Raw genomic sequence first — 57671 nt, 5'->3', positions numbered from 1 at the left:
TGATCAGTACAAGTGTGTGATCAGGAGCTAAGCCTCTCAAAACGGCTGGTCTGGCATGATCTGTGCCATCGGCAAGCTGTGAATTTGGAAAATTAAAACTAGGAATTAGTGTGGTCAATACTTGACTTAATTCCAACTGACCTGAGCTATTAATTTCGTCCAAGCCGATGATATCGACTGGTACTGTACTTTCCGCAATGCTGCGCAAGCTGCGTCGAGTACCTGTTACTTCGATAACTTCTGGCTTTAGTTCAGGAGACTGACTTGAAGATGCCTGCGCTGTAAGGGTGAAAGCAGGTGCAGAAGCGAGTATCAGGCTGACTGACGCTGCCAAGAAGCTGGGTTTTAACATGGTATATCCTAGCGAGTTGATTTCGGTGATCTGAATAGCTCAATGAATGAGGCTGATTGTTTTATGGAGGGGGGATACTAAAGAGTAATTTATGCGTCGTTAAATTCAATTTTGTTATAGTTTATAACTTCTAACCTTTGGCTATTTTCTCAGAAAAGGAACGCTACTTATCGCTATCAAGTTATTAATAAAATTAAATATATTAATTTTTTGCCTCTTGTATTTTAACATTCTTCTATTTTAGAAGGTGTTGAATAGCCTATTTTTATTGGTTGTTTAGCATGGGGTTGGATACAGAATGTGACGCATTTTTAGCCGTGGGTTTGGCGTAGCCGCACTGTAGCGGCGTCGCCTGAGGCCTAAACTTGCGATGATATGGCATAAATGTTCGAGCGTAGGAAATCGCTAAAGGCTTTTGATTTCTTTATCTACTTGGTAGCCTTCATCAGTGACGATTTTTTCTAGCACGGCGACACGGTCTTTCAATTGTGCGATTTCGTTCTTTAACTGGTCGCTCTCTTGTTTATTTAATCCACTTAGCTTATTGGCTTTTAAGTACTTACTATATAAGTCACTGATAACACCAAAACCAACACTCACAAGTACGATTAAAAATACCATAGTAGTACCTGACATAAGCTCAATCTCCTTAACCTGATTAGCCTTAATCATAGTTGAATTTTGTGCTTAGTATAGTGACAAGTGTCAGATTAAGTGTAAGAAGAAATGAAAGGTTTTGAATGGACGAGCGATATAAAGTTGAAGAGGCTGCTATACCCAAGCTAATTTTGGGTATAGCAGTTGACATTTATTCGTATGGCAGTGGATCGGTCGCTTTATTTAATTCAAATGCTTCTAAGCGCTCTTGGCATGCACCACACTTACCACATGCTTTTTCACGGCCGTTATAGCACGTCCAAGTATGACGATAGTCTAGGCCCATTTTTAGACCATCCGTCAAAATATCAATTTTCGAATTGTTTAAATAAGGACATACAATCTCAACTTCGTCATAGTTGGCGATCCGACAAACATCGTCCATTTTTTTTACAAATTCAGGTCTACAATCAGGGTAGATAGCATGATCACCTGAGTGTGCGCCGTAAAATACTTTGTTGGCTTTCAAAGAAACCGCATAACCAACTGCCAGAGAGAGCAAAATCATATTGCGATTCGGCACGATTGTGCTTTTCATGCTCTCTTCTTCGTAATGGCCTTCTGGCACATCAATGTCATCGGTAAGTGAAGAACCAGCAAGAAGTTGGTTGATTGCAGATATATCAACAATTTTATGTGCTACGTTTAAACTGTCGCAGACACTTTTGGCTACTTCTAACTCTTTGACATGTCGTTGTCCATAGTTAAAAGATAGCGCATAAACCTCATGCCCCTCTTGTAGGGCTTTGTTTAGCACGGTGTAAGAATCCATGCCACCAGAATAGATAACAACGACTTTTTCGCTCATTGGAGATACCTCGGATAAATGCCTCAGGTTTTGCCTCGATTTTAATAGAGGTTTGCTTCAGGGCGCGATATACTACACGGCCGCTGAAAAAATGACAATTTTAGCAGGTTATTTTCGCAAAATATATTGAGTAGTTTGGAGCTGTTTTGTACAAAATTAATGAAGTTTTTGAAACCATCCAAGGTGAAGCAAGCTTTACGGGTACCCCGTCTATATTTGTTCGCTTACAAGGATGCCCTGTCGGGTGTGCTTGGTGTGACACAAAGCAAACATGGGATGTGAATCCGACTTATTTAGTGAGTTTGGACAAAACGGTAGAGAAAAAAGCAGACTCAGAGTGGTGGGCCAATGCTACACCGCAGGAAATCATTACTCAATTTGAACAGCGCGGATATACGGCTAAGCATATCGTTATCACCGGTGGTGAGCCCTGTATGTATGACCTAAACGAACTGTGTGAGCAATTGCACCAGTCGGGATACACAACACAAGTAGAAACCAGTGGTACGTTTGAAGTTTTGGTTCCAAAAGAAACTTGGGTTACGGTATCACCTAAAATTAATATGCGTGGTGGGTACGAAGTATTGACCTCGGCAATGCAAAGAGCGGATGAAATTAAGCACCCAGTTGCGATGCAAAAACATATTGATGAGCTAGAAGTGCTGTTTGAACAAACAGGGGTGAGACCTAAACTTATTTACTTACAGCCGATCAGTCAAAAGGCGAAGGCGACTAAATTAGCCATTGATACGTGTGTTAAGAAAAACTGGCGATTATCAATCCAAGTTCACAAGTATATAGGTATAAATTAAAAGCGCTTTGAAGCGCTTTTAATTTATACAGAAATGTCAAAAATGGTCATATTATTGTGGGAATGCTTCAATACCGGAAATTGAGCACTTCCACCAGCCATTATGGCTCGTTTCATTGAAAATGACTCGACCGGAAAAAGACTTTGTTGTCATCATGGTTAGCATCAAAGCGTACAGTTGATCATAGTTAAAGTTTGACTTCTCTAAGCGTCCGCCTCTGCCATGACTACATCCCGGCATGCTACCAGCCTGAAACTCCACATACAGGCCATCACCACCCCTTAAGTAAAATGAAGTTGGGTACAGGTTATCAATCTTTGGACCTGTTGTTGATGCTTGCGCATTTGTCGTAAACAGGGCTGAAGACGAAACGGCCAAAAGGGCGAAGAAAAGCTTTTTCATGTTTAATCCTTTATTTTTATATTTTTATATTTTTATAGATATATTAGGTTTAATCCCAATATGGGTACATGGTATCAGCCATCTATTGAAAGTTAAAGTTATAGTCAAAAAATACTGTCAGGTGACACGCGACTGTGGTGGCATGTGGCTCTATGGCAGTGATTGTTAAAGAGCTAAGGGAAACTTTAATAACACTCTGAGCTTCCCATCTCTATAATGCGCTCAGTCTCGCCACTATTATTAAAAATATAGAGACCTTTGTTGATGTCGTTGAGCACCTGCCGCCAGCGAGGTTTCTTTTTGCTCAATGCGAAGAATAAGTTGTTATAGCGAAGCGCGGGTTGAACATCTTCGAGAGCTCGCAATAAAGTCACTTTTTCAGATTTGGATAAATTGGAGTAACTTACTGTAAAGCGCAGCACTTTTGGGTCGCCAATGATGAGATCAACTCGTTTTCCCACCAATAGTTTGACGAGCTGAAGGTCGTCAACTGCTTTGACAATGACAAACTCTCCGTTGTCCATCATCGCATCAAACTCTGGGGTATTTTGATATCCTCTTACGACGCCAATGGTAGTGCCCTTAAGCGCATTTAAATTTCCTTCAAATGAGTCCCGCTCGCCACGACGTTTGATGAAACCTATTTCACCGCCCGGGTAGGCATTGGATAATGCGAGCAACTCACGTCTCGTTTTCCCTTCATAGTTGTCAGAGGGGGACGCATCTTCAATAAAGTATTCTGGGAACAAAATATCTGCTCGACCGGATTCAGCAGCTTTAACAGCCCTTGCCCAAGGTAAAAACTCGACATACACCGGGTATCCCTGATCAACAAGCAGAGAAATGGTAAATTGAAAAACCCACCCTTTATTACAAAGTTGATCGCCGATGTAGGGGGGCCAATCTAGCGTTACTAAATGCAGCTGCTCTTTTGTTGGGTTTTTACTGAACAAGTATCCGTTTTCGTGAGGCGTTCCGACAATCATTTGATATTGCCCTGATTTAAAAAATCCCACTTGTAGGCTTGCACTGGTAGGGGATGCAAATAGAATGAGATAGCTGATGACAAGGCCTACGACTAATTTCATTTTACTAAATTCCTTATGCATATATTTTGCTATATTTTTGGTTTTCCCAAGTCAAATAAACGCAAGACTGGACTTAAACAGACTTTGTATATTATGGATACCATTACAGAGTAACAATATGCTTTAACCACAAATCTCAGTGGTTGGGCCTACCAACCAAGGGTGGGTAGCTAATATTCATATTGTCTTTATTTGTTTAGTTTAGTAAGAATACGGGGAAAGGCGAAGGAGATTATCTGGATTATCCAATAAGAAGTAAAGGCCAGCTTAAAACTGGCCTTTATAGATATATTTGGCAGTTTATTGAACTAGCTCTTGATCGCTGAATTCATCTGCGAACATTGGGCTAGATAAGTAACGCTCAGTAGCGCTTGGTAAAATTACCACAATGTTCTTATCTGCGTTTTCTGGCTTTTCAGCGATACGCTTAGCCGCAACGACTGCCGCGCCAGATGAAATACCGACAAGAATACCTTCGTCTTTCATTAGCTGATGTGCCATTGCAATCGCGTCTTCGTTTGATACTTGCTCTGCACCGTCAATAAGTTCTAAATCTAGGTTGCCAGGGATAAAACCTGCGCCGATACCTTGGATTTTGTGTGGACCAGGTTTAACCTCTTCGCCTGCAAGTGTTTGAGAGATTACTGGTGAATCGCTAGGCTCTACAGCAATTGATTTAACATCAAGGCCTTTTTCTTGTTTCAAGAAACGGCTTACACCTGAGATTGTACCACCTGTGCCAACACCTGCTACGAAGTAGTCGATATTACCTTCAAGTGCGTCAAAGATTTCAGGACCTGTTGTTTCAAAGTGAATTTTAGGGTTTGCTGGGTTTTCAAACTGCTGTAAAAGAACATACTTTTGAGGATCGCTTTCAAGAATTTCATTAGCTTTCTCGATAGCGCCTTTCATGCCTTTAGCACCTTCAGTCAGTACTAAGTTTGCACCTAGTGCTTTTAGTAACTTACGACGCTCAAGACTCATTGTATTTGGCATAGTTAAAGTAAGTTTGTAACCACGTGATGCCGCAACAAATGCAAGGGCAATACCTGTATTACCTGAAGTTGGCTCGATCAGCTCTTTACCATCCCCTAATAGGCCTTGTTTTTCAGCTTCCCAAATCATAGAAGCACCGATACGACATTTTACGCTAAAGCTCGGGTTGCGAGATTCAACTTTGGCGTATACGTTGCCGCCAGTTACTCGATTTAGTTTAACAATTGGAGTTTGGCCTATTGCTAGGCTGTTATCTGAAAATACTTTAGACATAAATGTTCCCTTGAATGAGCTTAGGACTATTGTGTATAACACTTCATATAGCCACACTTTACTGATCCTGTAGCAAAACAAGAAGTAAAGAATGGCTATATGATATATTAAAAAAGCTTATAGCTATAACGAATAAAAAATACACTGCTAATTACGCTGGGTAATTAGCAGGGCTTGTCATCAACGTAGCCATGCGTAGCTAAATTTGGCGAAAAAGGTTTTATTATCTTTGGTGATGTCACTTAAATCATCATCTTGATAGCCACTATCAGAGTAGCCTACAAACAGCACTGTTTCAGGATTTAATTTGTAGGCGTACAAAAGCTGGGTGCTGAGCTTTTTGTAGCGGCTATCGACGTCATCTATATATTTGTGTTGGTTGCGCTCTATATCAAGGTTGATAAGTGCCAAGCGCACGTAACTGTTTATACCAAATTGGTAGGTAAATCGTGCATCTGACAAATTCGCGGTATATACATTTTCGCCGTCGTGCTCTAAGCGTTCGTAGGTGTGGCGCAGTTTAACTTCGAAGTGGCGACCAAGGTTGAAGTTTAGAGTGGGTTTTACGATGTATCGCTGCCCTAAACGGTTGTTAGCAATATCTAATTTATTGCCTGTATTCAATCTAAGTCCTGCAAATACGCCTGCTCTTGGTTTCATCTCTAAATACATCCACTGGAAATTCTCAGTGAACATGTCTGTGTTGCCGTCTATTTCTAATAGCGTTTCATCATGTCGTTGACCCGTACGCTTACGGTGATCAAACCCAACCTGAATAATACTTTGCAGCGGGCCTTGTACTTTGAAGTTTGATTGCACTTCTTTTTCTAGTAACTCTCCATCCTCATTATGACTAATATCCCAGTCGCTGTACCAATTGGCACGATTCCACCAGTTGGATTCATCCCCGTACCAACGATATTCAAACCCGGTAACAAACTTATTAAAATCCACTTGAGAAATAAATCCTAAGTCAGCACGTAGCGCAGCGTCGTAATTGCGATATGACCCAAATGCTCGCCAGTGTTTACGATTGTGTTCATAACTGGCGTAATAGCCCAATCCTTGCTGATCACCATGGTTTTGCACCCTTAAAACGCTTTCATCAATTTCACAAGACTCAATAGGATCGTCATCACATACTTCATCGATAAAGTGTTGATCATACTGAGTGTCGGTCGTGATGGCTTGTAGCTTAATTGTATCGTGTTTAGTTGGACGATATTTACTGTCAATACTCAAGACTTGGTTACGATAATCTTCGCTTTGTCTGATGGTGCCAGTTGTGCCAATAGACAGCTGGTCATTGGCATCATAGCGATATCTCAGCGCGGCATTTTCACTTTTTTGTTCAAGTGAAACGATGCTTGACCCTAAATTACCGGGTACTAATACATGTGTTGAATCGTCATTGGCAATAAAACCGGCAAATGTGTGCCCTTGTTTGCTGCTCGTAGCTTTAATGCCATAATCTGGTGCAGATACGTTACGCGTATGCACCAAGTTTAAATGGGAAGAGAAGTAATCGCTGTTTTCTAAGAAAAAGGCGCGTTTTTCAGGAAAGAATAAGCTGAAGCTGTTGTTAACACTTAACTGTCCAGTGTCAGCTTCAACCTGAGAAAAGTCTGGATTTACAGTTAAGTTTAAAGTGGTATCAGGTGTAACAGCCCACTTTACATCAAGGCCGGGCTCGTAGTCGGTATCACTTTCAAAGTCAGGTACTACAGCGTCGTCAATATCACGTGTTTGAGTGTGTGCAATGGCCAGTGCAGGTGTGATTGTTAAGTTATTACTTTGTTTAGCTGAGGCAAATCCACTTACCGCTGGCATTTGACAGATCCAGCAGCTGTTATTGTGGTCAAGTTGCATATTAGAAATACGTAGCCTTTCATCCCTTGGTAAAAAACGCAGGAATTCCATGGCCATTTGTTTGGTGCCCTGTGAGTCGTTAAAATTGAGCACCCGCAGAGGTATTTTAACTTCAACACGATATCCATCTGGTGTAATCTCCCCCTTGCTCGACCAGATACCATTCCAAGACGAGTTTTCGTTTTTGGTTAGCTCGTTTTCGATCGAGTCCAGTTGGACCCCTAATGGGTTGATGAAGAACTGGTAAGCATTTTGGCTGGTGTTAAGCGAGTCAATTTTCAGTCCGACAAGATCGTCGTTCCAGATTTTATCTCTATCTCGATAGTGTGCCCGTATTTCTTTCGGTGTTGGGTCTTTTGCAATAAATGCGATAAATAACGCTTCACCATTTTCGTAAACCAAGGCCTTCGTTGACACTGGGCTTGCGATATTTTCATGAGGCCAGGTGACATTATCAATGAGGATTTCTTGAGCTGATTGCCAGATTGGTTCATCTATTTTGCCGTCTATTATGGCTGCTTGCTCTATAAATGGGATCTCTATAGGCTGTGGTGCGGCAACAGCAGCGGCAGACAATAGTAGGGTGCATATAAGGCTGGTACTTCTAATCATGATAGATGGTTTAATTCGCAGAAACTATGGAGTGTTAATTTAATAAGAATAGTTTAAAGCAACAATTCATTCTCGTTGAGTTGCGTTAATATCGGGTGAACTCAGGTGAATGAACTGAAGTTAAAGTATCGAATTTGTATACCTAAGAGGTAAAAACATGATAAAAAGGAGCTTGGTTTAAATGTAGATCGGACAAACTATGTCTCTAATAATAAAACTCATCGCCGGTATTGTGGGCGGTATTTTGGCAGGTTTGTACTTGCCTTTAGGTCTGACTGAGCTGTTATATACGGCTAAGGTCATAATAGGCCAACTAATTAGTTTTACAATTCCATTAATTATCTTGTTCTTTATCGCCTCAGGTATTGCCGGTTTACCTAAGACATCAGGGCACCTTTTAGGTAAAACGGTCGGCTTTGCATACAGCTCTACTGTGATCGCGGGGACTTTGGCTGTACTACTGGTATTATTTGCAACGGGCTTCTTTGAGGGGAGTGTTGCCTATGAAGCTGCCAAAGGCGCCGAGTTAAAAGGTTATATTCAATTAGAAATTCCACCGCTGATGAGCGTGATGACGGCACTTGCCGCTGCATTTATTTTTGGTATTGGCATTAGCCAGCTAAATTTAGGTCAGTTGAAAGATGTTGTCGATCAGGGCCGTGACGTCATTGATGCCCTGCTGGCTAAAGTAATTATTCCAGCGTTGCCTTTTTATATTGCAGGTGTATTTGCCGAAATGGCAGTAGCTGGCACGGTTGTTGATACACTTAGCACGTTTGGTGTGGTACTTGTGGCTGCGGTTGGGATGCATTGGTTGTGGTTAACAACCTTGTTTGTTGTTTCTGGGTTGATGCTAAAACGCAGTCCATTAGAATTGGTCAAAAATATGCTGCCAGCATATTTCACTGCGATTGGAACTATGTCTAGTGCGGCGACCATTCCTGTCTCGTTGAGAGCGAGCAAGGCTAACGGTGTTTCTGAAGAAGTAGCAAACTTTTCAGTTCCTTTATGTGCTACAATTCATTTGTCCGGTTCGACAATTACCATCGTAACTTGTGCAATGGCAGTGATGTTTTTATCTCCAACGATGGCCGTTCCATCGCTGTTGGAAATGTTGCCGTTTATTTTCATGCTGGGTGTTGTGATGATAGCTGCACCGGGTGCGCCTGGTGGTGCCGTGATGTCGGCATTAGGTCTATTGACGTCCATGCTTGGATTTGATGAAAGTGCGATAGCCTTGATGATTGCACTTTACCTAGCACAAGATAGTTTTGGTACAGCATGTAATGTCACAGGTGACGGTGTGATTGCGTTGTGGGTAAACCGATTCTCTGAAAAAGGAGAGTAGCCAAACCAAACCTAGTAATATAGTCGTATATTTGTGGGTTGGCATGATGTAATTGATTATGCTTTGCGAAATTATATGTTAATCTCGCAAAGCGAATCAGAAAAGATTTTTTACCAAGGGCTAGCGTGAGGATGTTCCATTGATTAACGTACTTTTAGTTGATGATCATGAACTTGTAAGGACTGGGATCAAACGCATCTTAGATGATGTGCGTGGTTTCAAGGTGGTCGGAGAGGCTAAAACTGGGGAAGAAGCGGTGACTTTTTGCCGCCAAAATGAACCCGATATCGTATTAATGGACATGAATATGCCGGGCATAGGTGGATTAGAGGCGACGAAGAAGATTTGTCGTTATTGTCCAGATGTTAAGGTCATTGTGCTCACGGTACATTGTGAAGATCCATTCCCAAGCAAAGTGATGCAAATAGGGGCTCATGGTTATTTAACCAAAAGCGCTGGACCAGATGAGATGATCAATGCAATTCGTTCGGTCAACTCAGGACAGCGCTATATTGCGCCAGAGATTGCGCAGCAAATAGCGTTGGCACAGTTCAGTGGTAAAGTCGATGAAAACCCTTTTCAATCCTTATCAGATCGTGAACTACAGATCATGTTAATGATCACAAAGGGTGAAAAAGCATAAGATATTGCAGAGCGGCTCAACTTAAGCTCTAAAACGGTGAATAGCTATCGTTATAGAATGTTTGAGAAATTAGACGTAAGTGGTGATGTTGAGCTAACGCACCTCGCCATTCGTCATAAAATGATTGATATTGATAGTTCTCGTTGATCATACCTATTTGAATGACAGAGTTTGACCACAAAGCGTTTTTGAAAACGTTGACCACAGAGCCTGGTGTTTATCGTATGTATGATAGCGAACACCAGGTTATTTATGTCGGTAAAGCAAAAAACCTTAAAAAGAGAGTAAGTAGCTACTTTAGGGCAAATATTCCCGACAGCAAAACGCGGGTTTTGGTTAGCAATATTGTTCACATTGAAGTGACACTGACCAATACTGAAACCGAAGCATTATTGCTCGAAAACAATTTAATTAAAAAATACCAACCGCGTTACAATATTCTACTGCGTGACGACAAGTCTTACCCTTATATTTTACTCACTGATCATAAACACCCCAGAATTGCGTTTCACAGAGGAGCACGAAAGCAAAAAGGGGAGTATTTCGGACCATTTCCTAGTAGTGCGGCTGTGTCAGAAAGCCTCAGATTGATGCAAAAGATTTTTCCTGTGCGTCAGTGTGAAGATGCCTATTATCGCGCCCGTAGTCGCCCTTGCTTACAGCATCAATTAAAGCGCTGCTCTGCACCCTGTGTAGATAAGGTCACTGATGATGAGTATGCTCAGCAGGTTGATCTGGTTAGGCAATTTTTAAGTGGTAAGTCACACCTTGTTATCGAAGCACTTGTGTCTAGAATGGAACAGGCTAGTATGGCACTTAATTTCGAGGCTGCGGCTAAGTATCGAGATCAAATTGCCTTGCTAAGACAGATGCAAGAGCAGCAGTCTGTTGCTGGCAATTTTGCAGAAATGGATGTGATTGGCTACGCACAACGCAATGGCTTGTCAGCAATTCATATGCTCATGATCCGTGATCATAAAATACTGGGCAGCAAAACTTACTTTCCGAAAATACCAAGAGACTCAAGCGAAGATGAAATATTGACGTCTTTTCTTGGTCAGTATTACGTATCGAATGGCTCCAACGCGCGAATTGCCAACGACATTGTATTGCCATTTGAGTTATCTGAACGACACGCACTCACAGAAGCTTTGACTCAACTAGCCAAGCGTAAAGTGCACCTGCGTATCAATGTACGGGCCGAACGAGCTCAGTATCTGGCACTTGCCAATAAAAATGCCTTAAATAGCATTATGGTTAAGCAAAGCACTCAAGATGCTATCAGTAAACGCTATGCCCTATTAAAAGAAGCGATAGGTTTAGCCGACATAGATCGCATGGAATGTTTCGATATAAGCCATACAATGGGTGAAAATACTGTTGCATCATGTGTTGTATTTGATGCTCAGGGCCCCAATACAAGAGAATATCGCCGCTATAACGTCACTGGGATCACACCTGGTGATGATTACGCAGCCATGGACTTTGCTTTAAATAAGCGCTACGCGAAAGTGACCGATGTATCCAAAGTGCCTGACATTATTTTTATTGATGGGGGCAAAGGCCAGTTGGCAAGAGCAGAGGCATTTTTCGAACATTGGCAATTAGAGAAGCTCCCTATGTTAATTGGTGTGGCCAAGGGCACAAGTCGCAAGCCGGGATTGGAAACGCTATTATTTGACGGTGGTCGAAAAACGATTAACTTAGAAAGTGATTCTCCGGCACTGCATTTAATTCAACATATTCGTGACGAATCGCACCGTTTCGCTATTGCTGGGCACCGTAATAAAAGGCAAAAACAACGCACACAATCAGTATTGGAAGAAATAGGCGGCGTTGGTAATAAACGAAGGCAAGCGCTACTTAAATACTTAGGAGGTCTACAAGGCGTTAAATCGGCAAATATACAACAAATAGGGCAAGTGCCTGGGATCAGTCCGCAGTTGGCTGAAAAGATATTTAACCATTTGCATGACAAAGCTTGATACTTCATGCGAACATATAGAAAAAGAATTCTTTAAGTAGTTATGTGGAATATTCCAAACACGTTAACAACATTTAGGTTGTTTCTCATCCCCGTCTTTGCTGTGGTGTTCTATCTGCCGTATTCATGGGCTTTTTTTGCCGCTGCATTTATTTTCTGGCTTGCATCGGTAACAGATATATTAGATGGGTATCTAGCTCGCAAGTTAAACCAATCAACTCCGTTTGGTGCTTTTCTCGATCCTGTTGCCGATAAAGTCATGGTAAGTGTCGCATTGGTGCTCATTGCTGCACACTATCAAAATGTTTGGATCACTTTTGCTGCTGTGGTGATTATTAGCCGTGAAATTGTTATATCAGCTCTGCGAGAGTGGATGGCTGGGTTAGGAAAGCGCGCAAGTGTTGCCGTATCTTCTTTGGGAAAATTTAAAACGGCTGCACAGATGTTGGCGATCATTGGACTAATTTGGCAGTTTTCAACTTGGATGTTGGTATTGAGCTATGTATTACTGGCGACTGCGACGGTATTAACGATAGTGTCTATGCTGCAATATTTGCTTGCTGCAAAAGGTGAATTGCTCAAATCTTAATTGATATTGAGCAATTAGAGTACGGTTTAGATAAAAAATAAGCAAACAGTTAAAAACATTCATTTTTTATATTGACGCAATCAAGAAGTTCTGTAGAATGCGTCCGTGTTGAGAGACAACAGTCATCAAAACGAAATGTAGCTAAAGCACTTAATTTGCTTTGAATACATGTTGCGAGTATAGCTCAGCTGGTAGAGCGCGACCTTGCCAAGGTCGAGGTCACGAGTTCGAACCTCGTTACTCGCTCCAACTTTTGATACATCGGCGGAATGGCAGAGTGGCCATGCAGCGGATTGCAAATCCGTCTACCTCGGTTCGACTCCGGGTTCCGCCTCCATTTTCTCAACAAAATCCACATGCGAAAGCAACCCGATGCCCGGGTGGTGGAATTGGTAGACACAAGGGATTTAAAATCCCTCGCTGGTAACAGCGTGCCGGTTCAAGTCCGGCCCCGGGCACCATTGTGCGAGTATAGCTCAGCTGGTAGAGCGCGACCTTGCCAAGGTCGAGGTCACGAGTTCGAACCTCGTTACTCGCTCCAACTTTACTTTAAGGTTGGTTTTGCAAAACCCGATGCCCGGGTGGTGGAATTGGTAGACACAAGGGATTTAAAATCCCTCGCTGGTAACAGCGTGCCGGTTCAAGTCCGGCCCCGGGCACCACTTGTTTTCAAGTGAAAATGCGAGTATAGCTCAGCTGGTAGAGCGCGACCTTGCCAAGGTCGAGGTCACGAGTTCGAACCTCGTTACTCGCTCCAACTCTCTTTAGAGTTTGGCGGAATGGCAGAGTGGCCATGCAGCGGATTGCAAATCCGTCTACCTCGGTTCGACTCCGGGTTCCGCCTCCATTTTACTTCCACACTATCTGCATACGTAGACATCCGATGCCCGGGTGGTGGAATTGGTAGACACAAGGGATTTAAAATCCCTCGCTGGTAACAGCGTGCCGGTTCAAGTCCGGCCCCGGGCACCATTTTATCTTATTCCCACTTTTTATTTTACTCATAAAATTGATTCTATTTAGCGGTATATGCGTGTATACACGTGGGTTGGTGCTGTTGCTAGCTGATGGTATTTTCAGTCAAGAATTTGGTAGCAGGCGAGGGGAATCAAAACGTGAAGAATCAACGGGGGTTAGCCCGCTGATTTGGTAATTCACAGCCAGTAGAAATAATAATTAAACAATATTTAAGTCAGTATTTTCGTCGTATCTACCTAACAATCCCTTTTTAATTAGGCAATGAGAAAAATTCTAACATTAGCTTGAAGTGACCAGAGCCGAAATATTCGCTCGATATGATCTTCCCGTGACCACTTACACAATCACCTTCAAAAGAGTGTACCAGCTCACCTTCCATAACGACTTGCCGACTATTTTTAGCCCAGTAAATGCGGATCCCCTGTTTAGTGCCTCTAAAGGTATCAAAGTAGTCATTGAATTCACGTTCTTTGCCTTTTAACGGGTTGAGTTCAAAGTCTACGTCTTCACTCAGGTCTTGCCCATACGAGCTAAACACCGCGAGCTGAAACGTATCATTAATAATGGTGTCAAAGTCCCACCATGGCTTATCTGATGCGCTGAGCTCAGGGCTTGCTGCCAATAATTGCACTTCAAAGTTCAATGGCTTCGGCTCGAGTTCTTTTGATTTATGTTGGTTATAGATTCGTTCAACTATTGCGATTTCCTGCGGAGAAAGTGCACGGTCTTCTTCATGTTCAAACTCCGTGATTGATTTTGCAATGAGGTGATCTTCAAGCGACTCTAATACCTTGTCTGTGATCTTAACCTTATTCATACTGATATTGTCTCGTTTAATTTATTGCTGTGAGTGAGAAAGTATATGTCGAAGTCTGTTTGCGGGTTGTTGCCTATCTCTAGGCTCAAACCTGACTCTTCAACACGTTTAGATAATTTATTTACAAACCTTGATATGTAGGTGATTGCGGCATTGCCTTTAAAGCCATGACGTTCACCAAGCTGTTTTTGCGTAAGCGCATTCTGCCGAAAAGACAGTGTAAAAAAGTCGTAAAAAAGGGCTTGCTTCTGCTTGTCTTCTTCTTGAGCTATGGTTTCTAGTAGTAAATTGATAAACAGCCGCGCATTTCTATCCATTTTTGCAACCTGATCAGGAGAGGGTTGATCGCTTGGCATTAACTCGTAAATATTATTTGCGCCATCAGAGCCATTATTACTTTCATAAAGGTGGACGATTTGCACTGAGCGCCCCTCATCAGGTGATTTAGCTTGCTCTGATGCCGACTTCCGTCGGTAGGTTACATTGCTACCCATATCGAGATAGACGCTTTCAAAGGCTTTATATGTATAAGCTTTTAAGACATGGTTAAAGTCAGTTTGTGCATTGAGCGTTTGGGTTTCTTTGTCCGGCTCAATGTCATTACTGACTTCTTGTTTTGTTGCTTTAATCACTTTTAACAATGTCTCTTGAATAAGTGCTTCGGTGTCGATTCTGTGATCAGTTATCGCCTTTTTCCGAAGTAAAAACTTAATAAATTTATACGCTTCTTGTACGGCTTGTTTGTTGTCAAACCACATCCATACCCCCTTTTAATTGTTGTTGTATCCCTTTCATCATTCATTTTCTATTACTCTATTAGGAATAGCCTGATTGCTGATTGCGGCATAACAACTTTTCCATAAGTTTCAGCATATTGTGTATATTTTCCTAATTGATGTTATCAAGGATTGTTGCCATTTTAGTTACACTTTAATAATTCTATATAATGTTCAAACTTATTTTTTGCTTTTTGCCACTGAATGCTAGTGTGTGATGACAAGAATTTGTCTGACAGTTCATTACCTTTTGTAAAGTAGTCACACGCATTTTCAATTTCACCTACCTCAGAAGCAATGTAGCCTAGGTTAAATAGCTTTTTCCTGTAGCTAACTTGGTAGTTTTCATTGTCTGGATGAACTTGCGTTAAACGAAGCGCAAATGCTCTCGCTTTTTCTAAATGAGTTTGTGCTGACTTTTTGTCGCCGAGATTGTATAGGTGTATGGCTACTTTTGAGTGCGCGCCTTGTAATAAGCTGACAAAGTCTAGGTTATCTTCGTTTTGGCTATAGAGCTTCTGAGCGGCTTTAAGAGCTTTTTCGTAATACTGAGTACTTTGCTGTGTTTGATTCGTTTGTGAAAAATAGTTTGCATAAGCCATGTATAGTTCGATGCTATGTCCTTGCCAGTCAATGTTATTTTCATTCAATACACGTAGCTTTCTGGTTATATCTAAGCCTTCGAGGAAGTGCGCTTGTGCTTCAACTAGATATCCTTGTGCTAGCTTTCTACTGCCTAAACGACTTGCTAATAAAAGCTGAGCTACTTGTACATGGACATTATCTGGGTCTTTAATAGAGTAGAGTTTTACTAATTCATCAGCGTGATTATAGTACTTGTCGGCATCTACTATGTTGCTGCTATTTTCAGCAAGATTTATATAAATTCTCAGCAGGTTATACTGTGACACAAGATGGTTTGGGTCATTCTTAAGTTGCTTTTCAAGGGCTGTCTTAGCGCGCAGTAGCCAGTCGCTGGCCTGTTGCTCTGAAGGCTCGGTCTTTGCGAGATTCCTGAAAGTATTGACTCTGAGTACGTTAAAAGCTTGTTCAAGGCTTTGTGTTGGTACTTGCGTATCGAGTAATTGCAATGTTTCATTATATTTTTCAGCAGCTAGGTTTAAATCACCGTCCCACAATGCCATGAAAGCTAGCTGTGAAATTATCTTCGCTTTTGCCAGCGTCAATGATGGATCTGCTGGAAGCAATTCAGTCTGTTGTAGTGCTCGGTCTAAATACTGTTTGGCTTCGTCATTCCTACCTTGTTTGATTAATAGGACACCAAATTCATAATTGAATGACATTGCGATTTGCAGTACTTTCGGATTGTCATTGCCAATTTGCGCTATTTTGCTCTCTAACCTTGTTAATGTCTCGGTAAGTTCGCCGATATGCGTAGAGTCATCTTGGCGTAGAATTTTCACTTTTATCAGTAATAACCTGAGTTTATCAATATCATCTAACGGGATATCATCAACGCTCGATACCAGCTTTGATATGTGATTGTTTAGGTACTTACGTTGAAATGTCGGTAAATACTGCGCCAGTATGGGTTCTATTGCATCTATATTTAGTAGTACGTTGTCTTTCAAGTGATTCAGTGCTTGAGCTGTTTTTGCCTGCTCGGTAACAACAAGCTGTTTTTGATAATAGGCAAACGAAGCGGTACTGAGGGCACAGACAAATAAAATACTGGTGGTAAGTAATCGCCTTTTTTGTGCTTTATTTTGTGTTTCAAGCACTGATTGGTAAAAGCTCTGTGAGGCAATAATATAGTTTTTAACCGCTTGTAGGCTGATGGTACCAGGTTGGCTTAGGTACTTGGTACCATCCTGTAGCTCATGTTTACCCAGCGTGAAGTTGTTTTGCTCATCAGGTTGCGCGGCATAGTTTTTCCACTGTTTGTATTTTGCTTCCACACCGTGAAACCACTGTAGGTATTCCTTTCTGGCACTTAACCAGATGAAAAAACGTGGCCAAATTTGTTGATCTAGGGAGAGCTCTTCCGCAATGGTAATTAAACAGTCGTGAGTTAACTTTACATAGGGTGGTAATTTGTGAACTTGATGGCGGATGACAAGCTGTTTTTCAATGAGGGCGTTTACCAATTCTAACAATTGCGGATTTTCTTTTTCTAGCGCGAGAAAGTCCACATGCTTTGAATAGCATGTGCCATTGATATTGACTCCAATAAAAAGTTCGAAAAACTGCTCTGTGAGAGGTTCAAACTGCCCCAATATAAATTCTGCTTGTCGATAGATAACCCCAGTTAGCTTGTTAAGTTGGTTATATTGAGAGAAGGTTAGGACTTTGGGTTGATCGCTGTCGATGGCCAGTGCATGCATCTGTGCTAATAGATACTCGACCGCAGGTAACGCATGAGAAAGTTTGAGAGCCTCAGTTTGAATAGTTTGGGCAAGCCCTTCTTCTAATTCAATTCCCAGCGCAATTGCTTGATTGTTGATGATTTTTAACCAATCTTCAGCAGTTAAACTATGTGGTACGTAAAAGTCTCTGCCAATCATATCTGTATTGTGTAAGTACTCACTGCGAATACTTGTGATCACAGATATGGGCGTGTGTTCTCCTAATAATGATAAGCTTTGTAACAGGCGGTTATTTGGTTCAATTTCAAAAATTTCTTCGAATTGATCAATGTACCAAATATAAGTTGTTTTATGTGCGGTGAGGTGTAGCGAAAGTTCATCTAGATAGGTTGTGCTTAATTGCAGCAGTTCTTCAACAAACTGTTCGACGCTAATAGACATAGTTTGTAAAACAGCTTCAAAACCAGCATCACCTGATTTGATAAAATGTGTCAATAGCGCCGCGCTACATTCAAAGTCTTTTGGCAAGCCAATTTGCCATTTTACATTATTTGTTTGTTTCGCAATGGCTGGGAGCAAACCCGCTTTAATCAAACTTGATTTACCGCTGCCAGAAACACCGTGTACTTTGACTAAACTAGGCCTTTCGTTTAGAAGCGTCAATAAATCAGAAGTCAGTTTGTCGCGTCCAAAAAAATAGTATGCATCATGAGGCTCGAAGCTACGCAAACCTTTAAACGTCAATGACCCGGATTGTTGTGTACCGTCGTATTCATCGCCCAGCAGTACTTGAAGCGCTTCATTAATGTGCTCAACTGGACATAATTGGCCACCAAGTAGCTCAACTTCATGGAGAAGACTGCGGTCTATTTCGTCATGATTAGTTGCAGGATAGAAAATAACAAATGGACCACTGTGGCGGTGCGTCATTGCATATAGCGCACCTTCAATTTTATTGTTTATATGGCCAATACTATGCACATTACCACTGGGAGATACTTCCCCTGTTGCGAAGCACGTGGAGGTAAGCTGAGTATTTTTTCCTAAATGTGTACGATAAGCCAGTGCGCAACTGAGCGCATACCCTAAGCCAACGCTAGTACTGTCCTCTTGTAAATTAACCGTTTCCTGATTGCTGGTGACCAAATCGAGCTCAATGAAAAACTGGCTTTGCTGCCTATCAAGCGGATTGAGGGACATAAAAGCGGCTTCAGCAGCCATAGCAAAATAATTTCGCTGCTCTTTAAACTTGTAGCCTAAGGCGAGTATCAAATCATTGGCAAATTTGACTTTTACTTTTTGGCGATCTTTTGGTTTTATAAATCTGAATTTAGGGCTGTATGTATAGCGTTTATCAGATAGAAGAATGTGCATTATTATTAGCTCTTTATAGTAAATCGTTGATCGCACGATCATCAATATTTTCAGTTATTGCTTACCTATCGTGTCAAGCACGCTCACAATGTCATGGTCTACGCCGCTGTCCCTATTAAAACGTTAAATCACAGTAAAAAATAACAATTGCGATAAAAAAATCCTTACACCTGCTAGGGGTACAAGTCTAATGAATATTATTCATATTTACGAAACTTTTTGATTTGCTTTACACAACTTTTTCGAAAACGTTAATATCCTATGTATAAATTAAGTTTGCTTACTATGAATTTTTTAATAAATCTACTTTTTTTTAATTTTTATGAGTTTTTTGTGGTTTGTTTTGTTATTTTTTAATCAAATAGGCGTTTGAACTACAAAGGAGCCTGTTTTCTGTTCAAGATCTGGCTTTGGGATTGGGTAAAAAACTGGTATAAGAGAAGTAGTGCAGATTAATTTTTACGCGTAATTTATCCATTTTTGTGAAAGATCTTGAATAGGTATATCTCGAATTTAACAATTATCTTAAAAGTAAGTAAAAAGAAGCACCTATGTAAAATAGGTAATGGCTTAGCTTAACGTTAAGTAATTGGATATATGTACGTGTGAGAAGTTATGTTGCATTAAAGGACGTGTTCGCATCGTGGAAATGTAGAATTTAAATTCAGTATTAACAATGGGTTAGGGAAAATAATATAAAAAATATAAATATCACTTAGCTAGGAGTTAGTATGGGGCTTTTCAATAGAAGTGCAGTTTTTGCGAGTGTGTTGGTTAGTTTGGGGCTCTGTGCGGGCACGCACGCATCAAATAATGACAGCGCATATTTGGTTCAATACAAACATGGGCAGCTTTCTCAAAACGTTCTTGGTTCTTTAAAGGTAATTGGCCAAAGTGGTGAAAAAATCATTGCTCAAGGGGTACTATCACATCAACAGGTGAGTGAGATAATCCATATAGACGGAGTATCAATTGAAGCTGACTACGGCTTATCTCTGAGCAGTAATTCTCTAGATTATTATAAAGCAACCTCAAATAGTCTCGATGTGCTGGCATACAGTGAGCTTGAGCCATATTGGTTACGAGCGACATCTATCAGTAAATTACCTTCGGCATCCAATGACATTTCTGTGTGTGTTATTGATTCAGGTGTAGATAGCAGCCATCCAGACTTGCCTGCCAATATTCATGGCTATCATAGTGTGTATGCTGGCTTTTGGGATCAAGATGCACTGAGTCATGGTACACACATGGCAGGGATCATTGCTGCACAAAATAATGGTATCGGCGTAAAGGGCGCACTGAGCGAAGGGGGAGCTAGCTTACAAGTCCATAAATTAATAAAAACCGCCAATGGAAGAAACTCTGCTATTTGGGGTGGGAATCTAATCGAAGCCATTGAAGTATGCGCAAATTCAGGTGCAAAGGTTATCAATATGTCGTTAAGTGGTGAGCAATTCTCACCGATGACCATGTCCGTCATTGATCGACTTGCTTACGATCGAGGCCTTATTTTTGTAGCTGCAGCAGGGAATCACGGCTCACGAGAGAAGAAATTGCAAGGTCAGTACAATGATGCATTGCATTACCCGGCTTCATATCACAATGTGTTGTCGATTGGCGCTTTGGAAACGGATGGCAATATCGCCGCTTTTTCGCCAACCAATCCAAATATTGACTTTGTTGCACCTGGCAGCAAGATACTTTCAACGGCAAATCGCAGCCATTATGCGGTGCAAGATGTGGTTATTCAACACAGCGGAGGCATCTCAGATGCGTTAAAGTATACGCAAATCGACGTGGGTCTGAGTAGCTATTCGATGCAAACTTCGCTTCCACAGCAATGCGTCTATACGTTAACAGCCGAAGATGTGCAACAACAAATGACCGAGCGTACTTTATCTTACCAAACGCGTCAGAATTTAAGCAGCGCACAATCGAGCTGTGTTGCTGAAGGGGGTAAAGTATTGCTGATTAACTATCCTCAACATCCAAATGGACGCTTAAGAGGCATTGACTACTACACTGAGTTCCCGACATTGCTGGTACATCAGTGGCCAGTGGTCACCGATAGCGCGAATATGTCTGTGGCGATCAGAAGTTATCATAGCGACTATGTTGTCGGAGCTGGCACATCGCAAGCAACGGCCATTATTTCTGGTGGGATCGCAAGGTTATGGTCGCAAAATCCCAATTGGGATCGAGCGCAAATTATTAATGCATTAAGATCAACAAGCCACGACTTAGGTGCCGCAGGCAAAGATAGTGTCTATGGTCATGGTTTACCAAATTTTGCAGAAGCACTTGCCTATTTGCAGTCTGGGAAAACACCTGCATGCCCTATGCAGTGGTATCACAACAAATCCTATGAAGGTGGAGAGCAGGTGACTTACCAAGGCAAAATATATAGTGCTCACTATTGGAATAAAGGAGCCAGCCCTATCCTAGCGCCTAATATGTGGCATGAGCAAGGAGAGTGCGATACCAATAATCAAAGCCAATCAACACCAGATGATGGTGGATACAGTATATTAGACTTTTCCGGGTTGGAAGATGAAAACTCAGCCTACAGTTGTAAAGGCTTAAGTTTGATGTGTGGTGGTTAAATGCACAATACAATAAGGGTCTGGTGACCCTTATTGTATTAGTCAAGTTATCTCGGTTCGATGTGGTGATATGTTAGGCGTGACCCTCAAGTAGCCAAACATAAACAACTGGAAAACCATTTTTATATTGAACTTGCAAATCTAGTAGTTGCCCACTAACAACTTGCTTAACATCAAAGTGTGTATCGCTGAGATAAAACCGCCCACCTTGATTAAGCAGGGTACTGGTTGCTGAAACCGTGATCCCTTTGTTTTTAGCAAGTTCAACTAATGCATCACGGATGGCAAACTTTATCGCGCTACTTATCAGATTATCTGGCGCTATGGTTCCATCTTCTCCGAAATTACCCATAACAACGCTTCTACCTTGGTATTGGTGAACTTCTCGCCATGATTGACGAGTTACTTTCTCCTGCTGATATTCACGCATGCGGTAATTTGCAAACAAGGTTGAACCGTATTGACAGCTATTGGTCATAATAAGCGGAAGTTGATAGTCACTACCATTGACTTCCCCTTGACGTGAAAAATGTGTGCGATGTTGGTCCGCTGAATATGATTCGGCATAACGCTCTTGAATATTCACACGTGCTTGCGTTAGATATCCAGCCAATGCTTGTGCGTTGACTGCGGTCATTGGCAGTTGTTGATGAGAGAATGCAGTGTAATAACTGGCTCCAATAATACTGTTGTCGCCATTACATAACCACTTAGGTTCGCACAAAGTGAAGTTACACGTTATCGCCTCACAGTTTTGCCGTGCTTTAATCGGGTGCGTACTGGCGTAAATGTATAAAGTGTCTGAAGTGATATAGGGATCTGAAAAGTAGATCTCCCTACCATTTGCTAAAACAAGGTGCTTTTGTTCTACTGAAAGCGATTCAATTTGATTGTCTAGGTTAGGTAAGCCATGGAAGTTAGCAAGCAGAGCCGCTGCTCGCTGTCTGCTGGCGACAATAGAGCCATTTTTGGTTGCACTATAGGGGGCTGCCGTGCCAATAAAGCCAATTTGATCTTCAACAACTGGGTTTTGCAGCCAACAAGGGGCGGTTTTTTTCACGACAGGGTTGTTGCTTGTTTGCGTAGCTTGGCATCCCATCAAGGTTATAACGCTTAGACCAACCCAAAATTTAGTATGTGATAACATGTTGAAACCTTAGTGAGAAAGCTACATAAAATCGTGTTAGTAGCGTAAATCCTTTTGTATTACGTAGTCTCTCGCAATGGGATATCAAATTCAACCATCAGGCCTCCTTGAGCACGGTTTTTCAACTTTATTTGACCGTGGTGGGCATGAATGATGTCATTGCACAAACTGAGTCCAATACCTGAACCATCTTGTTTTGTTGAGTAAAAAGGCAACAAGGCTTGATGGAGGTTGCCATTTACAATACCTGTACCTCGGTCAACAATTGCAATTCGCAATCGGTCGTAGTCTTTGACCACTTTAACTGCTACCTGTGTAATGTCACTACCTGACTGATGGGCGTTTTTTAAAATATTGATCAACACCTGTTCTATTTGCGCCGCATCGAAATAGGCCTGCTCAGTAGGTAGCGGTGCGAGCAACTCAAAAGAGTATAAAGTCCTCACCTGATCAAATAGGGGCTTTAGTGGGTGATAATTTAAGTTAGGTTTGGGTAAGCGAGCAAAGCGAGCATATTGCGCAATAAATTCACTTAGGTTCATGGTTCTTTGGTCTATGGTTTGCAAAATATCTGGCAGTAATTCGAGGTGTTTATTTTGCACTAACATTGTTTTTGCGGATGACGTCAGTGAGCTGATGGGGGCTAGCGAGTTATTTAGCTCGTGGCTTATCAAGCGAATAGCATTTTTCCACATACTGAGCTCTTCTTGGCTGAGCTCTAGGGAGACATTTTTTAAAATCATTAACTGGTGTGGTTGATGATTAAATGTAACGGTTTTAAAGCTCAAATAGTAACTTTGTTTGGTGTCGTCCTGTTCGAAGCTGATCATGCCAGACTGTGCTTGAGTAATCGACTTTTGTAAGTAGGGGTGCAGATTTTCACAGCATTGGTGCAAGGTCATACCCTCTAATTTAGAGGACTTTAAAAGCTGGGTAGATTCGTTGTTAAAATACACTATGTGTTTGAAGGGGTCGAGTAATACGATCCCCATCGGAGACGCTTGCACTATACTATCTAGCAGTATTTCTCGCTGATTAAGTGTTTGTCGTTGCTTTTTTAGGTGAGTAGTGAGCTTATTGTACATACTCACTGCAGTACTTAAATCGGACTCTTGATGTTCGGAAATACGGATTGAGAAGTCATTATCATGAATGCTTTTTAAGCCGTTCGTGAGTGTATCTATGGTTCTCTTATGCTGCTGAAAAATATATTCGCAGCTAAAAAATACCAACGGCAATGTGATAAGCAGTGATATAAGTAAACCGACTAAAAAAGGCGCTTCAATAACATATAACGTGCCTTGAATGCCTGTGGCAAGCAGGATGAAGATCGTTGCAAAACATGACATTTTTCCAGCCAAAGAGCCCATCTTATACTTCATTAGCGTGCTATCCCGAATTTGTCCATACGGCGATACATTGCTTGGCGACTTAAGCCTAAACTTTTTGCCGCGTGTGTGACGTTACCATCGTGTGATTGTAAGGCATTTTGAATGTCCTGTGCTGATAGCCCCGTATTTGCTGAAGAATTCGTTTGATTGGGTTTTAGTCCTAAATCAGAAGCTTCAATTAGTTCGCTCTGAGCCAGTAATTGTGCACGACCAACGACATTTTGCAGCTCTCTGACATTACCTGGCCAATTATGGCGTTTCAATGCATTGGTGGCGCCAGAGCTGAACCGCTTATGGCCTTGCAGAAAGTGTTCTGCTAGCGGGATAATGTCATCGGGCCTGTCTACCAGTGCAGGGAGTTTTAATTCAATCATATTCAGGCGGTAATACAGATCTTCTCTAAATACGCCGCTCGCAATAGCGGCAGTTAAATCAGCATTGGTTGCGCTGAGTACCCTGACATTGACTTTTTTTGTTTGGCTACTGCCAACAGGTTCATATTCACCGGTCTGTAGCACGCGCAGTAACTTTTGTTGTCCTGAAAGTGGTAAATTCCCTATTTCATCCAAAAAAATAGTGCCGCCATCGGCTGCTTCAAATCGGCCGATACGACTCTTTGTTGCGCCTGTGTATGCACCACTGACTACGCCAAATAGTTCAGCCTCAATTAGGTCGGCTGGCAGCGCACCAGCATTGACTTTAACAAAAGCATTGTCGCTATAGGCGCTGTTGGCGACAATCACTTCGGCTATTTTTTCTTTTCCGGCACCATTAGGTCCCGTAATGAGGACGGGGGCATCTGAGTGGGCCACTTGTGTTGCGACCTCGAGTAAACTGAGCATTGCTGTGTCCGCATAGACGAGGCCTGCTAAGTTAAACTGCTCGTTTAGCTTATTAGTACGTGTTCTTGATTGCTTTTGCTGCTGAAATTGTGCTTTTTCAAGCCGATACATTTCAAGTAATTGATTGACAGATGCCAGTAGCTTTTCTTCTCGCCATGGCTTTTCTAGGTAGTCTGCGGCCCCATCTTTGATAAGTTCTACTGCAGTTTCTAGGTCAGCCCATGCGGTCAATAAAATAATGGGTAGGTCTGGGTTGAGTGCTCGGATCTCTTGATAGAGTGCTCTGCCTTCCGCACCTGAGGTGGTGTCTTGGCTGAAATTCATATCTTGAATGACTAAATCATAGGCTTGGCTGTTCAATAATTCGAGCCCTTGTTCAGGTGTTGTCGCGCCATCGCAGTCAATGTCATTGAGTAAGAACAATAGCTTGAGTGCTTTTATTACATCTTGATTGTCATCGATCACAAGTATTTTATTTTGCATATTTTTATCATTTATAATGCCGGTACAAATGTACCGGCTTGTTATTTAACTGGTTTTTGTAACCTGTGCGGGGGCTATTCTAGCTGCTTTTCTAGCAGGGATATAGACTGCTGTGGCGCTTAATAGCCATACACATAAGGCTACTAAGCCTGCTAACCATGGCACAATGAGCCCTTGGATCCGGAGATTAGTAACAAAATATTGGTTTAGCCACAGCGCAGCAAATAGTCCCAATATGATGCCCACAATGGCTAAAATTGAGTTTTCGATGAGCAGTGTTTGCATTACTCTAGATTGGCTTGCACCCAAAGCACGTAGCACACCAATTTCCTTTTTACGTACAGATATTGAGAAGGAGACTAATGCAATGATCCCGACTCCAGTAACCAAAATTGCAATGCCACTGATCCCCATCATAATAAATGCAAAGGTACTTCGACCATCCCACAAACGTTTCTTTGCGCGGGCCGCAAACTCAACTTGTTGTACTATTCGGCCATCTTCTTCAAATAGTAAGTCTTCAATGGTTTCGAGTACGGTTTTGTCTGTGTTTGGTGCCACCTTTACCAAATAGTTAATTTGGCTGTTTCGACCGTAATGCGCTTCGGGTAAAATTGCCGAGTGATACCAGTTGTTAGTGTAGACAGCGGTTTCACCCAACATCATATCGTCATATATGGCAATGACTTGGTAGGGGGCGCGATCACTATGCAAATAGACTGTCTGACCAAGGGCACTTTGTTGCGGGAAAAGCTTCTTTGCTAACGCGTTGCTTATCATCACAACACTGGCGCGTTGATTTTGAGCAGCAGCGCCAAAGATATACTCGGTATCATAAAAATGGCGTCCTTGACTTATGTTGACCCCCAAGGTTTCAGCGCCGCCCTGTGTTTGGGCAAAAAGCGCAACATACTCTCCCTGATTGTCTGTATCAAGTGTATTGTGTGCAAAGTTACGACCGTTTACCGTTGCTAATACCAATTCATTGCCCGCATAGCTTGCAGATTCAACGCCAGGTAAGGCTTTTAGGCGTTGCAAATCCCGTTCGATGAGCGCGCCTTTATCAAGGTTTTTGTCAAATGCACGCGTGTAAACATTAATAATTTGTTCTTCGGCAATATGCGAAGGAACAAGCCAGTTTTGCAATGTACGATAACTGATAAAGCTGGTATTGCCGACAATGGTGACCGCTATAGCAATTTGTAGCGTGATCAACAGCGAAATACTTTTGTGCTTTAAAATGAGTTTTAAAATATGTTTAATCGCCATGAACTTATCCTCTTAATTGAGATGCGGGAGCAATGCGGCTGGCTGCGATAATTGGAAATAAGCCCGCGATTAAAATGGTAAAATAGATGGCCATTGCTGCTTTAAATGCGAACCACATATCCATGCTGTAAAGTCGCTGTACTTGTTCTGCCACGCCGACGTAATCCATTTGGTACATAGCCAGAAGATACATGACATAAAGGCCGATTTGTGCACCAATCAAGCCTAATATGATGGCAATGGTGGCGCCGAGAAGTAATTCAATCATTTGTAGTTTTACAATGTATAGCCGGTTCGCACCGAGTGCTCGGTAAAGAGAGACCAGTTTGGCCCTGTGTTGATTTTTTGCCAGTAAAATACCGACCGTGTTCACCAAGGTGATAGCAAACAGCAAGTAAGCGAAATTTAAATACACTCGCTCCCAATCCATAAAGCGATAAATGGTGTCATGGAGCAGTTTTAACGATTGAATATAATAAGGTTCACTGTGGGTAAATCGGCCTAGGGTTGATTGTTGCTGAGTGTAGTTCCTCATCCAAAGTGTCAGCTCGTCGATTTGTGCCTGTGTGTTGTCTGGTGAAACCTGCGCCCATGCATGCAAGAAGCCACACTCGGCACTTTTCAAGCCTGTGACATTGGTTTGGCGCAGCTCAGGACGTAGAGCTTCATCTTTAGTCATACATGGCATATAACCGACTCTCGGTAAGTTATTTGCTAAAGCGTAATCCATAGGCACAAATGCCATGTCATTATTTCGATTGCTAAAACTAATATTCTGAAAGCGGTGAGTATGCTGAGATAAATCAACGACGCCGACAACTTCTAGTTGCTGGTTATTGATCATCACAAACTTACCAACAGAGTTTGTCCCTGCAAATAAATGATCATTGGCTTTTTTATCAAGCACAATGACATTGGCGTCATCCATATTGCTATTCCAGGCATTGCCAAACAAAAAGGGCGTGTTCATCATCTCAAAAAAGCGGTGATTGACTGCTGAGCCTGTTGCATCTAGTGGTCTTGCACTACTGTCGTCGAGGTCGATAACAAACGACGTGGTGTAGTTAAAGCTTAAACTTTGCAGTGAAATCTCTTTTGCCTCATATGCATCGGACAAGGCTTGTGCATCGCGATAGGTCAAAGGTGGCGTTCTTAGTGGGTGGCGTCTATCAAACTCGGCATCCATGAAGTTGAGGCTGAGGTGCTGAAGTACATCTAGCTTATGAGACATCGCTGAGCGGCCACTTTGATCAATGATGGTTCCCATAGTGAGTAGCAGGGTTATGCCGATCACCAAGTTCACTATCATCAGAGCAGTGAGTTTTGATTTTTGTCTAAATCCTTGCCATGCAAGGTGAAATGCATCTTTCATGGGATCACCTATACCGCTAAATCAGTCAATTGGCTTTTGGCTATGTCGCTGACCTGACCGTCTAAGATCTGAATATTACGATGCGCTCTTTGTGCCAATTCATTATCATGGGTCACCATAATCAATGTGGTGCCTTGTCGATTTATTTCTTGTAGGAGTTCCATAACTTGGCGAGCCATCATGGTATCTAGGTTACCAGTAGGTTCATCCGCCAATAGAAACCTCGGTTTGCCCGCCAGAGCTCTGGCAATGGCAACCCGTTGTTGTTGTCCACCACTAAGCTGTGCAGGGAAGTGACTTGCGCGGCTACCTAAGCCAACCAACTCTAGACTCTCTTCAATACGTTTTTTACGTTCTTGTCTGTTTATCCCGCGAAAAATGAGTGGCACCTCAATATTGTCGTATAAATTTAAGTCAGCAATGAGGTTGAAGCCTTGAAAAATAAATCCTATCTTTTCATTTCTGAGCTTTGACAAGTGCTTGTCCGTAAGTTGGCTGACGTCTTCCCCGTCTAACAGGTACTGTCCTTCTTCGAACGTTTCTAATAAGCCGGTAATGTTTAAAAAGGTGGTTTTGCCTGATCCTGATGGACCAGTCACTGCGATGAATTCACCTTCTTCAACACTGAGATTTACTCCACTTAGAGCGTGTGTCTCGACTAAGTCAGTACGATAGATTTTGCTGATATTATTCATTTGTAGCATGGTTTTTCCTTTATTTTTATTCGCTTAGAATGACTTGTTGAGCTTGCCCAAATGGGGAAAGACTAGATATTACTATGGTATCACCAGCCTGCAAGCCGCTTTTTACTTCTACTTCTCTGATACTTTTTGCACCCAATGTGATACGTGTCCTAATTGCGCTGCCGTCTGCAATTTTGTAGGTGGTAGTTGCGGAGCCAGTTTCGACAAATGCACCGCGTTCCACCTTTAGAACATTCTGCTTATGGGAAATGATAATTTGGGCGTTGACACGTTGATTTTGGCGCAAACTTTCAGGTTGTTGGTCGAAGCGAATACGACCTGACACGCGACCATTTTCGACCTCAGGTGAAATGGCCATCAGTGTTGCAAGATAGTACTGGTTGTTAATTTGCACTTTGGCCTTCAACCCAATGCCCAATTCATCTGCGAGATTTTCGGGAATATATGCTTCCACTTCTAATTCACTCAAATCAACCAGTGACATCAGCTCACTATCTCGTTGTACGTGTTGTTTTTGCTGAACATTTAAATTGCCAACGATGCCATCGAGCGGTGAGGTGAGTGTTAAAGCATCCACTTGGCGTTGCAAATCAGTGACAAGATGGCGTTGTCTATCTAAATCCAATTGGGTGCTTTGCAGCTCAAAGTTGAGTTGTTCTTGTGATAGTTTCAAGCTCTCGATAGCATGGCGTTCATTGAGCTCTGCACGTTTGAGTTCAACCATGGTTTGCTCTAACTCTAGTTTGGAAATAATTTGCTTTTCAATGCTCGCGTTTGCACGGGCCATTTCACTCTGTGCAGCTTCAAGTTCTACTTTTGCCAACTCCATCTTTTGTGTATTGTCGAGCTGCTGTTGTTTGATGGCAATTTGCTTGCGTTTTACTTCCATTTCTATACGCCTTAATGTGGCTTCTTCTTGCAGCAATTGGTTGCGAAGCTCTGGACTATCCAAGCTCGCTAACGCTTGTCCGGCAGTGATGGAGTCACCGGCTTTGACATGCAGTGTCACGGTGCCTGACGCAATGGCGTAGAGTGACGGGCTAACAGCCGCAAGGGTACGTCCTTCTACTCGTATATCTTGGATCATATCGCCCCTGACCACTTGTGCTGTTTTTAGCTGTTGACTTGATACCACTTGCTCTGCGGATAACAGTTGTGAAAAGTCTTCAATTGACAGTGCGACAGCGCTGAGAAGCCCAATGCCTCCAAGCCCTGCCAACAGCCACTTTTTCGCAGTGGGCTTTTTTGTTATTACTTTATCCTGTTGTGATGTATTGCGGATCATGGCGTCCGGCTCCTTGAATCTATGTCGTTTGCTTTTATATATCAATCACTGTGCCAACATTTATCCTATTGTTTTTATTGTGTTTTATTTATTTTGTGGCGAGTGTTCATTGGTCATCGGACGGACACCGGACAGTACGCGGACAGTAAAATTAAAGCGGACGCCGGACAATTATTTACTGGTTTGAATGAAAGGCACAAAGTTAACGGCGACGTACTCGTGAAGCGTCGCTCTGTTTTGTGATTGATACTTACAGAGTAAAAGTCGTCATGGAGGTAAAAATGATGGTTATGTCTTTATATATCAATATAGAGGTCGAAGCTATGGCGTTTGATTATTGCCAATTTATCCCATATTGGCTCAAGGTATGGAGTACGGCAAGTTGGATCAATACTAACCAGATAGTGAAAATACTGCTCCATGTTTTTGATAATCCCAAAATGCGATTAAAAAGAAATACCAGCCATACAAAAGATAGGGAAAGACCGAGTGGGCCATGTAATGTGCTAAGTGCATAAAGTGTAGTAATGGTGGCAATAAAAACGGCGAGCGCGCAGCGCATGATGCTGCCATAGTCTGCGCCAATAAAGCGCACTGTAGCTTTAGCGGGGACGAGTGTGAGCACAAACAGTAAAGTCATCACTAAGAAAGCAGATTCAATTTGATAGTGTAATTCCATTTAACAATCTATGAAGGTTAAGTTTCCAAGTAGGGTAATTATTTCATATTAAGCACGGTGATTACTAGTCACGTTAACACGCGCATGTGATCTTTGTAGAGCTGGTTAGGATTTTAATATTAATTTTTACTTTAAATCTAATACAAAAAAACTAAATAATTTGGTTTTGTTCATATTCTTTCCTTATTTCATGCGCATATTCTGACTTGGTGGCCTGATTTAGCGCTAATGCTATGATTTTGATGAATTTGTTTTCATTTTAGGGATGAAAAAGAATGACATCTTAATCTCAAGTGAGGTCATCGACATAACCCCAACAAGAATTTGGTAGTCGTTATGGAGGAACTGCAATGTTTGGAAAAAACTACCGTCGCTCGATATATCAACTTGCGCTCATTCCCATTTTTATGGGGGGATTTACAGTGCAAGCGAATACCCCAATAGAAGTATCTGCGCCAGAGCAACTGATCGCCAAGGTTCATTCAGCCACAGAAGTGGGATTGAACTGGCAGGCCCCAAAAGATGTGGAGGGCATCACTGGATATCGCGTTTTTCGTGATGGCAAGCGAGTAGGCCGCACCAAGATGACCTTTTTTATCGATACCTCAGCGAGCCCTAACGTGGAGCATGCCTATCATGTGGTCGCTGTTGCCAAAGGCTTAGGGAGAAAAATCAGCCTTCCTTCAAACATAGACAGTGTGAGGACCTTGAAAAATGATGACAACGAAGGGTTGCGTAATGGGTCTGTGATCAGAGTGGGTATCGCGAGGTTGGTAGACCACTGTGGTACTAATGATATTGATGCGATCCCTGAACAAGAGCTTGATACTTGTATGGATAAGCTAATCGAGCACTATACATTGCGAGAAGGGCTCGCGGATATGCAAGCTTATGCAGCGCGTTACCGTCGCCAAGAAGACCAAGAACTGATTGAATTGGGAAAAAGGCTCTTTTTTAGTAAAGCTTTAAGTCAAAACTTCGATACTTCGTGCGCATCCTGCCATCATCCCGCAGAAAGCTGTGGCAGTGATGGCTTATCTTTGTCTGTGGGCGTAAATGCCAATGATCCAGATATCATGGGGCTCGGCAGGACGGACGGTCAAGTGATACCTTCTGTCGGACGCAGCTCACCTCAAATATGCAACACGGCACTGTGGGTAGATAGCATGTTTTGGGATCAACGAGTGAGATTGCGAGAAGCGAATCGCGACAGTGATGTTGGCACGGTGTCAACCGCTGACATACAAACGCCGGAACTGGCAGTTACACGTCTGATGAATGAAGAGGTGGAAAATACAGATCCATTACGCCTTTTGATGGCGCAGGCACACTTTCCCATCACGGCTCCTGCAGAAATGGGTGATCCTTCGGGGTTTGAGTCACCTCAAGCTTACCGTGAGTTTATTGCACAGCGTCTATCGGAGGAGTGGAAGCCTTATTTTCATGCTGCATTTGGTGACGAACAAGTAAGCTTTTTACGTATTGCTCGCGCTATGTCTGCTTATCAGGCGTCATTTATGTTTATAGATAACCCATTTTTTGACTATATTGACGGTGAACGTCAAAAGCTAAACGAGGCAGAAAAGCGCGGCGCGATGTTTTTTTACACCGGGGCTGGGTGTGCAAATTGTCATGATGGTGTAATGTTCACGCCTGAACGGACGCGAGGTCCACTATACCCACAAATTGGTGCTCATGGTGTTGCAGATGGCAACTTTAAAAACCAGTTTAGAATGCCAAGTTTACTCAACGTGGGGATCACAGCACCGTATGGAGATAAAGGAGTATTTGCAACTTTAGAGCGGGTTATTGAGCACTATTCTGACGTGACAGGCTCTTTAGAGCGCTTTTATGGTCAAAACGAGACATGTGGGTTGGCGCAATTTCAACACTTAAATGCTGAGCAATGTGCCCAAGTTGTTGGTGACGCTGGCGAATACGTGTTGGCGTTAAATGCACAAAATCGAGCCGCATCCGATCGGAGCGATGAGGCTATTATTCGCGGTTTCACCCCTCAACAAGTAGGTTATCTGGCCGCGTTTTTACGTGCTTTGACTGATCCTGAGGCCATTGCTGGTAGCAATGAGATCAATGCTTTGATCCCACCAAGAGATGGTGGGCCAGATGGTCATCAGTTTGATGCCATCAACAAGGAAGGGGAGGCGCTGTAAAAGGTATATTAGCAGGCATGCAAAGTGCCTGCTCTCTACTTTTCTATATATCATTGAATTTTCTATTATTTACATTCTTTTTTTCAGGTTAATTTTGTTTTAGGATGATATCCGAGTATGCATAATCGAAGGAAAGCGTAGTGATGGATTTTCATTCAATGATAGAAGTTTGGCATGAGTTTTACTCCGTACTATCTCAAGTAAGTGCAACGTTCGCAGGGTTACTTTTTGTTAGCCTATCACTACGTCACGAAGTGCTAAATCACCCCGAGTGTGTTCGCGTAAAACGCCTTGCGCAACACACTTTTAAAGCGTTTTTATACTTGGTGGTATTTTCACTTATTTTCATGATCCCTAAAGCAGGGCTCCTAGGTACAACCATACCATTATTTCTAGTCGCGCTTTATGCGCTGGTGATCACTGCACGGGGGTTGAAAGTCGAGCTAAAAGACAAATCAAAATACAGTGTTCAGGTGTCAGGAGCAATTAAGATTTACCTGCTATCTTTGCTGACATATCTGATGTTTGGTGTAGTGGCTGTGCTGCTATTTATCGGCGTTAATAATGCACTTTATTTGGTCGTCGGTTTAGTAATATGGACTTTGGCGCTGGTAACGACAAGCTCATGGAAACTGCTGGCGGAGTTGAATGCGGGTAATATTAGACAAAGTGACAAATGACTCACATAACAGTGTGTTTATCTTAGTCCATAGATACAAGCCCAGCCAATAGATGCTGGACTTGTAGAGTTTTGCCGTGAAGTGTTTGTTATTAGCTAGTTGACAGTTCACCTTGGACTTGAGCTATGTCTTGTTGGACTTGCTTTGCCTTTTTCGCAAACTTCTGGGCGCTATACCAACACAAACTAGCGATTGTAATGAACATGAGGTCGACAATAAACAAATCTACTAGCACTGCGTTTGATAAAACACTGCCATATTGCAAGTAGCTCGGCATGTTTGCCAATGCAGCAAGTGCAAAGACAAGCCCGGATAACTTGAGCGAATATTGGCAGAATTGAGGTTGTTGCTTGATAAACAATGAGGCGACAGTACAGATAAAGAAACTTGTATAAACGATGGTATGAATGCTCGTCATACGACCTTCGAGGTCTATCGGCAATACTTTGGCTGCCACCGCACCTAACGCAATTGCAATCATACAGCCAATAAACGCGCCTGATGTTAACCGAGTGACAAAAGCAAGGCTACGCTGGCTCTGCTTTTTTTGTTTGGCACGTTTGCTTATCCACATCAGGTTGCCGGTGATAATCACATAGGCGGTAGCCAGACCAAGAATGAAAAAGGCAATACGCATACCGTAACCTGCAAAATCGCCAAAATGAAGACTGGCAATAGTGGCAAGACCCCCTCGCAAATTGTTGTCGTAGTTATCGTGCGTAATGTAAATTTGCTTCTGATCCTTTAGGGTATAACGTACGTCCACCTCGTTGGAAAACTCATCGTTACTTTTCGCCATGAAAACCAATACGGCATTTTCATCACCAAAGTGCTCGATCATCATGCGTCTAAGTGTGACATCGCCGAGTTCTTCCATGGCCCTGACATACAATTCGTCTATGCCCGTCATTGCCATGCGAGTGTCAGCTTCTTCAATATGAGGTTCGTTAAACCCTGCTGCTTGAAGCACTTTTTCTTGGCTGCCTTGATATAAGATCAGGGCGTAAGATATTTGATAGACAATGACCAAGTTAAATACCAGCCCTGTGAATGCATACATGATGTGAAATGGCAGCCCCATGGTACCGATTAAGTTATGGGCGTCGAGCCATTTATCCTTGTTGGCACCAAATCGATATTGGTAAAAGTTGTTAAACAGTTTACGCCAGTGGATCACTACACCACTGAGTAAGGCAACAAAAAAGAACAATGTGATGATGCCGACAAAATAGAGACCTATGCGCCCTATACCTAAATCATAGTGGAGGTGATAGACAAAATTGGCAAACTGGAAGTTGTTCGCGGGGGCTATAACATCGCCAGTTACCGGGTCGAGCAACAAGCTCATATCTTGGTGGTCTTCGCCAGTTTCTGGGTGGGGCTCCTCAAGATCGACGGCAAAGTACGCCTGAATGAATGGGTTGCGCTCAGTTGGTTCGTAAAGGTAGAAAATATGGTGTGTATCAACTTGATACTGCTCGTCTAGTTTTGCCATAACAGTATCGTAAGACACTTGTTGGCTATGAGGAGCATGCTCTCCAATCAAGGCGACTTTTTCCCAAGTATCGAGGTTTTCACGGAACAAGCTAATAGAACCAGCAATAAATACGATAAATAAAACAAATGAAATGATTAGGCCAATCCAGGCATGTGCATTAGTCAGAGACTTTAAAGTTTGGCTTTTCACTGTGTTACACCATTAAAATTACGTTAAGGAGTGCAGATGGGAGCAATACTAATAACAAATATTTAGCTGCCTTGAGTGAGGTTTCAAAGGCATAGACCCAAACCATGATCCCGGCCCAAATAGGAAAACCTAAAATAAGGCCTATGAGCAGGCGAGTGTCTTCCTCAAACGGCAGAATTAAGTTGGTATTGAGTGCGATAGAGATAGAAATTAGTAAGCCAAAAATAAATCCGAGTATTGATTTAGGCCACATAGACAACCCCTCCAACTGTTGAGCAAAGGACAACGAGAAGCACGGACGTTGTCATAAACAAGCGCTTAGACTTACCTGACAGGATCGTCACAGAGACCAAGCCTAACATCAAAACCACTAGACTCGCCAAAAGTGCAGACACAAGGGGGAAGGTATGTGCGAAAAGGGCGTTTGCAAAAAGATATAGCGCAAGTGCCACCAAATAGCCTAGCCACTTATTAATCGGGTTAGCCAGCAGGCGTTGCTTGGGGCTAGATAGGTATAGCAACAAAGATGCTATCCATATAGGGATAATAGCGAGAAAGCTCATGGAAATAAAAATCATTGTTATTTTGATGTTTATTGTTTCAATAAGTGAATCAAATTTCAACAATAAAAGTATGAAGATCTTACAAGCAAAGTGAAAATATGGTGGGCCTCTCACTAAAATAGGGGAAAAGACCAAAGTGTTCTAGTTGCTGGGTCACCTGGATCAGGGCCGACGATTTTGCCGCCAAATAGCTTAAAAGTACTGATCAGAGGCGCATTGGTTACTTGAGTTCTTCCAAGCCAGTGGCTGTATCCATGTGCTCTAGCGCTATTTTCAAAATGCTGTTTTAGGCGACAAATCAACCCCATACCCGTCTTACTTTTATGCAGCGATTTATCTATCACAAGCAAATCGGCATAGAGTTCGAGCTTTGTACTGTTTTTAAAGGATTTGGGGAAACCCCAAATGAGTCCAACAAGTTGGCCGTTGTGAAATGCAAGATACCCTAAACTATTGATCTTGGATGTGAAGTAATACTCTGTGCGTGACGGGCTCCAGAAGGAAACTAGCTCTGAGTTACAAATAGGGCAGTGTGTCAAATTATGGTATGTGTCAGTGCTGACACTGAAGTTATTACCTTTGCAATGAGGGCAGACTAAACCCAAATTGACAACAGCATCTTGTTCACAATAGGCTGCGTGCAAATAGTTGGCTAATGCTTTGCTGCCGCCGATATTGCTCAAGGTAAACTCCTTGATGTCAAAGTGTACGGCTTTACTGATAAATGTATTGATAAGTGTTTGGTTATGGCTCATGAATTTAGATATACCTGTTGTGGTTCTCGTAGCATTTGCAAACTTTGGGTTGTTAACTCTGTGATGGGGTCTATTAAAGGTATATTTGCCAAGCGGGGTAGATCTGTACAGCCCAATATAAGCTGGCTTGCTCCCCTTGCTAGTAAGCGTTGAGCGATATCATTTAATCGGGCAGATGGACATTTTGGTTGAAGGGCTTCTGCGCGGCGAACTTGCGACATAATATAGTGGTCAATTTTTTTTTGCTCATTGGGTGTCGGTATTATTAAATTGATATCATAGGAATGCATTGCTTTGTCATATAGACCTTGCTCTATTGTGTGTGAGGTGGCAAATAATCCTGCACTTTCAACTTTTTTATGTGCGAGCGCTTTGACTGTGAGGTTAACTGTGTTGAGTACCGGGATCTGCACATGAGCTTTAATGTCTTTGATAAAACACGACAGCGTATTGCAAGGCAAGGTAATGAAATCTGCGCCACCGCGTTCTAGCTTTTTTGCTGATTTAATGAGTAGACTCTTGTAGGGCATCAGATCAGCGCCTTGAGTGAGCGCTTCCTCTTCTAGCGAATAGGGCACAGGTATGCTGTCTAGGAGAATATGAGGCCTATGACCCAATTTACTTCGCTGTTTTTGCAAAGCTAAGTAAAATTGTGCACTTGCACTAGGCCCGACTCCGCCAATGATGCCAATTGTACGCATGGTGTTATCTATTAACTGTTCAATTATTTAGTATGCACTACATTATCGATATCTTTGTATGTAAATCCATTACAGCACTATTACGCTATGACACTTCTATTTAAGCAAAAGTAATTGCCAATCAAATTGTGGGGATGCAATGACAAACAGGGGGGGTGTGTTAGGTAGGGCTGAGTAAGTGGCTGCAGTTTTAAGCTACAGCCAGTTTTGTTACTTCAGTTATAACGTATCCTTAAGTAACTCTAAAACCTCTTTTACTGATAGTTTGGAAATCGCATCATGACCACTGAGTAGTTGGTGCGCCAAATCACGTTTTTGCTCATGCATGGCCAAGATTTTTTCCTCAATCGTGTTTTGTGCAATAAGGCGATAAATGGTTACAGGACGCGATTGACCAATACGGTGTGCGCGATCTGATGCTTGTGCTTCGACAGCGGGGTTCCACCAAGGATCCATATGAATAACATAGTCAGCTGCGGTCAAATTCAATCCGGAGCCACCTGCTTTAAGGCTGATCAAAAAGACATCTCCATCGCCACGTTGAAATGCATTGACACGTTCTTGTCTTTGTTTCGCTGTGGTTGAGCCATCTAAATATTGATATCTGATCCCGCGGTTTTGCAAATGTGCTTCGAGTAATTTCAAATGACCAACAAATTGGCTAAAAATAAGCGCTTTGTGGCCATTGTCGCGGAGCTCTAATAGTAACTCATCAAGTTTTGCCAATTTTGCGCTGCTGAGACTTAACTCTGGCGCGACTAAATTAGGGTTACAGCAAACTTGGCGCAACTTGGTCAGTTCAGCGAGCATTGCGAGATGCTGAGTCCCAGTATCTTGTTGCTCATTGGCCTCTGCAATATTCGCGATCGCCGACTGTCGCAGCGCTTCGTACAAGGTTTGCTCTTCGTCACTGAGTTGTATCGGGACGTTGATCTCGGTACGCGGAGGAAGTTCGGTGAGCACTTGATGTTTCATTCTACGCAAGATAAATGGTTGCAATAGGGTTTTTAAATTTTGCTGCGCGTAGCGCGCTGCGATGGGCTTTTCATCTTTATTGTCTATTGGCTGAATAAAGCGCTCTGAAAAGCGTTTTAAATTCCCAAGTAACCCTGGATTTACAAAACGGAAGAGCGACCATAACTCAACTAGGTTGTTCTCAATAGGTGTACCTGTTGTGATCATTTTAAACTCACCTTTTAGCGCGCAAGCCGCTTTTGCCCGTTGTGAGAGCGGATTTTTAATCGCCTGCGCTTCATCGGCAACGATAGATGACCAGTTTATTTCCTTTAATAATGCAATATCGCGCACCAGTAATCCGTAGCTGACAACGACAACATCATGGGCTTGAAGCTCTGAAAATAGCGCGTGGCGTTTTTCGCCAGAGGGGAAGTGCGCAAGCATTTTTAATGTTAAAGTTGGGGAAAATTTGCGCGCCTCTTGTTGCCAATTAAAGCACACTGATGTTGGTGCAATGATTAAGCTGGGTCCTTTGTGTGCTCTCGATAGCAAGACTGCGAGAGATTGTAATGTTTTACCCAATCCCATGTCGTCGGCGAGACAGGCCCCAGCGCCCCAATGGGCAAGTCGCATGGCCCAGTCATAGCCTGCCAATTGGTAGTCGCGAAGTGTTGCTTGTAAATCAGCTGGTGGTGCGAGCTCTAAAGTGTTTGCTTGGTGCATTAGCTGCGATTGCTGATCCCACGCATGGAGTGTTTTCATGCGCATGCCAGTGGTGGCTTCAGAGACAATTGGGCTGGCTAAGGGGTGAAACCGACCTTGCTCTGTACTTTGATTTAACTGAACAAGTTTCTCATGAAGAGCATGAGACAGCGCAATTACCTGCTGTGTGTCTAACTCAATAAATCGGCCATGACTTTGCTCAACAAGCTTGAGTAGATCTTTGAGTTCTATCACTTGTTGATCATTGATTTGCAGTTCACCATTGAGATCAAACCATTGATTTTTCTTAGAGATAGCCAGTTGTAAATGCTGTGACTCTAAAGGAGCAGAGAGCTGTACTTTTTTTCCTTTTGGCCAACGAATTTGGACCGCCAGTGGTGGCGTTTTTTGTAGCGAGAGCTCTAGCTGCTCTAGTGCGCACAACGCATCTTGTAGGTCTGCAATACAAAGCCGGTTGTCTGCCATAGCTAAAAAAGCAGGGCATTGTGTATCTAGGTTATCTAGTAGTTCTTGTTCCATCACTAGATTTCGCTTGGTGGCAATGCGCTTACCATTGATCTCTGTGCTGATACTTGCATTGCCCACCCCAGGGTGAAATGCAGGGCCTACATCGCCAAAGGGCATGCTTAAGCAGTGAAACTCCAAACCTTGCTGATAGGGACTGACATTGATCACCAGCTGCTGCTGTGCTTCAACCGTCTCAAGGCCGATATCAATATCGCTCACATCCGATTGAATGTTTAACAGCGGTGCTATGGCCGCAATACTAGCAATGAGTTTTTGCTTAGCTTGTTTGGGGATAAGTAGTCCGTTTTCGCCAATTATACTTGCGATTTTTAAGTGTGGTTTTTCAAAGTAAGTAAATACATACTTATATTCTGAGTCCTTTCTTATCGAATATACAGCACTGCGTTTTGCAAAGTCATTGGGGAGTTCTGGCAAACTTAACAGTAATTGATCTCCGCACTCGGTAATAGCGAGTTGAGCAGGCGACTCTGCCACTTCAATCGGCTCATTTAAATCGCTCACATGATAGATGTTCGAGGCGTGAACGGCTGTGCGAAGTGCACTGATGTTCTCCAAATGATAATGCGTTTGCTGCCAGTGTTGCTCAATGGAGATAGCCTCAATCATACTGAGGTCCGATGGTGATAAGAATGGTAATTCCTGATGGGTTAAATGCAGGGTTTCAAGAGAGACCGCTTTACCCTTGCTCCAACCGCTTTGTTGTTGCTTTTGTATTTTTGCAGTGAAACGTACACTATTTTTATCTATATCGAGAAGCCAAATTAACCGTTCTGTATTTTGAGTCTTGTCTTGCTCCGATGAAATGTGTGCGGGCGCTAGCGCTAGTAATTTATCCAGCGCTAGGTCCCACTCAGATTGCTGCTTGATGAGCCTAGGAAAATTCAGCGCTAAATGCGTATTGTATGTTGTCGAATTAGCCTCTACTTGCAGCTGATTAGCCATAGCTGACAAAATGTTGAGCCGGCCAGCATCAAAAAATGCGCGACATAGTGTCAATCGTTCTAATTGTGGATGATCAAAAGGTTGTTTGCACCAGTACAAAGCAAACAGAGAGAAAAGCTGGCATACATAATAGGTTAGAGGGCTGTCTTGTAAATCACGTTCCTGCTCTGAAAACTGAGTAATAAAAGGAGCGCAAGTTAGTAAAGATTCACTCAAGCATTCAAATAGTTGTCCAATATAATAATTTGCTTTAGTACCTTTTTTGTCTGAGAGCTGATTGCTAGCAAGCGTCATTGCTTGTTCAATATGGTTATTTTGACCAGTGCCAGATGCCATCAAAGCAATTAAGTGCAACCAGCCAAAAAAGCCATGTAAGTAAGGCGCTTTCTTTTTAGAGTATTTTTGTTGTGCTTGCAATGCAGCATTGAACTGATCACATGCAGCCAGCAATTGATTGTCTAGAAGTAAAAAACAGGCCTTAAGCTGTTGGCCGTAACTCGTTATGTCACTGGCTTTTATGAGCTGTTGCGCTTGTTCAGTATCGTTCATCAGCAACAAACTTTCACACAGTAGTAAACGTAGATTACGATTATTCGGGCTCTGAGCTTGAGCCTGTGCTAACAACTCAATTGTTTCACTTGGGTCCATACCAAACTGTTTTTGATTAGATAACAGAGCTGCAAAAGCTTGATATTGCATATCCTCTGGGAGTTCGAGAAACGTATCTAACTGAAATGGGAAAAACACAAAATGCACCAATGCTGCGTTATTGTGAACATTGACTACTTGCGGGTTTTTGTTAAATGCGAGACGGTTTTTTGCTTTGGGTATTTGGCCTAAAAATAAAAAGTCACGTGTTAGGCGGTTTTCATCTTCTGGATCCCGTTCCCATTCATAGGCATTGAGAACCGGTATATATTCTTCTGCACATTTTAAAATAGGCAATAAGAGTCCGAGCTTCTGAACATGTTGTGTGACAAGGTTCGCGACCAATGGATTAATACGTAAGTTTAATTGCTCACACAGTGCCAACTGCTTGCTTTCAAGTACCGCTGTTAATTCTGAACTTAACGCTGATATTGGCCTGCCTTGCGCGATGACTCCTTGCTCTGCCAATCGCTTCAATATTTGTTTAATCTTGATTGTCGAAGCTGATTTAAACACGACGGCAAGCACCTGAACTAGCGCTTTGTAATCGTCATCGAGTGCCAGATAGTTTTGATAAAGCCGCTCTATTGTGGCATGTGTGTCAGCTGTCAAATTAAGCGAGCGATTGATTGCGTCCAAAAGTATTCCTAAACATACGGTATTGCCGGGGAAAGTACCAAATGGCAGCGTTTGTCACAAGCTTTATGCTAGGTTTAAAAGTGATAGATATAAAAGGAATTTTTTCCAGCTACTGATGCTTGCGCCAATTCAAATCGACATTTTTCAAGGGCGCGGATAGAGCCGAGATTAGATGGGTCAACACCTGCGTGCACCGTTTGAATTGCTGTGTTGTGTTTTAAATAATCCATTACGCCCGACAGTAATTCGGTGCCATATCCCTTTCCCCATGCTTGCTCGGCAATTAAATAACCGAGGTGAGCATTGTATTGTTCGCTGTGCACGATAGCCATTCCAAGGGGGATATAGGTTGAATTGAGAGATGACTGCTTGGGTACTGCGATGTAAATTTCAGCCTCTTTTAATTTGTCATTAAGCCAATGATGTGCGCGACAATCTTGGGGTGGAGATTGCCAATCTTGCGGTAAAAACGACACCACAGAAGGTGTGAGTATCTGTACGGTGGGTATCGCGCGTTTGGGGTTTTCCAGCAATGCGCTACAGGTATAGAAATCTAATCTCGAAGTTTGAAACAAAGGCGTCATAACTAAATTGCTCCATGGGCAAGCCAATCTCGACTGCCCACTAATCTGTATTCGTTAATGTTAGTTAGCTTTTTATTTTTGTGACTGTTTAAATGCCATAAGTTGCTGATGGCCGGATAGTGCGGGACCTGCAAGTGCTTTTAGTAGCAAGCTACCTACATAAATGAATAGCGCGGTAACAAGAGCATCTAAAAACCACGCAATTGGTACTGCGGCAATGCTTATAACGCTCGGCATAACTTGTAAACTTGGGAGCGTAAATTGTTGTGTGATGCCATGGAGGCACAGTGCGATCCAAAACCCAAAGCAGTAAGGGCAATGCCAAGCGTCGTAGAGGTAGGCTGCTGGTTTAGGTAGTTTATTGATTAGCGCAGTAAACCAAGTGCCCCAGTCAGGGAGCTTTTCCCAAATCAAAATATGTAGCGTGAGGCCAATCAAGGCCGCGGAAAAGTTTATTGTCTCTGTAGAATCAATCATAATACACCTATCAATCTGCGTTTTTTAATATGTTGGCTATTTTAGTTAGGTTTATAGCTGTTAAAAATTGACAGGTTTAATTGATAATCGGCTTATTCTTTGTTTTGGGGCGCTGGGAGAAATTAAATGCACGCACTTACGGTGGGAGAGGCGTTTTTAGATAAGCTGGAAGAGCAAAAACATGGTTCACACGCGGAGTGTGTGCTCACATACATCGTGGCGGGCGAAATGACTGTTGCCCATCGCGCTCCTTTTCAGGTTTTACCTGGCATGTTTAATATTGTGCCGCCCGGTGTCCCTCATTCCTTGCTAGAGGGGAGTGGGTTACAGGTTTTGTGGTTGAGCTTTTGTCCAGATTGTTTGAGTTTAACATCAAGTGACTTAATGATGCCGTTTGAATGTGTCAAAAGGGGGGAGCTACCAGCACGCAAAACCCAACAGAATAGACGTGAATTTATCGTCACATTATTTCATGAGTTGATGGTGGCACAGCAACGAAAACTCGCTTTAGAAGTCCAGCGCAGCTTTGTCATTCTATTATTAAATGAGCTTAATCAGGCAAGCGCATTGGCGTCAAACCAAACCCAATATAATGCAAAGGTTGAAAGCGCACTGGCTTATATTCAAGCTAATTTTCTACAGCCCATTGGGTTAAATGAAGTGAGTACGGCTGTGCATGTTAGCCCCCCATATCTGGCGACCCTATTTAAGCGAGAAACAGGCTATACAGTAGGACAATGGATCACTGAAAAACGTTTGGCTCAAGCCTGTACTCAGCTATTACATACCGCTTTACCTGTCAGTCAGTTGGCTGAAACATTAGGTTGGAGTGATACCACACATTTTATTCGCCAATTTAAAAAGCATTTAGGTCAGACGCCAGCGGCGTGGCGTAAAGAAAATAAAAAGTAGTTTTTTCTCATACCCCAAGATGCTTTTAATTGCCCAATTAGCTATTAACTTGGTGTGCTTAATCGAAGGTTGGGATCTCCCTTACAGTCTATCAATGAGTTATTGGTATTTCCTTGATGGTGAAGGCAACGGCCTGCTGGCAATAATCACCAATAAACAGACAGGTAGCTACAATCCAAAACGCTAGGGCCATGACGATATCATGGCCTTTTTTGGTGATTTAGCAGAGCAAATCTTTAAGACTGCGGTTAACTAGCTGGTCTGCTTGTCGTGTGGTTTCTGGCAGGCGATACTTTGGAGTGAGCTTATGTATCCATGCGACCGCCGTATCTATGCTTACCCTGTGTCCAATTGAAACAAATACGGGCTTAATACCGTCTTGTGTTCTCAGTACTTTTCCAATACACGTTTGATGATCTATTAAATCTGTGCAGCTGCCTTTTTGGCTCTCTGGCATCTGATATTCACCAACTAATTTGGTTTTACCACACCCTATAGTTGGGATATCAAGTAAAACACCTAAATGGCTCGCCATCCCGAAACGCTTTGGGTGTGCTATGCCGTGACCGTCACAGACAATTAAATCAGGCGTGACAGAAAGTTTCTTGATAGCACTAAGTAATGGCGGTATTTCTCGAAAAGAAAAAAGCCCTGGAATATAAGGAAAACTTATCGATTCTACAACACTACAGGATTCGATCACTTCAAGTGTTTTTGCATCTAAAAGTACAGCTGCACCAACAACTTGGTTACTGTCTTCGTCATAGGCAACATCGACACCAGCTATTGTGTCTATATACGCCAATTTATCAGAGGTAATGACTTTGTCGGCGAAGGATGTCTGGATCTCTATTGCTTGTTCTTCGGTTTGTGGTGCATCGTATTGGATCATGCTGACTACTTAAAATGGACAAGATTGACCAATAGAATAGGGATTAAAAATCTAAATTCAATGGCATTGAGCTTTAATTGGGCAAGTTTGAGAGTGTAAGTACCTTTACACCTTTACATATTGTGCAAAGGCATAAAGATACTGGCAATTTCAATAGTTAATAGAGGTTCTAAAGTCATATCTAAACCCAACAGACAGCGAGTCAAAATCTTGGTTGTTGGTATAAGATTTAGTCAGGTATTCAAAGTGCACGCGCAGTGGTGGTGTGGGTAGCCACTCCAAAGTTAAATTGTACCCGTCATAACTTTGATTGTTTGGGTCGCTGTTGTTATAACCATCGTCAAAATCAAAATAGCCGGTTTTGAGCTTATAGTATTTACTCAACTTGTAGGCAAATGACAAATCTAGAGTTGAGCCATCTCTATCCGCAACATTTTCTCTTTCATAGGTTTTATCTTGATAAGACACTGCGGCATAAAACCTGTCGGTAAACTCATATGCCAAAGAGCCTGCCCACAGCGAGTTTTCGCCAAGTCGCACTTGCTGGTCGTATACATCATTCATTTGATAGGTAATTGCGGCGTGTAAACCGTCTTTGTTATAACTGACACCCGCATTAAATAAGTCATTGTTATTGTCATTGTTGTCGCCATCAAATTGGCCGACAGCAACAAAAGTAATAGGACCAGTATCAAGACGATAACTAATTAGATTATCGACAAAAAAGAGGCTTTCAACATCGTACGCAAAAGGGCTATTTGCATGATTAAATATGTCGACATACTCGGCAATAAACAGGTATTGAGCAGGGCGTTGTTTACCGATGCCAAAGCGCCCAACAGGCGTAACAAGAGCCGTATAAGCGCGCCGTGAACGGCCAAACTCTCCGGTATTTTGGACATCAATACTCCATTCGCCGTGCAGTTCTGCGGCCCAGTCATCATTAAACCTGTGAGTGGCCTTAACGCCAGCATGAGATAGGGCATCACGTACATCGTATTGGTCTTCACCTCTATCTTCAATTCGGCCGAAAGTTGGGCGCATGGTTGCATATACATCTAGGGTATGAGTTTTGGTCTCAGTGTTAACTTTAGGCGCCGGTTTTTCTGTCTTAGCCACGTCTTTAGGTTGGGGGATTTGGGTTATAAATCGTCGTTTCAGTTCTGCGAGCTGGGCTTCAAGTGCTTTGATATCTTCCATTGTGACTGGTCGGTTATCATTTGCAAAAACCGGGTAAGCAAATGAGGAACAAAGGAGTAAAAATACAAAAGGAGAGCCACTCGCTGTTTTCATAGTGTTTAAACCAATTAGTTGCGATAAAGCGAATTATAGACAACACTTTTCGATGATGACTGATTTTTTTTGGCGAACAACTATGAAGATTAGAACCAAGTTTTCAGTCGCTTCTGCGCTGGTGGTGTTTATTATTATCCTAGTGTTCAGTGGCTCCACATACTGGTTTATCAACAATTCAATGAAGCAAAAAACAGCAGCTTATGTAGCGGATACGACGCAGTTGCTGGCAATAAGTATCAATAACTGGCTGTCTCAAAAAGCTGCACAAGTACATTTAGTTAAAACACAGTTAGACGTTGACTTTAGTGTCGAAAATTTTCAAAAGGCACTGAACACCCCCTATTTTAGTAGCTCATTTTTATTGGCATTTGGTACAGTTGAAACGGAAACTGGACTCAGATCAAATAATCCAAATCGTCAAAACCCTCCCGGTGTCGATTTTAGGCAACGCGCTTGGTACACGCTGGCAAAACAGCAGGGTAGAACAGTGTTCACCAGTCCTTATGTTGATGCCGCGACAGGCGAGTTGCTACTTTCAGTGGTATCACCGGTCAACTATCAAGGTCAGTTTAAAGGAGTGATAGGTGGTGATTTAAGTTTGACGACGATTGCCAACAGCATTAATGCAGTTGATTTTGACAAGACTGGTTTCGCATTTTTAGTTGATAAAGAAGGCGAGATTATTTCGCATCAACAAACAGAGCTGAATGGCAAAACACTGCGAGATATCTCTCCAAACTTGTCACTGTCAAAATTGCAATCAGTGCTTGAGGTGGAGGTTCAGGGGAAAGAGCATATTGTGTATTATTACCCTTTAGATGATCAATATGGAAGCGAGTGGTTTCTCGCGGTGATGCTTGATAAAGATAAAGTGTATCAAGTACTAAATCAAATGACGGTCAATACATTTATTATTGCGATCATTGCCATTGTGTTAGGCTCTCTAACGATAAGAACATTGGCTATTCATTTATTGAAACCATTAAAAGAGCTTGAGGCTGCGATAACAAATATAGCTTCAGGCAGTGGCGACCTCACGCAGCGTTTATCTATAAAAAATGACGATGAGTGCGGCAAGGTGGCACAGCAATTTAATATATTCTTAGGTTCATTACATCAACTTGTGTCACAAGTGAAGCATGGTACGGACATTGTGGTATCAAGTAGTGACGCGGCCAGAGAGTTGGCGACACAGTCTAGCTCTCGCTTGCAGGAGCAAGTCGGTTTAGTGGAAAGTTTGGCGACTGCAATGCATGAAATGAGTACGACTTCTAGTGAGATCGCAGGTAGTGCACAAAATGCAGCCAGTTCTATTACAACAGTAAATGATAAAACACGTGATGGGCAGCAGGTTTTCTTAGAAACGAAAAAGGAAATCACGGCACTGTCTGAAGAAATTAATGAATCTCACGCTATGAGTACGCAGCTAGCAGAGTATAGTCATAGCATCGAGAACATTCTATCGGTGATTAATGGGATTGCAGAGCAGACCAATTTACTTGCACTAAATGCTGCAATTGAGGCCGCAAGAGCGGGTGAGCAGGGGCGTGGATTTGCTGTGGTCGCAGATGAAGTCCGGTCTTTGGCGACAAAAACCCAAGAGTCCACAACAGAAATCAAAAGTATGATTGAGCAAATTCAGGTATCTTCAAACCAAGTGCAAAATGCGATGGGAGCAAGTCGGGATAAAACACTACTGTGTGTTGAACAAACAGAACATGCGACACAAATGCTTAACGAGATTTCCGAGTCGGTGAAAGATATCATGGATCGCAATATTCAAATTGCAACGGCCATTGAAGAACAAAGTGTGGTGATCGAAGAGATCAATAAAAATACCGCCAATATTAATGATATCAGTGTAGAAGTAGATAGCTTCTCGAGCCAGCAATATGAAGCGAGCCAAGAGCTGGCACAACAATCTCACGAACAAGAAGTACTGCTTTCAAAGTTCACTCTTTGACATAGGTAGGTGTTTTCAGTCGATTAAAAAGCACGTATCATTTTAGTTTAATGAAAACACCTGTGCTTGAGGAAGAGTTTATGGCCATATGGGTTGATGCAGATGCCTGTCCTGTCGTAATTAGAGAAATTTTGTTTCGTGCCGCTGTACGGACACAGGTTACTGTGACCTTGGTTGCCAATCAGTATTTAAAAACCCCCCCTTCTCCCTATATTTGTAAACTACAGGTGAGTGCGGGTTTTGATGTGGCTGACAATGAAATTGTAAAACGCATGTCTGCGGGTGATTTGGTGATAACCAGTGATATTCCTCTGGCAGCAGAAGTTATTGAAAAAGGTGGACTGGCGCTAAGCACTCGAGGGGAAATGTATACCACAGAAAATATTCGTGCTCGCTTAAATATGCGTGACTTCATGGATACATTAAGAAGTAGTGGCGTGCAAACAGGAGGGCCACCACCATTGAGCCAAAGCGAAAAGCAACAATTTGCAAATTGTCTAGATAGATGGTTGCAGCAGCACAAAACAAATCAAGCTTAACTTCAATGTGCACAGCCTTCATCAGCAAAATGGGCTGTGTGCTTACCTACCTCTTACTAAATATTATTTATTGATTTATCTCTTGCGATTGTATCGAGTTTATGGACATTATTACTCTGTCTGAAATTTGAGATGACGGTGCCGAGCTGTCTAACCGCTAAGGAGTATTCAATTGATAAGAGCGATGACAAAACAAGACTTTAGAGAATTCTGGCCTGTTTTTAAAGATGTCATATTACAGCAAGAAACCTATGCATTTGACCCTCAAATGGATGAAAACCGTGCTTATCAGATTTGGTGTGAGGAGCCAATCAAAGCTTTTGTCTATGAAGATAATGGACAAGTGATGGGGAGTTACTACCTCAAAGCGAATGCTATGGGTCCGAGTGACCACATCTGCAATTGTGGTTATATGGTTTCACCGCAGGCACGAGGAAAGGGGGTGGCAAGAAAATTATGTGAACATTCACAACAACAGGCACTCTTACTGGGGTTTCGAGCCATGCAGTTTAATTCCGTGGTGTCGAGCAATCAAATTGCCGTAGCACTTTGGGAAAAGCTAGGTTACGAGATCATTGGAACTATCCCTAAAGCATATCGACACCCCCACTTAGGTTTGATTGACAGTTACATAATGTATAAGTGGCTAGAGTAAAAAACTAAAAAGGCGTCAATATGAACAAGGACTTGGCATTTTATTATTTAGCAGATAAACCCGAGCATTTACCGACTGTGGCAGCTTGGTACTACAAGGAATGGTGTGAGCAAAGTGGCCGTTACTCCCTAGCTGAATTAACTGAAAAGCTAGAAAAGTCGTTAAGTATAAGCGAGTTACCCGTGAACATTGTTGCACTTGAAAATGATGAGTTGGTTGCTGCGGCCGAATTAAAGATCCGAGAAATGGAAGCGTATCCGCAATACGAACATTGGTTAGGTGGGGTATATGTTGCCCCCGAAGCGAGAGGCAAGCAGTTGGCCACAGCATTGGTTAGTTATCTTTTGGATAAAGCTAAAATGGCGAACATTGAGACGCTTTATTTGCAAACTGAACATTTGCAAGGCGGTTTGTATTGTGAGCTGGGGTTTAAGCCCCTATTTGAGGCCGAATCAAAAGGTTATCAGGTATTGGTCATGAGCAAAGAGTTATAAGGGATGAGATGATCACGGGCATTAACCACATTACGCTATCAGTGTTGAATTTGACGCGTTCCATAGAGTTTTATCAAAACTTGGGGCGAAGGCACATGTGCGTTGGCAAAGTGGCGCATATTTATCTTTTGGGGAATTGTGGCTGTGTCTTAGTATTTGTGAGCAGCCAAGTAGTAAATTCAATGCGCATGAAGACTATACACACATTGCATTGAATATTGAGCCAGAAAATTTCGTTGAATACCAGCAGAAGGTTGAGCGTCTAGATATACAACACTGGCAGCAAAATAGGAGTGAAGGCGAGTCTCTTTATATTCTTGATCCTGATGGTCACAAATTGGAGGTGCATGTGGGCTCAATGCAAAGTCGCTTAAATAGCTTAAAAGCCAATCCCTACAACGAGTTAGTATGGTATGAAGAACATTAAGTAGACCATGATAAGGCATCATTGGTATTTTAAAATTAGCAATAGATATTCCGTTAATGTTATTACATAACAATGGTTTACCGTGTTTTTTTTCGACTGCTAAAATTGACATTATGACTAGCACTAATTATATTATCAGCTCATTTTATAATGCTAAGGTGCTAGTTTGAGCGTCAGAATAATTGTCAACGTTATGCTTATGATAGTGATTGCTTTGCAGTCAGTATCTTCGGTTGCGTCGTTGTCAGATCTCCATTTAGTTGACGCACAGCATTTGCAAACCACTCACCTACATCAGCATAATGAACGTGTAACAACGGTGGTGGAATTTGATGAGCATGGACATGCAATTCAGGATTGCCACCATTGTGGCCACTGCTCTGGAAGTCACACTTCTTGGGTAACAGTTCAACCTTCGACAAATACTATTTTAAAAACGTCTTTAAGTACTTTTACAGTCCCTGATGCGCAGATACGCAAAAGAGTCGAGTCAAAATATAAACCTCCCATCTTATCTTAAGCTTTTAACTTTTAGTTCGTCGAGTGCCGCTTAGGGCTGAAATTCGGCGAGCGAATAAATTAAACGCTTAGTTACAGCTATACCCCAAGCCAGATCTGGCTATATAGACTAAGTAAATAAATTCGTGGATTTTTATTCACGTGGTTTTGTCATGCCGATAACGCGTCCACATGTATATGGAAGCGGCATTATCTTGTGCATGACTTTGCCGCCCGGGCTCATGAACTCGTAACCAAGCCTAGGGTTGGCAAATGGAGGTTTTATTAATGAACATTAAAGCAAAACGACACTTGCAACTCATTCTTTTCCTTTTTGGTATAAATAATACAAGTATATTGGCCGCGTCTGCGGAGCATGAACACTCGGCACAAGTGGATAGCCATGGTGATGCTGCGAATGATCATCAACATGAAGAAACGCATAAACATGGGACACATGAGAATGCGCTGGAACATGAAATAAACACAGTTGTTTTAAATAAAGCACAGCGCTTATTGGCTGGTATTGAAGTAGCTGATATTTATCCAAAAGAGTTTCACCTGAGTTATTACGCACCAGCAGAAGTAAAAGCGAATGGCTATACCAGCTATATAGTGTCTCCAAGAACAGAGTCAGTGGTGGTGAGCCGTCATGTAATATTGGGTGAAAAAGTTAAAAAAGGGCAAAAGTTAGTTACCTTGTTTAGTCATGACATGGCGCAAGCTCAAGCCAATTACTTGCTGGCAAAAAGTGATTGGGAGAGAGTAGAAAAACTGGCGAACAATGCTATCAGTGAGAGTGAGCGAGTTGCCGTGAAAACCAAATACAGTGCGGCGTACGGCCAACTTGTTGCGTTGGGACTGAGTGACTTTGCAATAAAGTCACTACAATCCTCAGCCAGTGATACGCTGGGACAATATTCGCTTGTTGCGCAACAAGCCGGGATTGTATTGAAGGATGAGTTTTCTCAAGGGCAAAGAATTTCTGCTGGAAGCGCACTGATGTTATTAGCGGATGAAACCACACTCTGGGTTGAGGCCAAGCTGTCTGTTGAAGCGGAACTTGAACCAAAAAATATAGCGACCGCTTTAGTTTCATTCAAAAACTATGAATACGTTGCCAAAGTGATCCAGCAAACACACACCATAGATACCAAAACACGGACTAAAATTATTCGTCTTTCAGTCGAAAATAAAGACGATGTATTGCATGCAGGCATGTTTGTCGATGTGAACTTTATTGTTCCCTCTGCGCAAAAAGCAATGTTAGTACCTGAATCGGCTGTAATGCGCAATGAAGAGCAAAATTGGGTTGTTTTTGTTGAGCAGCCTGACGCGTCGTTTTTACCAACCGAAATACGTTTAGGTTCCCAAATTAATGAGGAGCGTATTGTGTTTGGCTTGCCAAGTGGTAGCCGTATTGCAGTTAAGGGCGCATTTTTTATTGCTTCAGAGTTCGCTAAAAGTGGCTTTGATCCGCATAACCATTGAGGGTAAAAATGATGCTAAATAATACTATTTTATGGGCGGTCAACAATCGATATCTAGTCCTTATTGCGGTTGTCATACTCATGGTTGCGAGTATTTTTTCAGTTCAGAAAATAAACTTAGATGCCTTTCCTGACGTGACTAGCACACAGGTTGTTGTCAATACAGAAGCCCCGGGACTTGCTGCGCAAGAAGTCGAGCAATTGATCACCTTCCCGATAGAGGCTGTGATGTACGCATTGCCTGATGTAGAAGAAGTGAGATCTATCTCTAAAACCGGCCTGTCAGGTGTTACCGTTGTGTTCAAAGAAGGCGTGGATATTTATTTCGCCAGACAATTGGTATTTGAACGTCTACAAGATGCTAAAGAGTTGATCCCTACAGGAGCTGGCACTCCAAAGATGGGGCCAAATACATCAGGGTTAGGACAAGTATTTCAGTATCTCTTGGTTTCAGAAGAGGGTGCAGGCTTTGACAAAATGGCATTGAGAAGTCTCAATGATTGGCTTGTAAAATTGTTACTGATGCCAGTTGATGGCGTAACGGATGTGCTGTCATTTGGCGGTGAAGTTCGACAGTATCAAGTCAATTTAAATCCCAAAAAGTTATTGGCATATCAGCTGAGTCAGTCAGATGTAAACGCTGCGTTGGATGAAAATAATGTGAATGCAGGTGGCTGGTATATGAACCGAGGGCAGGAGCAGTTAGTGATCCGGGGCGCAGGTTGGTATGCCAGTGGAGAGCAAGGTATTGCACAGATTGCGCAGGTACCCGTTAAGGTAGTCGATGGGACAGTGATCACAATTGCCGATGTAGCAAGTGTTGGGTTTGGTACAGAAATACGCCAGGGCGCAGTTACCATGACTCGCCGTGATAGCGCTGGGGATGTGCGCGCTATGGGGGAAGTGGTCTCTGGCATCGTACTTAAACGAAGTGGTGCAAACAGCAAAGATACGATAGACGCGATCCACCAAAGGCTTGACTACATACAGCAAGCGCTGCCCAAGGGGGTAAAACTAATTCCTTTTTACGACCAAGCTGATTTAGTAGAGCAAGCTGTAACAACCGTAGTCAAAGCACTAGGGTTAGCGTTTGTTTTCATCACTTTTATATTGTCGCTATTTTTATTGAATATAAGAGCAACACTGTTGGTACTTATTTCTATTCCATTGTCTATTGGGTTAGCGATGATGACCATGACTTGGATGGGCGTGTCAGCAAATTTAATGTCACTGGGTGGTGTTGCTATTGCAATCGGTATGTTGGTAGATGGATCTGTAGTCATGATCGAAAATATTGTGCGAAAGCTTAATATACGAGCTGACAAAGCGAAGGAAAACCAAGAGGGTATTGCTACCTTGGTAAGTAACGCTGCTCAGGAAGTTGCACGTTCGATCTTTTTTGCATCTTTGGTCATTTTAATTGTGTTTTTGCCTCTATTTAGTTTTGAAGGAGTTGAAGCTAAAATGTTTGAACCTATGGCCACGAGCATTATGCTCGCGATTGTTTTTGCGATCATTGTGGCTTTAACGATTGTTCCTGCATTGGCTTGTATTGTTTATCGGCTAAATTTTAAGCCCCGAACCCATCAGTTATTTACGCGTTTAGAGACAGTTTATCGAGCAAGTTTGTTAAGAGTTATGTCCAGCAAGCGAGTATTGCTAGTGGCTTTGATTGGTTTAATTAGTCTCAGCGCTTATTTAGCATCAAAAATAGGTACTGAGTTTATGCCTGAGCTCGAAGAAGGGACCATAAACTTACGTGTAACGCTGGCCTCATCAGCTAGTTTAGATACTGCGCTGAGCGTGGCGCCCAAAATAGAAGAAAGGTTATTGGCTTTTCCTGAAGTCACTTATGCGTTGAGTAGAATAGGACGTGCAGAAATAGGTGGGGATCCGGAGCCAGTTAATAATATAGAAATCTATATAGGGCTAAAGCCAATTGAGCAGTGGCAAAGTGCTCATAGTCGCTCAGAATTACAGGCCCTGATGAAAGAAAAGCTCGAAGTGTTTCCTGGGGTATTACTGAATTTCTCGCAACCAATTGCAACGCGCGTTGATGAATTACTTTCTGGTGTGAAAGCACAGCTGGCAATTAAGCTATTTGGTCCTGACCTTGAGGTTTTGGCTGCAAAAGGAGCTGAACTAGAGCGGGCAATCAGTCAAGTAGAGGGAACTACCGATGTGGCCATGGAGCAAATTACTGGTGAGGCGCAATTATTGATAACACCTAAAAGGCAGGCTTTATCAAGATATGGTCTATCGGTTTCAGATGTGATGTCGATTATCAATGATGGTGTTGGAGGCCGCAGAGGCGGTCAGATTGTTAATGGTAATGAGAGATACGATATTTATATTCGTCTGGAATCACAATTTCGCAAAAATGCACAGGCCATTGCTGAGATGACCTTACTGTCTCCGCAAGGAGAATGGATTAGATTGGGTGATGTAGCAAATATTGAGCTGAGTTCTGGTGCAGTGCAAATTAGACGTGATGATGTACAGCGGCGTGTAGTCATACAAGCGAATGTGCAAGGGCAGGATATGGGGAGTGTTGTGGCCAATGTTCGACAGCAAATTGCATCAAATGTAGAGCTGCCAGCAGGGTATACAATCTCAATTGGTGGGCAATTTGAAAGTCAACAACGAGCGCAAAACCGTTTGCAAGTGATAGTTCCTTTGTCGATATTGCTTATTGCACTGATGTTGTTCTTAGCATTTAATTCTGTGAGGCAAGTTGCCCTCATTTTGCTCAATATTCCGCTTGCGATTGCCGGGGGGGTTATTGCGCTCTATTTCTCTGGTTTGTATTTATCTGTTGCCAGTTCAGTAGGCTTTATTACGTTATTTGGGGTTGCAATTTTGAATGGTGTAGTGATGATCGAAAGCATCAATGCGAGGTGTACTAATCAGGGACAGCTGTTGGCTGTTTTAGATGGAGCAACATCAAGATTACGACCAGTGCTTATGACGGCAACAACATCTGCATTAGGTTTGATACCTATGATACTGTCGCAAGGTGTTGGGGCGGAGCTGCAAAAACCCATTGCGATTGTCGTTGTTGGCGGTTTGGTTAGCTCGACATTGTTAACCTTATTTGTGTTGCCAAGCTTTTATCCTGTTTTTACAACGAAAAGAGGGCGTGATAAATCTAATTTGAACTAACATGCAACCATATATTAGGCTCTTCCTAGGGCCTAAAATTTGGAGTGTATTAAAATGGTACGGCAATTTGAGAGTTTTAACGAGTTTTATCAATTCTACCTGACTGAGCACAGCGATAAAAATTGTCGACGAATGCACTTTATCGGCTCGGCTTTAGTGCTTGTCACACTGTGTGTGAGCATGATCTTGCAGCTATGGTCGCTGCTGATACTTCTTCCTTTTTTTGGTTATGGCTTTGCGTGGTTTGGGCACTTTTTTTTCGAAGGAAATAGGCCCGCCACTTTTACTCATCCATTTTATAGCTTGTTAGCAGATTGGGTGATGTTTAAAGATATCATCACCCGCAAAGTGACTATTTAGTGGATGTATTTGGCTCTGTCTTTACTGGTTGGTTAAGCAGATAAACAGCACATAGTGCAAAGGCTCCACCAAGAAACATTGTTAAACTGAGTGACTCATTAAAATACCAAATGGACATACCCATAGCTGTAACTGGCACGATAAAGATAAAAGAGCTGGAACGGCTTGGGCCAAGTTGTTGTGTTGCTAAAAAGAAAATGCTGGTGGCAATACTGACAACGATAATTGACAAGTAAAACATGTGATACCAATAGGTGGCAGAGTAGCTTGTAATGTTTTGTATCGGTGATAGCTCATAGGCAAATACATAACTTAATAGAGTTGCCCAAAAGTACATTAACGTGCTGAAGGTAAGAAAATCGCAAAATTTTGTACCCTGCTTACTGATAAGTGTTAAGAATGCCCAAGTCAATGATGCTAGTAAAAAGTACGCATTACCGGACGCCAATACTTGCGCGCTATCAAAGTGCCAAACTTCAATCATTAATAAGCCACCAACTAAGCCTATCACGCAGCCGAGCACTTGCTTGGTAGATAAAGCAATGCGCAGAATCATAGTGCTAAGAATAATCGTAAATATCGGATTGGTTGTTGTAACTAGCATACCACCTTTACCAGGCAATCCGTCGAGCAAGCCGAGGAAGAAAAACTGGTTATACATCGCCATTAGGGTACCTGCTGGCAATGACCAAAAGATGGCTTTGTTAGAGCAAAATAATCTCTGCAACTTAGCTTTTTTTACAAACAATAAAATAGGCAACATACTAATCGTGGCTAGTGCAATACGGTAAAACACAGTGACTTTTGCGGGAGCCATATCGGCAATAATTTTTCCCGATATCCAGCTCGAACCCCATATCAGCATGGCAGTGATCAGAGCAAATATGACGCTTGTGTCCTTGGATGAAGTGTCTAGTACTGTTGTGGACATTATTTTCCTCGCAAATCGAAAGATCAGGCTTAAATGTTCGCGGTTGATTTAAGGTTGATAGGATTGATGTGGCGCTAGAGTAACACTGCTTTACTAAAAAACTTACATTAATCGATGAAATTGTATACTTTATTTAATTAATGTGATTAAGAATAGCTCAGGTAGTATATATGTATTACACATGATTATTTAATAAGCACGGTAAGGGGGGATTTGTCGTTAAAGTATTTTAGAGCTATATGCTGGGTTGGTAAGTGCATTGTATAAAAGTTATTCTTATAAACAGAAAATGATATCTGTTCAAAACTGAGAAAACACCGGTTACACGCATACTGTAATGCCCCGTAATTGCATTTAATCCTAATATCCCTATAGTTGCACATAGATTATCCAGTTTGAGGGAAACGCTATGTCTGCTAAGGTAACCGTTACATTTATTAATAAAACAGATACACCAATGTTTGCGTTCTTATGCCAAGAAAACCAGATACTTGCATTGACCCTTACGCAGATTTTTCCGGGTTCTGCGTATAGATTGTCTGAAGAAGTTGATAGTTTCGATGATCTACGAGTTGGATTTGGAAACTCTTGGTCAGAAGCGGAACTTGAAATGCAATTAAATGTAAAAAGAGGCATAACCGATTTCAATGTTACCTTGGATAGCGAAGGGGCTATGGAAATAGTCACAAATGGCGATTTGAAATTAAAGCGTAAACATTACTTCTATGATGTGGCAATTGGCCATTAGTTAGGTTTGATACCAAAAGCCCTTTTAAACGATTGCTTAGTAGAGCGTAGATTAAGATAGCGATACTTATCTGCGTTCAAACGAATTGATTGAATGGTCCTAGTACATATATCTCTAATCCCCACTTTTAGTTTAATACTTATTATTAAATTGCACTTTTTATAAAAAAACTCTTGATCCAAATTTGGATCTCCCTATAATGCGCACCCACTGACACGGCGGGACGCAAACAAAAACGCAAACCAAAGTGAAGGTGAAAGTTAAACGGAAAGCTTAATTAAGAAAAATTAAATTTTCTAGTTGACTTTAAAAGTGAAGCGGTTAATATGGCGCTCCACTTCGCAGCAACGCTGCGGTAATTAACCAAGGGTTAGTTACACCGTTCTTTAAAAATATGAAGCAATCATCTGTGTGGGCACTCGTACAGATTGAGTTCTAACAGCTCTTGATTCAGGAGCAAAAGAATTAGAGTCTCAATTTTACTGAGTGACTATATAGTCAATTTATACAGAATTCATTGAGCACGAAACTTCGGTTTCAAAAAACTTTTAATTGAAGAGTTTGATCATGGCTCAGATTGAACGCTGGCGGCAGGCCTAACACATGCAAGTCGAGCGGAAACGAGAATAGCTTGCTATTCGGCGTCGAGCGGCGGACGGGTGAGTAATGCTTGGGAACGTGCCGTAAGGTGGGGGACAACCATTGGAAACGATGGCTAATACCGCATAATGTCTACGGACCAAAGGGGGCTTCGGCTCTCGCCTTA

Annotated in this window: 46 protein-coding genes, 8 tRNA genes, 1 rRNA gene and 2 pseudogenes (1 of these 57 running past the window's edge); 28 read left to right on the top strand and 29 right to left on the bottom strand. The window is 42.3% G+C overall.

Translation table 11 applies throughout. The annotated features are described in order from the left end of the window. The 3 genes from QNM18_RS04580 to queC form a co-directional block, all read right to left on the bottom strand. Positions 1-352, bottom strand: the 5' end (the start) of a protein-coding gene (locus tag QNM18_RS04580; RefSeq protein ID WP_211009501.1) for a TonB-dependent receptor plug domain-containing protein. Its footprint begins 2168 nt before the window's first position; only the first 352 of its 2520 coding nucleotides appear in the window; it begins with the start codon at positions 350-352; the stop codon falls past the left edge of the window. 405 nt (positions 353-757) lie between these two features. Beyond that, a complete protein-coding gene (locus tag QNM18_RS04575; protein WP_211009500.1) occupies positions 758-988 on the bottom strand; it encodes a hypothetical protein in 231 nt (76 codons plus the stop codon). 172 nt (positions 989-1160) lie between these two features. Continuing rightward, complete coding sequence (queC, locus tag QNM18_RS04570; protein WP_023398745.1) at positions 1161-1817, bottom strand: 7-cyano-7-deazaguanine synthase QueC; 657 nt, start codon at positions 1815-1817, stop codon at positions 1161-1163. A 146-nt stretch (positions 1818-1963) separates the two neighbouring features. Between queC and queE the strand changes: the two genes are divergently transcribed. Then, on the top strand, positions 1964-2629 hold the full coding sequence (gene queE, locus QNM18_RS04565; RefSeq protein WP_284136493.1) for a 7-carboxy-7-deazaguanine synthase QueE: 666 nt from the start codon (positions 1964-1966) through the stop codon (positions 2627-2629). A gap of 51 nt (positions 2630-2680) precedes the next feature. Here the strand turns inward: queE and QNM18_RS04560 are convergent, their stop codons facing one another. The 4 genes from QNM18_RS04560 to QNM18_RS04545 all read right to left on the bottom strand — a co-directional run bounded on the left by QNM18_RS04560 (position 2681) and on the right by QNM18_RS04545 (position 7869). Beyond that, positions 2681-3031 (bottom strand): hypothetical protein, encoded by a 351-nt coding sequence (locus QNM18_RS04560; protein WP_284136492.1) that lies wholly within the window; start codon positions 3029-3031, stop codon positions 2681-2683. A 185-nt stretch (positions 3032-3216) separates the two neighbouring features. Further along, the gene (locus tag QNM18_RS04555; protein WP_211009497.1) at positions 3217-4119 is read right to left on the bottom strand and encodes a substrate-binding periplasmic protein; all 903 of its coding nucleotides are present in this window, start codon (positions 4117-4119) and stop codon (positions 3217-3219) included. A 300-nt stretch (positions 4120-4419) separates the two neighbouring features. Then, positions 4420-5388 carry a cysteine synthase A gene (gene cysK, locus QNM18_RS04550; RefSeq protein ID WP_023398749.1) on the bottom strand — a complete coding sequence of 323 codons (969 nt, stop codon included), beginning with the start codon at positions 5386-5388 and terminating at the stop codon, positions 4420-4422. Positions 5389-5568: 180 nt separating this feature from the next. Further along, positions 5569-7869: a carbohydrate binding family 9 domain-containing protein gene (locus QNM18_RS04545; protein ID WP_284136491.1), complete on the bottom strand. Its 2301-nt coding sequence runs from the start codon at positions 7867-7869 to the stop codon at positions 5569-5571. 199 nt (positions 7870-8068) lie between these two features. Here QNM18_RS04545 and QNM18_RS04540 point away from each other — a divergent pair, with 199 nt between their 5' ends. From QNM18_RS04540 to QNM18_RS04485, 12 genes and pseudogenes are all read left to right on the top strand, one after another. After that, positions 8069-9217 carry a dicarboxylate/amino acid:cation symporter gene (locus QNM18_RS04540; protein ID WP_023398752.1) on the top strand — a complete coding sequence of 383 codons (1149 nt, stop codon included), beginning with the start codon at positions 8069-8071 and terminating at the stop codon, positions 9215-9217. A gap of 139 nt (positions 9218-9356) precedes the next feature. Beyond that, positions 9357-10007: pseudogene (gene uvrY, locus QNM18_RS04535) on the top strand (UvrY/SirA/GacA family response regulator transcription factor). A 14-nt stretch (positions 10008-10021) separates the two neighbouring features. Then, positions 10022-11845 (top strand): excinuclease ABC subunit UvrC, encoded by a 1824-nt coding sequence (gene uvrC, locus QNM18_RS04530; RefSeq protein WP_211009495.1) that lies wholly within the window; start codon positions 10022-10024, stop codon positions 11843-11845. A gap of 42 nt (positions 11846-11887) precedes the next feature. Continuing rightward, a complete protein-coding gene (pgsA, locus tag QNM18_RS04525; RefSeq protein WP_023398755.1) occupies positions 11888-12433 on the top strand; it encodes a CDP-diacylglycerol--glycerol-3-phosphate 3-phosphatidyltransferase in 546 nt (181 codons plus the stop codon). A 173-nt stretch (positions 12434-12606) separates the two neighbouring features. Beyond that, positions 12607-12682, top strand: a tRNA-Gly gene (locus QNM18_RS04520). A gap of 14 nt (positions 12683-12696) precedes the next feature. After that, positions 12697-12770, top strand: a tRNA-Cys gene (locus QNM18_RS04515). A gap of 37 nt (positions 12771-12807) precedes the next feature. After that, positions 12808-12894, top strand: a tRNA-Leu gene (locus QNM18_RS04510). A gap of 4 nt (positions 12895-12898) precedes the next feature. Continuing rightward, a tRNA-Gly gene (locus QNM18_RS04505) sits at positions 12899-12974 on the top strand. A 34-nt stretch (positions 12975-13008) separates the two neighbouring features. Next, positions 13009-13095: transfer RNA gene (locus QNM18_RS04500), tRNA-Leu, on the top strand. A gap of 19 nt (positions 13096-13114) precedes the next feature. Beyond that, positions 13115-13190 (top strand) — tRNA-Gly (locus tag QNM18_RS04495). Positions 13191-13206: 16 nt separating this feature from the next. Then, positions 13207-13280, top strand: a tRNA-Cys gene (locus QNM18_RS04490). 38 nt (positions 13281-13318) lie between these two features. After that, positions 13319-13405 (top strand) — tRNA-Leu (locus tag QNM18_RS04485). Positions 13406-13661: 256 nt separating this feature from the next. Here the strand turns inward: QNM18_RS04485 and QNM18_RS04480 are convergent. From QNM18_RS04480 to QNM18_RS04470, 3 genes are all read right to left on the bottom strand, one after another. Then, complete coding sequence (locus QNM18_RS04480) at positions 13662-14228, bottom strand: hypothetical protein (protein WP_211009494.1); 567 nt, start codon at positions 14226-14228, stop codon at positions 13662-13664. Next, positions 14225-14986, bottom strand: a complete 762-nt coding sequence (locus tag QNM18_RS04475) for a hypothetical protein (protein ID WP_211009493.1) — start codon at positions 14984-14986, stop codon at positions 14225-14227. The genes QNM18_RS04480 and QNM18_RS04475 overlap by 4 nt, the downstream gene beginning before the upstream one ends. Before the next feature lie 161 nt (positions 14987-15147). Continuing rightward, positions 15148-18705, bottom strand: coding sequence for an ATP-binding protein (locus tag QNM18_RS04470; RefSeq protein ID WP_284136490.1), 3558 nt, complete (start codon positions 18703-18705; stop codon positions 15148-15150). 731 nt (positions 18706-19436) lie between these two features. Here QNM18_RS04470 and QNM18_RS04465 point away from each other — a divergent pair. Next, positions 19437-21311 carry a S8 family peptidase gene (locus QNM18_RS04465; protein WP_211009491.1) on the top strand — a complete coding sequence of 625 codons (1875 nt, stop codon included), beginning with the start codon at positions 19437-19439 and terminating at the stop codon, positions 21309-21311. Positions 21312-21384: 73 nt separating this feature from the next. Here QNM18_RS04465 and QNM18_RS04460 read toward each other — a convergent pair whose 3' ends face one another. From QNM18_RS04460 to QNM18_RS04425, 8 genes are all read right to left on the bottom strand, one after another. Continuing rightward, on the bottom strand, positions 21385-22458 hold the full coding sequence (locus tag QNM18_RS04460) for a hypothetical protein (RefSeq protein WP_284136489.1): 1074 nt from the start codon (positions 22456-22458) through the stop codon (positions 21385-21387). Between the two features lie 59 nt (positions 22459-22517). Continuing rightward, entirely contained in the window at positions 22518-23840 is a 1323-nt protein-coding gene (locus QNM18_RS04455; RefSeq protein ID WP_211009489.1) for a sensor histidine kinase, read from the bottom strand. Next, entirely contained in the window at positions 23840-25174 is a 1335-nt protein-coding gene (locus QNM18_RS04450; protein WP_284136488.1) for a sigma-54-dependent transcriptional regulator, read from the bottom strand. Before QNM18_RS04450 ends, QNM18_RS04455 begins: the two co-directional genes overlap by 1 nt. Before the next feature lie 45 nt (positions 25175-25219). Further along, positions 25220-26443 (bottom strand): ABC transporter permease, encoded by a 1224-nt coding sequence (locus QNM18_RS04445; protein ID WP_284136487.1) that lies wholly within the window; start codon positions 26441-26443, stop codon positions 25220-25222. A 4-nt stretch (positions 26444-26447) separates the two neighbouring features. Beyond that, a complete protein-coding gene (locus QNM18_RS04440; RefSeq protein ID WP_284136486.1) occupies positions 26448-27815 on the bottom strand; it encodes an ABC transporter permease in 1368 nt (455 codons plus the stop codon). Between the two features lie 8 nt (positions 27816-27823). Continuing rightward, positions 27824-28519 (bottom strand): ABC transporter ATP-binding protein, encoded by a 696-nt coding sequence (locus QNM18_RS04435; RefSeq protein WP_211009485.1) that lies wholly within the window; start codon positions 28517-28519, stop codon positions 27824-27826. 16 nt (positions 28520-28535) lie between these two features. Continuing rightward, complete coding sequence (locus QNM18_RS04430; RefSeq protein ID WP_211009484.1) at positions 28536-29804, bottom strand: efflux RND transporter periplasmic adaptor subunit; 1269 nt, start codon at positions 29802-29804, stop codon at positions 28536-28538. A gap of 334 nt (positions 29805-30138) precedes the next feature. Further along, complete coding sequence (locus QNM18_RS04425; RefSeq protein WP_284136485.1) at positions 30139-30483, bottom strand: hypothetical protein; 345 nt, start codon at positions 30481-30483, stop codon at positions 30139-30141. Between the two features lie 350 nt (positions 30484-30833). Here QNM18_RS04425 and QNM18_RS04420 point away from each other — a divergent pair, with 350 nt between their 5' ends. After that, a complete protein-coding gene (locus QNM18_RS04420; protein ID WP_284136484.1) occupies positions 30834-32654 on the top strand; it encodes a cytochrome c peroxidase in 1821 nt (606 codons plus the stop codon). 143 nt (positions 32655-32797) lie between these two features. Then, a complete protein-coding gene (locus tag QNM18_RS04415; protein WP_284136483.1) occupies positions 32798-33334 on the top strand; it encodes a hypothetical protein in 537 nt (178 codons plus the stop codon). Between the two features lie 91 nt (positions 33335-33425). Here the strand turns inward: QNM18_RS04415 and QNM18_RS04410 are convergent, their stop codons facing one another. The 8 genes from QNM18_RS04410 to QNM18_RS04375 form a co-directional block, all read right to left on the bottom strand. Then, positions 33426-35021 (bottom strand): PepSY-associated TM helix domain-containing protein, encoded by a 1596-nt coding sequence (locus QNM18_RS04410; RefSeq protein WP_284136482.1) that lies wholly within the window; start codon positions 35019-35021, stop codon positions 33426-33428. Positions 35022-35025: 4 nt separating this feature from the next. After that, on the bottom strand, positions 35026-35274 hold the full coding sequence (locus tag QNM18_RS04405) for a hypothetical protein (protein ID WP_211009479.1): 249 nt from the start codon (positions 35272-35274) through the stop codon (positions 35026-35028). Beyond that, a complete protein-coding gene (locus QNM18_RS04400) occupies positions 35264-35599 on the bottom strand; it encodes a hypothetical protein (protein ID WP_284136481.1) in 336 nt (111 codons plus the stop codon). The genes QNM18_RS04405 and QNM18_RS04400 overlap by 11 nt, the downstream gene beginning before the upstream one ends. Before the next feature lie 98 nt (positions 35600-35697). Then, on the bottom strand, positions 35698-36339 hold the full coding sequence (locus tag QNM18_RS04395) for a hypothetical protein (RefSeq protein ID WP_284136480.1): 642 nt from the start codon (positions 36337-36339) through the stop codon (positions 35698-35700). After that, complete coding sequence (locus QNM18_RS04390; RefSeq protein ID WP_284136479.1) at positions 36336-37040, bottom strand: aspartate/glutamate racemase family protein; 705 nt, start codon at positions 37038-37040, stop codon at positions 36336-36338. The genes QNM18_RS04395 and QNM18_RS04390 overlap by 4 nt, the downstream gene beginning before the upstream one ends. Before the next feature lie 219 nt (positions 37041-37259). Further along, entirely contained in the window at positions 37260-41477 is a 4218-nt protein-coding gene (locus tag QNM18_RS04385) for a DEAD/DEAH box helicase (RefSeq protein ID WP_284136478.1), read from the bottom strand. Between the two features lie 74 nt (positions 41478-41551). Next, on the bottom strand, positions 41552-42061 hold the full coding sequence (locus tag QNM18_RS04380; RefSeq protein ID WP_284136477.1) for a GNAT family N-acetyltransferase: 510 nt from the start codon (positions 42059-42061) through the stop codon (positions 41552-41554). A gap of 72 nt (positions 42062-42133) precedes the next feature. After that, a complete protein-coding gene (locus tag QNM18_RS04375) occupies positions 42134-42538 on the bottom strand; it encodes a hypothetical protein (RefSeq protein ID WP_284136476.1) in 405 nt (134 codons plus the stop codon). Positions 42539-42664: 126 nt separating this feature from the next. Between QNM18_RS04375 and QNM18_RS04370 the strand changes: the two genes are divergently transcribed. Then, complete coding sequence (locus QNM18_RS04370) at positions 42665-43450, top strand: helix-turn-helix domain-containing protein (protein ID WP_284136475.1); 786 nt, start codon at positions 42665-42667, stop codon at positions 43448-43450. Between the two features lie 220 nt (positions 43451-43670). Here QNM18_RS04370 and nfi read toward each other — a convergent pair whose 3' ends face one another. Continuing rightward, on the bottom strand, positions 43671-44342 hold the full coding sequence (nfi, locus tag QNM18_RS04365) for a deoxyribonuclease V (RefSeq protein ID WP_247687269.1): 672 nt from the start codon (positions 44340-44342) through the stop codon (positions 43671-43673). A gap of 150 nt (positions 44343-44492) precedes the next feature. After that, entirely contained in the window at positions 44493-45635 is a 1143-nt protein-coding gene (locus QNM18_RS04360; RefSeq protein WP_284136474.1) for a porin, read from the bottom strand. Positions 45636-45717: 82 nt separating this feature from the next. Here QNM18_RS04360 and QNM18_RS04355 point away from each other — a divergent pair, with 82 nt between their 5' ends. The 9 genes and pseudogenes from QNM18_RS04355 (at position 45718) to QNM18_RS04315 (ending at position 55226) form a co-directional block, all read left to right on the top strand. Beyond that, positions 45718-47601: a methyl-accepting chemotaxis protein gene (locus tag QNM18_RS04355; RefSeq protein ID WP_284136473.1), complete on the top strand. Its 1884-nt coding sequence runs from the start codon at positions 45718-45720 to the stop codon at positions 47599-47601. Positions 47602-47681: 80 nt separating this feature from the next. Beyond that, on the top strand, positions 47682-48140 hold the full coding sequence (locus QNM18_RS04350) for a YaiI/YqxD family protein (protein WP_023401347.1): 459 nt from the start codon (positions 47682-47684) through the stop codon (positions 48138-48140). A 172-nt stretch (positions 48141-48312) separates the two neighbouring features. Continuing rightward, a complete protein-coding gene (locus QNM18_RS04345; protein WP_284136472.1) occupies positions 48313-48795 on the top strand; it encodes a GNAT family N-acetyltransferase in 483 nt (160 codons plus the stop codon). A gap of 20 nt (positions 48796-48815) precedes the next feature. Beyond that, positions 48816-49289 (top strand): GNAT family N-acetyltransferase, encoded by a 474-nt coding sequence (locus tag QNM18_RS04340; protein WP_284136471.1) that lies wholly within the window; start codon positions 48816-48818, stop codon positions 49287-49289. Between the two features lie 8 nt (positions 49290-49297). After that, positions 49298-49716, top strand: a pseudogene (locus QNM18_RS04335) (fosfomycin resistance glutathione transferase). A 166-nt stretch (positions 49717-49882) separates the two neighbouring features. Further along, positions 49883-50236 (top strand): hypothetical protein, encoded by a 354-nt coding sequence (locus QNM18_RS04330; RefSeq protein ID WP_211009468.1) that lies wholly within the window; start codon positions 49883-49885, stop codon positions 50234-50236. Between the two features lie 266 nt (positions 50237-50502). Beyond that, positions 50503-51705, top strand: coding sequence for an efflux RND transporter periplasmic adaptor subunit (locus QNM18_RS04325; protein ID WP_284136470.1), 1203 nt, complete (start codon positions 50503-50505; stop codon positions 51703-51705). A gap of 11 nt (positions 51706-51716) precedes the next feature. After that, a complete protein-coding gene (locus tag QNM18_RS04320; RefSeq protein WP_284136823.1) occupies positions 51717-54866 on the top strand; it encodes an efflux RND transporter permease subunit in 3150 nt (1049 codons plus the stop codon). A 54-nt stretch (positions 54867-54920) separates the two neighbouring features. After that, entirely contained in the window at positions 54921-55226 is a 306-nt protein-coding gene (locus tag QNM18_RS04315; RefSeq protein WP_211009466.1) for an Mpo1-like protein, read from the top strand. Here the strand turns inward: QNM18_RS04315 and QNM18_RS04310 are convergent. Beyond that, positions 55219-56157 (bottom strand): DMT family transporter, encoded by a 939-nt coding sequence (locus QNM18_RS04310; RefSeq protein ID WP_284136469.1) that lies wholly within the window; start codon positions 56155-56157, stop codon positions 55219-55221. The genes QNM18_RS04315 and QNM18_RS04310 overlap by 8 nt on opposite strands. Before the next feature lie 409 nt (positions 56158-56566). Here QNM18_RS04310 and QNM18_RS04305 point away from each other — a divergent pair, with 409 nt between their 5' ends. Together QNM18_RS04305 and QNM18_RS04300 are read left to right on the top strand one after the other, a co-directional pair. Next, complete coding sequence (locus QNM18_RS04305; protein ID WP_211009464.1) at positions 56567-56905, top strand: hypothetical protein; 339 nt, start codon at positions 56567-56569, stop codon at positions 56903-56905. 549 nt (positions 56906-57454) lie between these two features. Then, positions 57455-57671, top strand: a 16S ribosomal RNA gene (locus tag QNM18_RS04300); the annotation flags it as partial.

The organism is Pseudoalteromonas obscura (assembly GCF_030135505.1).
In the GTDB taxonomy this organism is placed as follows: Bacteria; Pseudomonadota; Gammaproteobacteria; order Enterobacterales; family Alteromonadaceae; genus Pseudoalteromonas; species Pseudoalteromonas obscura.
This window is presented reverse-complemented; position numbering and strand designations above follow the sequence as displayed.

Bases quoted from the DNA above. Each gene is read 5' to 3' on its own strand.
- QNM18_RS04460 (WP_284136489.1), bottom strand. From the start codon at position 22,458: ATGTTATCACATACTAAATTTTGGGTTGGTCTAAGCGTTATAACCTTG.
- QNM18_RS04375 (WP_284136476.1), bottom strand. From the start codon at position 42,538: ATGATTGATTCTACAGAGACAATAAACTTTTCCGCGGCCTTGATTGGC.
- QNM18_RS04370 (WP_284136475.1), top strand. From the start codon at position 42,665: ATGCACGCACTTACGGTGGGAGAGGCGTTTTTAGATAAGCTGGAAGAG.
- QNM18_RS04420 (WP_284136484.1), top strand. From the start codon at position 30,834: ATGTTTGGAAAAAACTACCGTCGCTCGATATATCAACTTGCGCTCATT.
- QNM18_RS04400 (WP_284136481.1), bottom strand. From the start codon at position 35,599: ATGATTTTTATTTCCATGAGCTTTCTCGCTATTATCCCTATATGGATA.
- QNM18_RS04555 (WP_211009497.1), bottom strand. From the start codon at position 4,119: ATGAAATTAGTCGTAGGCCTTGTCATCAGCTATCTCATTCTATTTGCA.
- QNM18_RS04305 (WP_211009464.1), top strand. From the start codon at position 56,567: ATGTCTGCTAAGGTAACCGTTACATTTATTAATAAAACAGATACACCA.
- QNM18_RS04395 (WP_284136480.1), bottom strand. From the start codon at position 36,339: ATGAGCCATAACCAAACACTTATCAATACATTTATCAGTAAAGCCGTA.
- QNM18_RS04355 (WP_284136473.1), top strand. From the start codon at position 45,718: ATGAAGATTAGAACCAAGTTTTCAGTCGCTTCTGCGCTGGTGGTGTTT.
- QNM18_RS04435 (WP_211009485.1), bottom strand. From the start codon at position 28,519: ATGCTACAAATGAATAATATCAGCAAAATCTATCGTACTGACTTAGTC.
- QNM18_RS04360 (WP_284136474.1), bottom strand. From the start codon at position 45,635: ATGAAAACAGCGAGTGGCTCTCCTTTTGTATTTTTACTCCTTTGTTCC.
- QNM18_RS04560 (WP_284136492.1), bottom strand. From the start codon at position 3,031: ATGAAAAAGCTTTTCTTCGCCCTTTTGGCCGTTTCGTCTTCAGCCCTG.
- nfi (WP_247687269.1), bottom strand. From the start codon at position 44,342: ATGATCCAATACGATGCACCACAAACCGAAGAACAAGCAATAGAGATC.
- QNM18_RS04390 (WP_284136479.1), bottom strand. From the start codon at position 37,040: ATGCGTACAATTGGCATCATTGGCGGAGTCGGGCCTAGTGCAAGTGCA.
- QNM18_RS04475 (WP_211009493.1), bottom strand. From the start codon at position 14,986: ATGTGGTTTGACAACAAACAAGCCGTACAAGAAGCGTATAAATTTATT.
- QNM18_RS04455 (WP_211009489.1), bottom strand. From the start codon at position 23,840: ATGAAGTATAAGATGGGCTCTTTGGCTGGAAAAATGTCATGTTTTGCA.
- uvrC (WP_211009495.1), top strand. From the start codon at position 10,022: ATGACAGAGTTTGACCACAAAGCGTTTTTGAAAACGTTGACCACAGAG.
- QNM18_RS04405 (WP_211009479.1), bottom strand. From the start codon at position 35,274: ATGTGGCCTAAATCAATACTCGGATTTATTTTTGGCTTACTAATTTCT.
- QNM18_RS04325 (WP_284136470.1), top strand. From the start codon at position 50,503: ATGAACATTAAAGCAAAACGACACTTGCAACTCATTCTTTTCCTTTTT.
- QNM18_RS04470 (WP_284136490.1), bottom strand. From the start codon at position 18,705: ATGCACATTCTTCTATCTGATAAACGCTATACATACAGCCCTAAATTC.
- QNM18_RS04440 (WP_284136486.1), bottom strand. From the start codon at position 27,815: ATGAAAGATGCATTTCACCTTGCATGGCAAGGATTTAGACAAAAATCA.
- cysK (WP_023398749.1), bottom strand. From the start codon at position 5,388: ATGTCTAAAGTATTTTCAGATAACAGCCTAGCAATAGGCCAAACTCCA.
- QNM18_RS04540 (WP_023398752.1), top strand. From the start codon at position 8,069: ATGTCTCTAATAATAAAACTCATCGCCGGTATTGTGGGCGGTATTTTG.
- QNM18_RS04350 (WP_023401347.1), top strand. From the start codon at position 47,682: ATGGCCATATGGGTTGATGCAGATGCCTGTCCTGTCGTAATTAGAGAA.
- QNM18_RS04340 (WP_284136471.1), top strand. From the start codon at position 48,816: ATGAACAAGGACTTGGCATTTTATTATTTAGCAGATAAACCCGAGCAT.
- QNM18_RS04445 (WP_284136487.1), bottom strand. From the start codon at position 26,443: ATGGCGATTAAACATATTTTAAAACTCATTTTAAAGCACAAAAGTATT.
- QNM18_RS04575 (WP_211009500.1), bottom strand. From the start codon at position 988: ATGTCAGGTACTACTATGGTATTTTTAATCGTACTTGTGAGTGTTGGT.
- QNM18_RS04315 (WP_211009466.1), top strand. From the start codon at position 54,921: ATGGTACGGCAATTTGAGAGTTTTAACGAGTTTTATCAATTCTACCTG.
- QNM18_RS04465 (WP_211009491.1), top strand. From the start codon at position 19,437: ATGGGGCTTTTCAATAGAAGTGCAGTTTTTGCGAGTGTGTTGGTTAGT.
- QNM18_RS04310 (WP_284136469.1), bottom strand. From the start codon at position 56,157: ATGTCCACAACAGTACTAGACACTTCATCCAAGGACACAAGCGTCATA.
- QNM18_RS04425 (WP_284136485.1), bottom strand. From the start codon at position 30,483: ATGGAATTACACTATCAAATTGAATCTGCTTTCTTAGTGATGACTTTA.
- QNM18_RS04380 (WP_284136477.1), bottom strand. From the start codon at position 42,061: ATGACGCCTTTGTTTCAAACTTCGAGATTAGATTTCTATACCTGTAGC.
- QNM18_RS04450 (WP_284136488.1), bottom strand. From the start codon at position 25,174: ATGCAAAATAAAATACTTGTGATCGATGACAATCAAGATGTAATAAAA.
- QNM18_RS04545 (WP_284136491.1), bottom strand. From the start codon at position 7,869: ATGATTAGAAGTACCAGCCTTATATGCACCCTACTATTGTCTGCCGCT.
- QNM18_RS04415 (WP_284136483.1), top strand. From the start codon at position 32,798: ATGGATTTTCATTCAATGATAGAAGTTTGGCATGAGTTTTACTCCGTA.
- queC (WP_023398745.1), bottom strand. From the start codon at position 1,817: ATGAGCGAAAAAGTCGTTGTTATCTATTCTGGTGGCATGGATTCTTAC.
- QNM18_RS04480 (WP_211009494.1), bottom strand. From the start codon at position 14,228: ATGAATAAGGTTAAGATCACAGACAAGGTATTAGAGTCGCTTGAAGAT.
- QNM18_RS04320 (WP_284136823.1), top strand. From the start codon at position 51,717: ATGCTAAATAATACTATTTTATGGGCGGTCAACAATCGATATCTAGTC.
- QNM18_RS04430 (WP_211009484.1), bottom strand. From the start codon at position 29,804: ATGATCCGCAATACATCACAACAGGATAAAGTAATAACAAAAAAGCCC.
- pgsA (WP_023398755.1), top strand. From the start codon at position 11,888: ATGTGGAATATTCCAAACACGTTAACAACATTTAGGTTGTTTCTCATC.